Source organism: Thermoanaerobacterium thermosulfurigenes, assembly GCF_051201035.1.
Taxonomy (GTDB): Bacteria; Bacillota; Thermoanaerobacteria; order Thermoanaerobacterales; family Thermoanaerobacteraceae; genus Thermoanaerobacterium; species Thermoanaerobacterium thermosulfurigenes.
The window spans coordinates 1-57,671 of the sequence record NZ_JBPODR010000006.1 but is presented as its reverse complement, the minus strand read 5'-3'; the positions used below and the strand labels follow the sequence as shown (position 1 = coordinate 57,671).

General features: G+C 33.0%; 64 protein-coding genes and 1 pseudogene (1 of these 65 running past the window's edge). 64 read left to right on the top strand and 1 reads right to left on the bottom strand.

Annotated features, from left to right (window positions below; all coding sequences use genetic code 11):
- The 64 genes from dprA to dut form a co-directional block, all read left to right on the top strand.
- Positions 1-42: the 3' end of a DNA-processing protein DprA gene (gene dprA, locus HNR52_RS03405; protein ID WP_435619698.1), read on the top strand. Its footprint begins 1,047 nt before the window's first position; only the last 42 of its 1,089 coding nucleotides appear in the window; its start codon lies off the left edge, out of view; the stop codon is at positions 40-42.
- Between the two features lie 44 nt (positions 43-86).
- The gene (gene topA / locus HNR52_RS03400; protein WP_013788113.1) at positions 87-2,144 is read left to right on the top strand and encodes a type I DNA topoisomerase; all 2,058 of its coding nucleotides are present in this window, start codon (positions 87-89) and stop codon (positions 2,142-2,144) included.
- 85 nt (positions 2,145-2,229) lie between these two features.
- Entirely contained in the window at positions 2,230-2,760 is a 531-nt protein-coding gene (hslV, locus tag HNR52_RS03395; RefSeq protein ID WP_013788112.1) for an ATP-dependent protease subunit HslV, read from the top strand.
- Between the two features lie 13 nt (positions 2,761-2,773).
- Complete coding sequence (gene hslU / locus HNR52_RS03390; RefSeq protein ID WP_435619697.1) at positions 2,774-4,156, top strand: ATP-dependent protease ATPase subunit HslU; 1,383 nt, start codon at positions 2,774-2,776, stop codon at positions 4,154-4,156.
- A 13-nt stretch (positions 4,157-4,169) separates the two neighbouring features.
- The gene (gene codY, locus HNR52_RS03385; protein WP_013788110.1) at positions 4,170-4,928 is read left to right on the top strand and encodes a GTP-sensing pleiotropic transcriptional regulator CodY; all 759 of its coding nucleotides are present in this window, start codon (positions 4,170-4,172) and stop codon (positions 4,926-4,928) included.
- Between the two features lie 221 nt (positions 4,929-5,149).
- Positions 5,150-5,560, top strand: a complete 411-nt coding sequence (gene flgB, locus HNR52_RS03380; RefSeq protein ID WP_013788109.1) for a flagellar basal body rod protein FlgB — start codon at positions 5,150-5,152, stop codon at positions 5,558-5,560.
- Between the two features lie 2 nt (positions 5,561-5,562).
- On the top strand, positions 5,563-6,012 hold the full coding sequence (flgC, locus tag HNR52_RS03375) for a flagellar basal body rod protein FlgC (RefSeq protein ID WP_013788108.1): 450 nt from the start codon (positions 5,563-5,565) through the stop codon (positions 6,010-6,012).
- A gap of 10 nt (positions 6,013-6,022) precedes the next feature.
- Positions 6,023-6,310 carry a flagellar hook-basal body complex protein FliE gene (fliE, locus tag HNR52_RS03370; RefSeq protein WP_013788107.1) on the top strand — a complete coding sequence of 96 codons (288 nt, stop codon included), beginning with the start codon at positions 6,023-6,025 and terminating at the stop codon, positions 6,308-6,310.
- A 24-nt stretch (positions 6,311-6,334) separates the two neighbouring features.
- Positions 6,335-7,843 (top strand): flagellar basal-body MS-ring/collar protein FliF, encoded by a 1,509-nt coding sequence (gene fliF / locus HNR52_RS03365; protein ID WP_435619696.1) that lies wholly within the window; start codon positions 6,335-6,337, stop codon positions 7,841-7,843.
- An 11-nt stretch (positions 7,844-7,854) separates the two neighbouring features.
- The gene (fliG, locus tag HNR52_RS03360) at positions 7,855-8,871 is read left to right on the top strand and encodes a flagellar motor switch protein FliG (RefSeq protein ID WP_013788105.1); all 1,017 of its coding nucleotides are present in this window, start codon (positions 7,855-7,857) and stop codon (positions 8,869-8,871) included.
- Positions 8,864-9,631: a FliH/SctL family protein gene (locus HNR52_RS03355; RefSeq protein ID WP_435619695.1), complete on the top strand. Its 768-nt coding sequence runs from the start codon at positions 8,864-8,866 to the stop codon at positions 9,629-9,631. Before fliG ends, HNR52_RS03355 begins: the two co-directional genes overlap by 8 nt.
- Complete coding sequence (gene fliI / locus HNR52_RS03350; protein ID WP_013788103.1) at positions 9,621-10,937, top strand: flagellar protein export ATPase FliI; 1,317 nt, start codon at positions 9,621-9,623, stop codon at positions 10,935-10,937. Before HNR52_RS03355 ends, fliI begins: the two co-directional genes overlap by 11 nt.
- A 25-nt stretch (positions 10,938-10,962) precedes the next feature.
- Positions 10,963-11,394, top strand: coding sequence for a flagellar export protein FliJ (locus HNR52_RS03345; RefSeq protein ID WP_435619694.1), 432 nt, complete (start codon positions 10,963-10,965; stop codon positions 11,392-11,394).
- Positions 11,395-11,397: 3 nt separating this feature from the next.
- Positions 11,398-11,979 carry a MotE family protein gene (locus HNR52_RS03340; protein ID WP_013788101.1) on the top strand — a complete coding sequence of 194 codons (582 nt, stop codon included), beginning with the start codon at positions 11,398-11,400 and terminating at the stop codon, positions 11,977-11,979.
- 15 nt (positions 11,980-11,994) lie between these two features.
- Complete coding sequence (locus tag HNR52_RS03335) at positions 11,995-13,302, top strand: flagellar hook-length control protein FliK (RefSeq protein WP_013788100.1); 1,308 nt, start codon at positions 11,995-11,997, stop codon at positions 13,300-13,302.
- Between the two features lie 13 nt (positions 13,303-13,315).
- Complete coding sequence (flgD, locus tag HNR52_RS03330) at positions 13,316-13,720, top strand: flagellar hook assembly protein FlgD (RefSeq protein WP_013788099.1); 405 nt, start codon at positions 13,316-13,318, stop codon at positions 13,718-13,720.
- Between the two features lie 27 nt (positions 13,721-13,747).
- Entirely contained in the window at positions 13,748-15,022 is a 1,275-nt protein-coding gene (locus HNR52_RS03325; RefSeq protein ID WP_013788098.1) for a flagellar hook protein FlgE, read from the top strand.
- A gap of 37 nt (positions 15,023-15,059) precedes the next feature.
- Positions 15,060-15,245 (top strand): flagellar FlbD family protein, encoded by a 186-nt coding sequence (locus HNR52_RS03320; protein WP_013788097.1) that lies wholly within the window; start codon positions 15,060-15,062, stop codon positions 15,243-15,245.
- A gap of 58 nt (positions 15,246-15,303) precedes the next feature.
- Positions 15,304-15,702: a flagellar basal body-associated FliL family protein gene (locus HNR52_RS03315; RefSeq protein ID WP_013788096.1), complete on the top strand. Its 399-nt coding sequence runs from the start codon at positions 15,304-15,306 to the stop codon at positions 15,700-15,702.
- Positions 15,703-15,716: 14 nt separating this feature from the next.
- Positions 15,717-16,706 carry a flagellar motor switch protein FliM gene (gene fliM, locus HNR52_RS03310; RefSeq protein WP_435619693.1) on the top strand — a complete coding sequence of 330 codons (990 nt, stop codon included), beginning with the start codon at positions 15,717-15,719 and terminating at the stop codon, positions 16,704-16,706.
- Positions 16,699-17,817 carry a flagellar motor switch phosphatase FliY gene (gene fliY, locus HNR52_RS03305; RefSeq protein ID WP_435619692.1) on the top strand — a complete coding sequence of 373 codons (1,119 nt, stop codon included), beginning with the start codon at positions 16,699-16,701 and terminating at the stop codon, positions 17,815-17,817. Before fliM ends, fliY begins: the two co-directional genes overlap by 8 nt.
- An 18-nt stretch (positions 17,818-17,835) precedes the next feature.
- A complete protein-coding gene (locus tag HNR52_RS03300; protein WP_013788093.1) occupies positions 17,836-18,195 on the top strand; it encodes a response regulator in 360 nt (119 codons plus the stop codon).
- Between the two features lie 9 nt (positions 18,196-18,204).
- A complete protein-coding gene (locus tag HNR52_RS03295) occupies positions 18,205-18,588 on the top strand; it encodes a flagellar biosynthetic protein FliO (RefSeq protein WP_013788092.1) in 384 nt (127 codons plus the stop codon).
- Positions 18,566-19,315, top strand: coding sequence for a flagellar type III secretion system pore protein FliP (gene fliP / locus HNR52_RS03290; RefSeq protein ID WP_013788091.1), 750 nt, complete (start codon positions 18,566-18,568; stop codon positions 19,313-19,315). The genes HNR52_RS03295 and fliP overlap by 23 nt, the downstream gene beginning before the upstream one ends.
- 15 nt (positions 19,316-19,330) lie before the next feature.
- The gene (gene fliQ / locus HNR52_RS03285) at positions 19,331-19,600 is read left to right on the top strand and encodes a flagellar biosynthesis protein FliQ (protein WP_013788090.1); all 270 of its coding nucleotides are present in this window, start codon (positions 19,331-19,333) and stop codon (positions 19,598-19,600) included.
- Between the two features lie 5 nt (positions 19,601-19,605).
- Positions 19,606-20,388, top strand: a complete 783-nt coding sequence (gene fliR, locus HNR52_RS03280; RefSeq protein ID WP_013788089.1) for a flagellar biosynthetic protein FliR — start codon at positions 19,606-19,608, stop codon at positions 20,386-20,388.
- Between the two features lie 6 nt (positions 20,389-20,394).
- A complete protein-coding gene (gene flhB / locus HNR52_RS03275; protein WP_013788088.1) occupies positions 20,395-21,468 on the top strand; it encodes a flagellar biosynthesis protein FlhB in 1,074 nt (357 codons plus the stop codon).
- A 10-nt stretch (positions 21,469-21,478) separates the two neighbouring features.
- Positions 21,479-23,500: a flagellar biosynthesis protein FlhA gene (flhA, locus tag HNR52_RS03270; RefSeq protein ID WP_435619691.1), complete on the top strand. Its 2,022-nt coding sequence runs from the start codon at positions 21,479-21,481 to the stop codon at positions 23,498-23,500.
- A complete protein-coding gene (locus HNR52_RS03265; protein ID WP_013788086.1) occupies positions 23,490-24,503 on the top strand; it encodes a flagellar biosynthesis protein FlhF in 1,014 nt (337 codons plus the stop codon). The genes flhA and HNR52_RS03265 overlap by 11 nt, the downstream gene beginning before the upstream one ends.
- Position 24,504: 1 nt before the next feature.
- Positions 24,505-25,362 (top strand): MinD/ParA family ATP-binding protein, encoded by an 858-nt coding sequence (locus HNR52_RS03260; RefSeq protein WP_013788085.1) that lies wholly within the window; start codon positions 24,505-24,507, stop codon positions 25,360-25,362.
- Positions 25,355-25,984 carry a flagellar brake protein gene (locus HNR52_RS03255; protein ID WP_435619690.1) on the top strand — a complete coding sequence of 210 codons (630 nt, stop codon included), beginning with the start codon at positions 25,355-25,357 and terminating at the stop codon, positions 25,982-25,984. Before HNR52_RS03260 ends, HNR52_RS03255 begins: the two co-directional genes overlap by 8 nt.
- 22 nt (positions 25,985-26,006) lie before the next feature.
- Positions 26,007-27,968: a chemotaxis protein CheA gene (locus HNR52_RS03250; protein WP_013788083.1), complete on the top strand. Its 1,962-nt coding sequence runs from the start codon at positions 26,007-26,009 to the stop codon at positions 27,966-27,968.
- Between the two features lie 21 nt (positions 27,969-27,989).
- Entirely contained in the window at positions 27,990-28,424 is a 435-nt protein-coding gene (locus HNR52_RS03245; protein WP_013788082.1) for a chemotaxis protein CheW, read from the top strand.
- Positions 28,421-29,035, top strand: a complete 615-nt coding sequence (locus HNR52_RS03240; RefSeq protein WP_013788081.1) for a chemotaxis protein CheC — start codon at positions 28,421-28,423, stop codon at positions 29,033-29,035. The genes HNR52_RS03245 and HNR52_RS03240 overlap by 4 nt, the downstream gene beginning before the upstream one ends.
- Entirely contained in the window at positions 29,028-29,516 is a 489-nt protein-coding gene (locus HNR52_RS03235; protein ID WP_013788080.1) for a chemotaxis protein CheD, read from the top strand. Before HNR52_RS03240 ends, HNR52_RS03235 begins: the two co-directional genes overlap by 8 nt.
- 22 nt (positions 29,517-29,538) lie before the next feature.
- Positions 29,539-30,279: a sigma-70 family RNA polymerase sigma factor gene (locus HNR52_RS03230; RefSeq protein WP_013788079.1), complete on the top strand. Its 741-nt coding sequence runs from the start codon at positions 29,539-29,541 to the stop codon at positions 30,277-30,279.
- A 25-nt stretch (positions 30,280-30,304) separates the two neighbouring features.
- Positions 30,305-31,666, top strand: coding sequence for a flagellar assembly protein A (locus tag HNR52_RS03225; RefSeq protein WP_013788078.1), 1,362 nt, complete (start codon positions 30,305-30,307; stop codon positions 31,664-31,666).
- A gap of 12 nt (positions 31,667-31,678) precedes the next feature.
- The gene (locus tag HNR52_RS03220; RefSeq protein WP_013788077.1) at positions 31,679-31,951 is read left to right on the top strand and encodes a hypothetical protein; all 273 of its coding nucleotides are present in this window, start codon (positions 31,679-31,681) and stop codon (positions 31,949-31,951) included.
- Positions 31,952-32,085: 134 nt separating this feature from the next.
- Positions 32,086-32,793 (top strand): 30S ribosomal protein S2, encoded by a 708-nt coding sequence (gene rpsB, locus HNR52_RS03215; protein WP_013788076.1) that lies wholly within the window; start codon positions 32,086-32,088, stop codon positions 32,791-32,793.
- A 62-nt stretch (positions 32,794-32,855) separates the two neighbouring features.
- On the top strand, positions 32,856-33,473 hold the full coding sequence (gene tsf / locus HNR52_RS03210; protein ID WP_013788075.1) for a translation elongation factor Ts: 618 nt from the start codon (positions 32,856-32,858) through the stop codon (positions 33,471-33,473).
- Positions 33,474-33,576: 103 nt separating this feature from the next.
- Complete coding sequence (pyrH, locus tag HNR52_RS03205) at positions 33,577-34,287, top strand: UMP kinase (protein ID WP_013788074.1); 711 nt, start codon at positions 33,577-33,579, stop codon at positions 34,285-34,287.
- Between the two features lie 2 nt (positions 34,288-34,289).
- Positions 34,290-34,844 (top strand): ribosome recycling factor, encoded by a 555-nt coding sequence (frr, locus tag HNR52_RS03200; RefSeq protein WP_013788073.1) that lies wholly within the window; start codon positions 34,290-34,292, stop codon positions 34,842-34,844.
- Positions 34,841-35,017, top strand: a complete 177-nt coding sequence (locus tag HNR52_RS03195) for a hypothetical protein (protein ID WP_013788072.1) — start codon at positions 34,841-34,843, stop codon at positions 35,015-35,017. Before frr ends, HNR52_RS03195 begins: the two co-directional genes overlap by 4 nt.
- A gap of 47 nt (positions 35,018-35,064) precedes the next feature.
- On the top strand, positions 35,065-35,826 hold the full coding sequence (gene uppS, locus HNR52_RS03190; RefSeq protein WP_013788071.1) for an undecaprenyl pyrophosphate synthase: 762 nt from the start codon (positions 35,065-35,067) through the stop codon (positions 35,824-35,826).
- Positions 35,827-35,843: 17 nt separating this feature from the next.
- Entirely contained in the window at positions 35,844-36,626 is a 783-nt protein-coding gene (locus HNR52_RS03185) for a phosphatidate cytidylyltransferase (protein ID WP_013788070.1), read from the top strand.
- A gap of 12 nt (positions 36,627-36,638) precedes the next feature.
- Positions 36,639-37,787 carry a 1-deoxy-D-xylulose-5-phosphate reductoisomerase gene (gene dxr / locus HNR52_RS03180; protein ID WP_013788069.1) on the top strand — a complete coding sequence of 383 codons (1,149 nt, stop codon included), beginning with the start codon at positions 36,639-36,641 and terminating at the stop codon, positions 37,785-37,787.
- A 7-nt stretch (positions 37,788-37,794) separates the two neighbouring features.
- Positions 37,795-38,811, top strand: a complete 1,017-nt coding sequence (gene rseP / locus HNR52_RS03175; protein ID WP_013788068.1) for an RIP metalloprotease RseP — start codon at positions 37,795-37,797, stop codon at positions 38,809-38,811.
- 15 nt (positions 38,812-38,826) lie between these two features.
- The gene (ispG, locus tag HNR52_RS03170) at positions 38,827-39,891 is read left to right on the top strand and encodes a flavodoxin-dependent (E)-4-hydroxy-3-methylbut-2-enyl-diphosphate synthase (protein ID WP_013788067.1); all 1,065 of its coding nucleotides are present in this window, start codon (positions 38,827-38,829) and stop codon (positions 39,889-39,891) included.
- Complete coding sequence (locus tag HNR52_RS03165; protein WP_013788066.1) at positions 39,888-40,517, top strand: glycosyltransferase family 2 protein; 630 nt, start codon at positions 39,888-39,890, stop codon at positions 40,515-40,517. Before ispG ends, HNR52_RS03165 begins: the two co-directional genes overlap by 4 nt.
- Before the next feature lie 13 nt (positions 40,518-40,530).
- Complete coding sequence (locus tag HNR52_RS03160) at positions 40,531-44,763, top strand: PolC-type DNA polymerase III (RefSeq protein WP_435619689.1); 4,233 nt, start codon at positions 40,531-40,533, stop codon at positions 44,761-44,763.
- A gap of 125 nt (positions 44,764-44,888) precedes the next feature.
- A complete protein-coding gene (gene rimP, locus HNR52_RS03155) occupies positions 44,889-45,344 on the top strand; it encodes a ribosome maturation factor RimP (protein WP_013788064.1) in 456 nt (151 codons plus the stop codon).
- A 19-nt stretch (positions 45,345-45,363) separates the two neighbouring features.
- On the top strand, positions 45,364-46,401 hold the full coding sequence (nusA, locus tag HNR52_RS03150; protein ID WP_013788063.1) for a transcription termination factor NusA: 1,038 nt from the start codon (positions 45,364-45,366) through the stop codon (positions 46,399-46,401).
- 17 nt (positions 46,402-46,418) lie between these two features.
- A complete protein-coding gene (gene rnpM, locus HNR52_RS03145; protein WP_013788062.1) occupies positions 46,419-46,688 on the top strand; it encodes an RNase P modulator RnpM in 270 nt (89 codons plus the stop codon).
- Positions 46,681-47,001, top strand: coding sequence for a L7Ae/L30e/S12e/Gadd45 family ribosomal protein (locus HNR52_RS03140; RefSeq protein WP_435619688.1), 321 nt, complete (start codon positions 46,681-46,683; stop codon positions 46,999-47,001). The genes rnpM and HNR52_RS03140 overlap by 8 nt, the downstream gene beginning before the upstream one ends.
- Positions 46,988-49,042, top strand: coding sequence for a translation initiation factor IF-2 (infB, locus tag HNR52_RS03135; protein WP_435619687.1), 2,055 nt, complete (start codon positions 46,988-46,990; stop codon positions 49,040-49,042). The genes HNR52_RS03140 and infB overlap by 14 nt, the downstream gene beginning before the upstream one ends.
- 14 nt (positions 49,043-49,056) lie before the next feature.
- On the top strand, positions 49,057-49,416 hold the full coding sequence (gene rbfA, locus HNR52_RS03130) for a 30S ribosome-binding factor RbfA (protein ID WP_013788059.1): 360 nt from the start codon (positions 49,057-49,059) through the stop codon (positions 49,414-49,416).
- A complete protein-coding gene (locus HNR52_RS03125) occupies positions 49,413-50,366 on the top strand; it encodes a DHH family phosphoesterase (protein WP_013788058.1) in 954 nt (317 codons plus the stop codon). Before rbfA ends, HNR52_RS03125 begins: the two co-directional genes overlap by 4 nt.
- A 6-nt stretch (positions 50,367-50,372) precedes the next feature.
- Entirely contained in the window at positions 50,373-51,242 is an 870-nt protein-coding gene (gene truB, locus HNR52_RS03120) for a tRNA pseudouridine(55) synthase TruB (protein ID WP_013788057.1), read from the top strand.
- Positions 51,243-52,175: a bifunctional riboflavin kinase/FAD synthetase gene (locus tag HNR52_RS03115; RefSeq protein ID WP_435619686.1), complete on the top strand. Its 933-nt coding sequence runs from the start codon at positions 51,243-51,245 to the stop codon at positions 52,173-52,175.
- 100 nt (positions 52,176-52,275) lie between these two features.
- Positions 52,276-52,542, top strand: coding sequence for a 30S ribosomal protein S15 (gene rpsO / locus HNR52_RS03110; protein ID WP_013788055.1), 267 nt, complete (start codon positions 52,276-52,278; stop codon positions 52,540-52,542).
- 80 nt (positions 52,543-52,622) lie between these two features.
- Positions 52,623-54,725, top strand: a complete 2,103-nt coding sequence (locus HNR52_RS03105; protein WP_435619685.1) for a polyribonucleotide nucleotidyltransferase — start codon at positions 52,623-52,625, stop codon at positions 54,723-54,725.
- A gap of 116 nt (positions 54,726-54,841) precedes the next feature.
- Positions 54,842-55,549, top strand: coding sequence for a polysaccharide deacetylase family protein (locus tag HNR52_RS03100; protein ID WP_013788053.1), 708 nt, complete (start codon positions 54,842-54,844; stop codon positions 55,547-55,549).
- 15 nt (positions 55,550-55,564) lie between these two features.
- Positions 55,565-56,812 carry a M16 family metallopeptidase gene (locus tag HNR52_RS03095; protein WP_013788052.1) on the top strand — a complete coding sequence of 416 codons (1,248 nt, stop codon included), beginning with the start codon at positions 55,565-55,567 and terminating at the stop codon, positions 56,810-56,812.
- A complete protein-coding gene (gene dut, locus HNR52_RS03090; RefSeq protein WP_013788051.1) occupies positions 56,805-57,257 on the top strand; it encodes a dUTP diphosphatase in 453 nt (150 codons plus the stop codon). The genes HNR52_RS03095 and dut overlap by 8 nt, the downstream gene beginning before the upstream one ends.
- A 205-nt stretch (positions 57,258-57,462) precedes the next feature.
- Here the strand turns inward: dut and HNR52_RS03085 are convergent.
- Positions 57,463-57,671, bottom strand: a pseudogene (locus tag HNR52_RS03085) (hypothetical protein); the annotation flags it as partial.

Genomic DNA, 57,671 nt, shown 5'->3' with positions numbered 1-57,671 from the left:
GTCAGGTTACCTGGAAATAAATATGAAAAAAGTTTTAATTAATAAGACAATTTGATATAATTAATAATTGTTTTGGAGGTATCAAAATGGAAAAATCTTTGGTAATAGTAGAATCGCCATCTAAGGCTAAAACAATACATAAATATTTAGGCAAAAATTATAAGGTCGAAGCATCTATGGGGCATATAAGGGATTTGCCTAAAAGTCAGCTTGGGATAGATATTGAAAAAAATTTTGAACCAAAATACATAACGATTCGCGGAAAAGGACCTATAATCGAGAAGTTAAAAAAAGAGGCAAAAAATGCATCGAAAATTTACCTTGCAACGGACCCGGATAGGGAAGGGGAAGCTATATCATGGCATTTGGCAAGTTTATTAAATATTGATATTAATGAAAAATGTAGGATAGAGTTTCATGAGATAACAAAAAATGCCATACAGAATGCCATTAAAAATCCGAGAGAAATAAATATGAATTTAGTTGATGCACAGCAGGCCAGGCGAATTTTAGATAGACTTGTAGGTTATAATATAAGTCCACTGCTCTGGAAAAAAATAAAGAGAGGCTTGAGTGCAGGTAGAGTTCAATCGGTAGCAACAAGATTGATTTGTGATAGAGAAAAGGAAATTGAGGATTTTAAACCGGAGGAATACTGGAGCATATCGGCATATTTGTATAAAGAAAAAAAGACACAATCTTTTGAAGCAAAATTTTATGGTACAAAAGATGGAAAAGTAGAGTTAAAAAATGAGAATGATGTAAATGAAATAGTAAAAGATTTGACAGATGATTATGTAGTAGAAAATGTCAAAATAGGTACAAAAAAGAGAAATCCTTCACCTCCTTTCATAACAAGTACAATGCAACAAGAAGCCTCAAAAACATTGGGTTTTACTGCGAAAAAGACGATGATGATTGCACAGCAACTTTATGAAGGTGTAGAAATAAAGGGTGAAGGCAGCCTTGGATTAATAACTTATATGAGAACAGACTCAACAAGAGTTTCAGATGAAGCTAAAAAAGCAGCCTATGAGTATATATTGCAGAAATATGGAAAGGAATATGCAAATCCAAATGCTACATATGCAAAAAAGGGAGGGAATATTCAAGACGCTCATGAAGCTATAAGACCTACATACATAGATTTAGACCCTGAGAAAATTAAGGATTCTTTAAAGCCAGATCAATATAAATTGTATAAATTGATTTGGAGTAGATTTTTGGCAAGTCAAATGTCACCGGCCTTATATGACACGATGAATGTTGATATTATTAATAAAAATTACGTGTTTAAGGCAAGTGGCTCTAAAATTAAGTTTTCTGGTTTTATGGCGGTTTACACAGATGATGATGAAAATGAAAATGAAGATAAGATGCTTCCAATGCTTAATAGCGGAGATTTTTTGAAATTAAAAGAATTAAAGCCAGAGCAGCATTTTACGCAGCCACCTGCAAGATATACTGAAGCTACACTGATAAAAGAGCTTGAGGAAAAAGGTATAGGAAGGCCAAGCACTTACGCTCCTATAATATCTACATTATTAGAACGAGGATATGTGATAAAAGAAAAGAAAAATCTTAAACCTACGGAATTGGGGTTTATTGTAACAGATGTAATGAAAGAATTCTTTCCAGACATAGTAGATGTAAAATTTACGGCGCAAATGGAAGAGCAGCTTGACAGAATAGAAGAAGGAATTGAAAAGTGGTGTGATGTCATCGATGAATTTTACAATGGTTTTAATGCTTCACTAAAGATAGCAGAAGAACAAATGAAAGATATTGAAATAAAAGATGAAGAAACTGATATTAAATGCGAATTCTGCGGCAGAAATATGGTTATAAAGTACGGCCGTTATGGTAAATTTTTAGCTTGTCCTGGATTTCCGGAGTGTAAAAATACTAAACCATTATACGAAGAAATTGGTGTTACATGTCCTAAATGTGGAGGTAAAATCATTATTAAAAAAAGCAAAAAAGGAAAAGTTTATTATGCGTGTGAAAATTCTTCCAATTGTGGCACTATGTTTTGGGATAGGCCTATATCAGAAACATGTCCTAAATGTGGGGCCTTGCTTGTTGAGAAGCATTCAAAAGGGCGAAAGATTATTAAATGCAGTAATTGTGATTACGTAAAGTAATTTAAATATATAAAAAATTTTGAAATATTATTGAAATGTTATAAATTTTGTGTTAATATTATATTGTTTTTTGGGGGGTGAAATTTTGTTTAAAGGTACTACTATAGTTGCCGTAAGACGCGGCAATAAAGTTTCAATAGCTGGTGATGGGCAAGTAACATTTGGTGAAAATACAATTTTAAAACACGGAGCTAAGAAGATCAGAAGGTTGTACAATGATGAGGTGTTAGTTGGTTTCGCTGGATCAGTAGCTGATGCATTTACTTTATCTGAAATGTTTGAAGAAAAATTAGAGCAATACAGTGGAAATTTAAAAAGAGCTGCGGTTGAACTTGCACAGGAATGGAGAAAAGACAAAATTTTAAAAAAATTAGAGGCACTTTTAATTGCAGCAGATAAAAATGTCACGTTAGTCATTTCTGGCAATGGCGAAGTGATTGAGCCAGATAACGATGTAATTGCGATTGGTTCCGGTGGAAATTTCGCAATGTCGGCAGCACTTGCGCTAAGGTACAATACAGATTTACCAGTAGATGAAATCGCGAGAAAGTCCCTTGAGATTGCATCTCAAATTTGCGTATATACAAACGATCATATAACAGTAGAAAGCTTGTAAGGAGGGACTTAGCATGAAGAATTATACTCCAAAGGAAATTGTCGACGCACTTGATAAATATATAGTTGGTCAAGATTTGGCAAAAAGATCTGTAGCTGTGGCACTTAGGAATAGATACCGCAGAAATTTGCTACCAGATGAAATAAAGGATGAAATAACGCCTAAAAATATTTTGATGATTGGACCTACAGGCGTAGGAAAAACGGAAATAGCACGAAGAATTGCAAAACTTATCGAAGCTCCTTTTGTTAAAGTTGAGGCTACTAAGTTTACAGAAGTCGGTTATGTTGGACGAGATGTAGAGTCGATGATACGAGATCTGCTTGAGTCGGCCATTCGAATGGTTAAGCAGGAGAAGATGCAAAATGTCATGTTAAGGGCAAAAGAGCTTGCAGAAGAGAGAATATTAGATTACTTGATAAATGGCAGAAAAAGCAAAAGGCAGAAAAATCCGTTTGAGTTTTTATTTAATGCACAAGGCGATGAGGATACTCATGATGATGATGGGCAAGAAATAAGAATGCAAAAAGAGCAATTAAGAGAAAAAATAAGAAGCGGAGAATTAAACGATAGGATAATTGAGATTGAGATAACAGATTCTTCCTCACCTATCTTAGAAATGTATTCAAACTTAGGTGCAGAAGAAATGAACATCAATTTGCAGGATATGTTTGCCGATATTTTGCCTAAAAAAAAGAAGTATAAAAAAGTTCCTATAGGTGAAGCGAAGAAAATTTTAGAATCTGAAGAAGCCCAAAATTTGATTGATATGGATGAAGTTATCGATGAGGCTATCAGGAGAACGGAACAAGATGGAATAATCTTTATAGATGAAATTGACAAAATTGCTGGAAGCGGATACACTAATGGTCCAGATGTATCTAGAGAAGGAGTTCAAAGGGATATATTGCCTATAGTGGAAGGCAGCACGGTTATGACAAAATACGGTCCTGTTAAAACGGATTATATTCTTTTTATAGCTGCAGGTGCTTTTAATGTATCTAAGGTAAGTGACTTAATTCCTGAGCTACAAGGAAGATTTCCTGTAAGAGTGGAGCTTAAACCTCTAACTAAAGAAGATTTCATAAGGATTTTGAAGGAGCCTAAAAATGCACTAACAAAACAGTATGCGGCATTACTGAGCACTGAAGGGGTAGAAGTTGAATACACAGATGATGGAATAGACAGGATTGCAGAAATTGCTTATATAATAAATCAACAATCTGAAGAGATAGGTGCAAGGCGATTACACACAGTAATGGAGAAGCTTTTTGAAAAGTTATCGTTTGAAGCTCCTGACATAACTGGTAGCAAAGTGATTATCGATAAGAATTATATCGATGAACAGCTAAAAGATAATTTAAACAGATTTGATGTTAACAAATACATACTTTAAGAGGAGGATAATAATGGGGATACTATTAGAGAAAATTAGAAAAGTAAATAAGGTACTTCAAAAAACAGGTGTTCAACCAGTTGATTTTAATGAATTGTCTGAGATACTGAAGGATGTTATCAACTGCGATGTCTTTATAGTAAGCAGGAGAGGCAAGCTCTTAGGGAAAAATATAGAAAAATTTGTGGGAGATATAGATGAATCGGTAGTCAAAGGGATGCAGTTTTCAGAAGATTTTAATGATGAACTTTTAAAGATAACAGAAACGTCTATAAACTTGACTAAAGAAAGCAAAGCCATGCTTATAAAAAAAGACGATGCTTTTGAAACTATAGTCCCTGTTTTTGGCGGAGGAAATAGGCTGGGCACTTTAATGCTTTTAAGAGTAGGAGATAAATTTACTGATGATGATATTATTTTAGCTGAATACGGTGCTACAGTCATAGGATTAGAAATACTAAGATCTAAGAACTACGAAATGGAGGAAGATGAAAGGAAACGCACAGTAGTACAGATGGCTTTGGCCACATTATCTTATTCAGAATTAGAAGCTGTGATTCATATATTTGAAGAGTTGGATGGAAATGAAGGTTTGCTTGTAGCCAGCAAGATAGCTGATAAAGTCGGGATAACAAGGTCTGTAATTGTTAATGCTTTGAGAAAGTTCGAAAGTGCTGGTGTTATTGAGTCCAGATCGTTAGGGATGAAAGGAACCCACATAAAAATTCTGAATGATAAACTTATAGATGAGCTTAAAAAATTAAAAAGATAATGCGAAAAAAGTCCTAAGTAAATTTAGGACTTTTTTCTTATGGTCTTTAAAATCATCCAGTGATATAATATATTTTGACAAAATTTGATAAATACTGACATATATTTCTTTGCTTATTTATAACACGACTTTTATGCTAAATAATCTATTTTTTGAATATTTTTTGAAGGAAAATTCAATTTTGTGTCGAATAAAACTATTATTGAAATGGAGGAATATAGATGCTGGGAATTAATTTTAATACAGTAGATCTTATGAGTAAAGCCTTAGATGCTTCAGAGCTTAGAAATGAAGTCATATCGAATAATATAGCCAATGTGGATACTCCAGGTTTTAAAAGATCTGATGTAAATTTTGAAAGCATTTTAAATGATGCTATAAACTCTAATAAATTAACTGGTTTTGTTACTGATAAAAATCATATACCAATTAATTCGACATCCATAGACAATATTGAACCGCAAATTGTTCAGGATAATAGTACATCTATGAGATTAGATGGCAATAATGTTGATATTGATGTAGAAATGTCGAATCTTGCTAAAAATCAACTTTATTATGATGCATTAGCTCAAAGAGTCAGTGGTGAATTGAATTCTCTGCTTACAGCGATAAAAGATGGAGGTAATTGACCGTGGGATTTTTAAATTCTATTGATATAAGCGCTACAGGCCTTACGGCTGAGAGGCTTAGAATGGATGTCATCTCTCAAAATATCGCAAATGTTGATACAACGAGGACGTCTAATGGTGGTCCTTACAGAAGAAAGCTTGTGGTTTTAAAAGAAATTGACAATCAAAGTAGCTTTAGCGATATGTTAAATGCTGCAAAAGGTTCATCAACAGTCGGAAATGGTGTTGAAGTCGTATCTATCGAGGAAGACAACAAGACGCCTTTTAACCGTGTGTATGATCCTGGCAATCCTGATGCAGATAGCACTGGATACGTTAATTATCCTAATGTAAACATCGTTTCTGAAATGGTTGATATGATCTCTGCTACAAGGGCATATGAAGCGAATGTGACTGCAGTTAATTCAACCAAATCCATGATAGAAAAAGCATTAGAAATTGGAAAGGCTTAGGTGATTGATTATGATAAATCCTATTTCCCAGATAAGTGCTGTTGGTAGTGTTGGTACTTCAAATGCAACAAGTAACACTTCTTCTTTTGGAGATATTTTAAAAACAGCTATTTCAGATGTGAATAATTTGCAACTTAAAGCGCAGCAGGATGATCAAATGTTAGTAACAGGTGACATCAATGATATACACAATGTGATGATTGATGCTACCAAAGCCGATATAGCGTTGGAGCTTACTATTCAGATTAAAAATAAGATACTTGATGCCTACCAGGAGATAATGAGAATGCCAGTTTAAAATGCTTTGAGATGAGGTGAATTAATGCCCGTTTTTATAAATAACATACGTGAGCAGATAGGCAATTTTTGGAATAAGTTTGATAAAAAGCAAAAAATTCAAATAGGTATTATCGCATTATTATTAATAGGAAGCATTGCACTGCTTCTGTACATCTTAAATAGGCCTAATTACGAGGTTTTGTATTCTGGTTTAAGCACAAAAGATGCAGGTACTGTAGTCGACAAATTGAAAAACGAATTGAAAATACCCTATAAAATTGAAGGAGATGGCAGCACAATATTAGTGCCTGCTCAGTACAAAGATGAGGCGAGAATGCAACTTGCAACAGAAGGAATACCACAAGATGGTTTTAGCTTTAGCGATGCAATGAATAATTCATTAGCTACTACGGATCAAGAGAGAAGAGAGAAGTACATATATTTTGTTCAAAATGAAATACAGAATACGTTGAAGACAATAGATGGGGTACAAGACGCGAAAGTGAATATAGTCGTACCAGATCAGAGCAATTTTGTGCTGTCTAATAGCGACAATTCTTCGACAGCAGCAGTTATGCTGCAATTAAAACCTGGCGTTACATTGACAAATCAACAGATAAACGGAATAACAAATTTCGTATCTAAAAGCGTTCAAGGATTAAGTCCTGACAAAGTTACGATTATTGATGGAAATGGCAAAGTGTTGGTAGCTCAAAATGACAGTTCACTTGATGGAGCAAGTTCTCAGTACGCCCTTCAAATGAAAGTACAAAATGATTTGCAAAATAATATTCAGTCCCTTTTGGAACAAGTTTTTGGGCCAGGAAATGTCATAGTGAGGGCCAGTGTAAACTTGAATTTTGATAAGCAGGTGCAGGACAAAGTAGAATGGCAGCCAGTTATTGACAACAATGGGATTATAAGAAGCACACAGACAATAAAAGAGATAGCTAATGGTTCTAGCAATGGAGCACCAGCCGGTACTGCGACAAACAATCCACCAGGCAGCACTACATACACCACTCAAAATAATGGAAATTCAAGTTATAGCAAGACAGATACGACCATAAATTATGAGATAAATCAGATAAAGACGACGTTAACTTCAGCACAAGGTAAAATACAAAACATATCTTTAAGCGTAGTAGTAAACAACAGTAATTTGACTCCAGCTATGAAACAGCAGCTTACAGATCTTGTTTCAAATGCCGCTGGAGGTAAGAACGTATCTGTCTCGGTTATGGGAATAAAATTTAACAACGATTTATTAAATCAAATGAAAAATAATGGGAAACAGTCTTTCCCATACGTATGGCTTATCGTATTAGGTGCATTGGCTTTAGCTGGAGGTGTCTTCTATGCTATGAAAAAGAGAAGCAAACTTGCTGTGCCTTCTGCAAAATTAGAAGAAGCCATATCTATGGTTGAGCCTTTAGAGGATATAGAAGTACATGACGAGAGAGATGAAAAGAAAAAGCAAATTGAGAAGTTTATTAAGCAAAAACCAGACATAGTAGCTCAATTGATTAGAACATGGCTAAATGAAGAATAGAATGGATGGTGATGTCTACATTGGCGAAAAGTACATTATCAGGCAAACAAAAGAGTGCAATGCTTTTAATAGCTTTAGGACCTTCGACAGCAGCACAAATTTACAAGCATTTAAAGGAAGAAGAAATAGAGCAATTGACATTGGAAATAGCTAATATAAGAAATATATCTCCTGAGGAGAAAGAAAAAATACTGGACGATTTTTATAATATGTGTATTGCACAAGAGTACATAATTGAAGGTGGCATCGATTATGCAAAAGAAATTTTGGAGAAAGCTCTCGGCTCTCAGCAAGCTTTAGAGATAATAAATAAGCTTACGTCCACACTCAAAGTAAGACCTTTTGACTTTGTAAGGCGGGCAGATCCATCTCAAATATTGAGCTTTATTCAAAATGAACATCCTCAAACAATAGCGATGATATTATCGTATTTAAAGCCACAACAAGCAGGTGTTATATTGTCATCGTTACCTGAAGAGATACAGTCGGATGTTGCAATGAGAATTGCAAAAATGGAAGCCACATCGCCAGAGATTGTGAAAGAGGTTGAACGCATACTGGAAAAGAAACTATCTTCTTTGGTGACTCAAGATTACACGTCTACAGGAGGCATACAGACGATTGTAGATATTTTAAATGCAGTCGATAGATCTACAGAGAAGAATATCATTGATACACTGGAGACAAAAGATATAGAGCTTGTAGAAGAAATAAAGAAACGCATGTTTGTATTTGAAGATATTATAACATTGGATAACCGCTCTATACAAAGGGTTTTAAGAGAAGTAGACAATCACGATATTGCCCTTGCGCTTAAAGGCTCTAATGAAGAAGTGCAAAGAGTTATTTACAGCAACATGTCCAAGAGGTTGGCGGATATGATTAAAGAAGATATTCAATACATGGGTCCTGTAAGGTTAAAAGATGTTGAAGAAGCACAACAAAAAGTTGTCAATATTATAAGAAGGTTAGAGGAAGCAGGCGAGATAGTCATATCGAGAGGTGGAGGTGATGAAATAATTGTATAGAATACTTAAAAATGAGGATTGTGTAAATTCAGCTCCTGTGACTATTGAAAAACCTCGTTTAGAAAAAGTGAATGAGCTTACTAATAATAAACTTGATATGGATGATTCTTTCAAATATTTGGAATTTAAAAAGAGACTTGAGAAGATAAGTATTATCCAAAATGAGATTATTAAAGCTGCTAAAGACGAAGCAGAAAATCTTATAAAGAAGGCAAAAGAAATAGCTGAAGAGATAAAGGAAAATGCTAAGAGAGATGGGTACAAAGAAGGATATGAAAGAGGCTATGTTGATGGCTTGAATAAAGGGCTTGAAGATGGTAAAGGCCAAACTTACGGATTATTAGCTGAGGCAAGAGAGATTAAAGAAATGATTGCAGACGAAAAGCGAAATCTTCATAAGGAGATTGAAAGTGATATTGTTTCAACTGTAATTTACTGCGTAAAGAAAATAATTGATCTTAATATCGAAGAAAATAAAGATTTAGTGATTAATCTCGTTAAGAAAGGTTTAGAAAATTATGAAGCATCTAATGTCGTGACTGTTAGAGTTAGTGACGAAGATTATGAGTTTTTAACCAAAAACAAGGACAAGTTATTGAAAAGTTTGAAATTTATTGATGACGTAAATATTGTAAGGGATATTTCCCTCGATAAGTACGATTGCATTGTACAGACGCCATCAGGGATGATTGATTGTGGATTGAAAACCCAAATAGAAAGTATTAGAGAAGCATTAAAAGGTGTTTTAAATGAGCAATAGTAATTTTGTTGATAGGTGCAAAGCTATATTACAAGACAAAAATTTTATCAAGTATTACGGCAAGGTAAGCCAAGTTGTTGGCTTAACAATTGAAAGCGTAGGCCCAATATCTAATATTGGCGATGTCTGTGAAATAAGATCAATAAATGGCACTACTGTATATGCAGAAGTAATGGGATTCAAAGATGATAAAGTCTATTTGATGCCTTTAGGAGATATGGATGGCATAGGTCCAGGTAATAGCGTTGTATCTACAGGGCAAAAATTAAAAATTGGCGTAGGAAAAGAATTGTTGGGAAGAGTTATTGATGCCTTAGGCAATCCGATTGATGGAAAAGGTGCAATAAAATGCAAAAAATTAGTCAGTACTAACAATACACCTCCGAATCCGATTGAAAGAAAGAGAATAAGTGAAGTGATGACTTTAGGTATAAAAGCCATAGATGGTTTGCTTACTTGTGGTAAAGGTCAGAGAATAGGAATCTTTGCAGGCAGTGGTGTTGGGAAAAGTACTTTACTTGGAATGATAGCCAGAAATGCTAAATCTGATATTAACGTTATCGCACTAATAGGTGAAAGAGGAAGGGAGGTTAATGAATTTATTGAGAAGGACTTAGGAGAAGACGGATTAAAAAGATCTATATTGGTGGTGTCTACGTCTGATACTCCTGCATTGATGAGAGTAAAAGGGGCTATGGCGGCTACGTCTATTGCAGAATATTTCAGGGATCAGGGCTTAGATGTATTGCTTATGATGGATTCTGTAACTAGGTTTGCTATGGCTCAGAGAGAGATTGGATTATCAATAGGCGAAGCACCTGTTTCAAGAGGTTATACTCCGTCAGTTTTTTCGGTTCTTCCAAAGCTATTAGAAAGAGCCGGCTCTTCAAAACATGGCTCAATAACGGCTTTGTATACAGTTTTAGTAGATGGCGACGATTTAAATGAGCCAATAACAGACGCAGTAAGAGGTATATTGGATGGGCACATCGTTTTATCGCGAAAGCTGGCAAATAAAGGTCAATATCCTGCCATAGATGTTTTATCAAGCATCAGCAGGGTTATGAATGACATTGTCACTGATGAACATAAAAATTTATCGTTGCGGTTTAAAAACATATTGTCTGTTTATGAAGAATCTGAAGATTTAATAAATATTGGCGCTTATGCAAAGGGCAGCAATCCTAAAATAGATGAGGCTATACTACTTCATGATGACATGATAAATTACATAAAGCAATCGACAAATGAAAAATATGACTTTGACGATGAAATAAATATGCTAAAAAATATATTGAACAGGTGATAATGTGAAAAAATTCAGGTACACTTTGGAGACAGTTTTAAATATAAAGGAACAAAAGCAAAAGATAGAAAAGGAAAAAATGGCAATTTTGATTTCAAAATACGAAGTTCAAAAAAATAAATTAATAGAAATTTTAAATAAAATAGAAAAAATGACGAAGGAAAATGAAGAAAATAAGGTTTTAGGCATTTCAGCAATGAATTTAAGACAATTTAATTTGTACATAGAATCCCTTTACGAGAAATACAACCAGCAAAAAGCCACTCTAAAAGAGATAGAAGAAGAAATCGAAAAAGAGAGGCAAAATCTGATGGAAGTTAGCAAAGAAAAGGAAGCACTGGAAAGTTTGAAAGAAAAGAAATATGAAGAGTATAAGTATCAAACGTTGATAGAACAAAATTTGATGATCGATGAACAGATATCGTACAAAACAGCCAGGTCTACTTTAGGAGGTTAATTGATGGAAAAAGAAGAGTCCATAAACGGAAGAAGGCCATTGCGATTGTTTATAGGTATATTCATTGCATTATTTGTAGTTTTATTAGTTAGCTTGCTGTTTTATTTTAATATCGGTGGAATTAGCAATCATACCTTGAAGATTTTAAGCAATGTACCTGTGTTAAAAGGTTTAATTCAAGTCAAACCCACGACTAATCACGCAGATGAAATAAAAAAATTAAATGAAGAGCTTAGCATAAAGCAAAAAGAATTGCAAAGCGTTCAATCTGCCTTGAGTGATAAAGAAAAAACTATTGAAGATTTGCAGTCACAGCTTCAAAAACAGCAAGATGAGATAAATAGTTTAAAAGCGCAGTCAAACACAAAAAAAACTGATTTAAAGACATTAGCTACGTATTATGAAAGCATGGATCCTCAAAATGCCGCTAATATATTGAATCAAATAACGGACAACAATGTTTTAATAGGCATTTTAAGTAACATGAATAAAGATAATGCATCTAAGATACTTGAACAGTTGGATCCTAAGAAAGCAGCAGATATAACCAAGATACTTTACGCAAATGCTTCCAGTTCACCATAGAGAGGAGATGATAGAGTGGTGCAGGTAATGAACATATTAAGTAGTTTTGTGCAGGTAAAAAATGATGATAAAACGCTGAACAAAAAAGTTTCAGATTTCAAAGACATTATCAAAAATATCAAAAATAGTGCAAGCAAAAGAGATGGAAAAAGCATCGATGGAAGTACACCTTTAGACGACAAACAAATATCAGATATGATAGCAATGATTTTAAATTTAATAAATAACAGCTTTCATTTAAATCTATCAGCAAGCCAAGATAATTTGGAATCTCTTAAAGAAAGCATATTAAATCAGTTAGATAATATAATTGCAAGTCAAAATGGGACTAAAATAAATTTAAGCAAATTGGTAGAAATTATTATAAAAACTTTGAATGATAAGTACAACTTAAAGATTGACGCTAATGATGTTTTGAATGCATTAAAAAATGTTGATTTAACTAAACTTAAATCTGACGTTATTATGTTGGATGCTAATAGCATAACTAAAGATGATGTAATGAATGAGTCAAATCAGAGTTCAAGTGATGTTGATGTACAAAAACAGTTGACAACCATTAATGACAATGGAAATGCAAGATCCAGTACAAATGCATATGATTCTAAAATGGTCGTCGATACAAAAGTAGAAGTTAAAAATGGCAATTTATCACAAAATGAAAGTCAAAGTCAAAATGATAATTTAAATGGAACTCAAAAGGATGCTAACTTTGAAATAAGTAATAAAATATTGTCTAAAAAATCAGATAATACATCTCAGCAAATAAATGACGGTACATTAGTGGAGACAAAGAGTGACAATTTGATTGCTTTTAATGCTGTTCAAAGCAAACAAGTAGCGGCTTTAGAAGGTAATATAGATTCTAAAAACAACGTACAGATAAATGATATAATCGATCAAATTGTTAAAAACGTCAATATAACTAAAACAGATACAGAGTCAAATATAAAAATTCAGCTTAAGCCGGATTTTTTAGGAAATTTAGAAATCAACATAAAATCTGTAGATGGAAGTTTGACTGCTAACATTTTAACTGATAATGAAAAAGTGAAACATCAGATTGAGGCGAATTTAAACATATTAAATAATCAGCTTGAATCAAAGGGAATAAAAATAGATAGTTTCAATGTTTCAATAGATAGAAATATGCAATTTGCATCTCAGTACAGTGGACAAGAGGATAGCAGCCAAAGATATAAAAGTCCTAACAATAGCAAAGTGCATATTAATTATGAAGATTATGATGACGCGGATTTTCAAACGCAAACTTATTCAAGATTAAATAGCATATCCAACGATCATGTAGATGTGGTTGTTTGAAGGAGGTGATATGATGGCAATAAATACGAATTATGATAATAGCTATATGAATACATATACTGATGGCACTAAAGTTACCAATCCAAATTCTGAATTAGGCAAAGATCAATTTTTGCAATTGCTTGTTACTCAATTGGAGAACCAAGATCCTTTAAATCCGATGGATGACAAAGAGTTTATAGCTCAAATGGCACAATTTTCAGCATTAGAGCAAATGCAAAATTTAAATGAAAGCTTTAGTGCTGTTAAAGCTTATAGTTTATTAGGAAAGACGGTTACGGCAAGTGTAGATTCAAATGGTTCCAGTTCCACTGTCACGGGGAAAGTTGATTCAGTGAAATTTGATGGTAGCAACTTGTATTTAGAAATCAATGGAAGTGATGTGTCATTGGATTCTGTAACTTCTGTATCCGATTAATTAAAATGGTTTTAAGGAGGAAAGATCATGTTAAGGTCGATGTATTCAGCGGTTTCAGGACTTAAAGCAAATCAAGCCGAGATGGATGTAATAGGCAACAACATTGCTAATGTAAATACTGTAGGATTTAAAGCAAGTAGAATGACATTTAAAGAAATATTTAACCAAACAATAAAAGGAGCATCAGCACCGCAAGACAATGGCGGTGGTACAAACCCTCAACAAATTGGATTAGGTGTCGCTATAGCATCTATTGATACACTGTTTTCAAATGGTGGTTCTCAGAGAACTGACAATCCAACAGATTTGTCTATAGATGGCAACGGCTTTTTTATAGTGAACAATGGTGGTGCAAATTTATATACAAGAGCTGGGAATTTTTCCTTTGACTCAAATGGCGATCTTGTAACACCTGATGGTTACAAGGTGATGGGGTGGATATCCCAAGATGGGAAAACAGTAAACACAGATACTGGTAATTTATCGCCGATAAGCATCAAGAATTGGTCAAGTACATCACCAGCTTCTACTAAAACGATCCAGTTAGGTGGCAATCTCGATGCAGGTACAAGTGTCGGAAGCTCAGTTAGCTATAATGTTACCATCTATGATTCACAAGGTGGAAGCCATGTTGCCACAATTCAATTTACTAAGCAAGACAATGCTGGAAATTGGAATGCTACAATAACAAATTTTGATGGCACTAACTTGTCCACACCTGTCACAATAGGGACAATTACATTCGATTCAAGTGGTGTAATACAGCAGCCGGCTCCACCAGCTTCTCCTGTAGGGATATTTACAGTAGGCGTATCATCACTTCCAATAACTAATACAAATGCTACATTGGGAGATGGAACAAATATTACTGTAGATCTTTCTAAGCTTACCATGTATTCAAATCCCACAGATATAAGAGAATTAAGCAAAGATGGTAATTCTGCAGGCTCGATTGAAAGCATAAATATTGATCAGTACGGTGTTGTAAGTGGCATATACTCAAATGGCAGAACCCAAGTGATCGGGCAAATAGCATTGGCTGATTTCCAAAACACCCAGGGGTTAGAGAAAGTAGGAAATACAATGTTTATAAATACAGTCAATTCCGGAGATCCAATGATAGGCGCTGCAAACACTGGGACAAGAGGTACCATAGATCCAGGAACACTTGAAATGTCAAACGTGGATCTTGCAAATGAATTTGCTAACATGATTACAACTCAAAGAGGTTTTGAAGCAAATGCAAAGGTAATAACTACATCTGATGAAATATTGCAAGATTTAGTAAACTTAATAAGATAGTTTAATTTATTTTTAGTATGTTAAGAGGGATTAATAAGTGATAAGCGTTACAAAGCTAAATGGAGATGAATTCATCGTCAATGCCGATATGATAGAATTTATTGAGGAGACGCCGGACACTGTTATAAGCTTGATTAGCGGAAAAAAAGTTGTGGTGAAAGAAAAAAAAGGTGATATTATAAGAAAAGTCATAGAGTATAAACGCAAAATTATGTCAAGTTAAATTTTTGCATTTAGAAGAGGCTTAAAATCATTTTTTTAAATATAGCAGAGGTGTTGTCATGAAAAATAACATCATAATAATAATTTTATTAGTAGTTATCATAGCTTTTGGAAGTGCATTTTTCTTTTTTAATTACAACTCAAAACCAGCTAAAATTGTTTATTATAATTATTCTCCTGGCAGCGAGTTTATTACAAACTTAAAAGGAGACGATAAGTTTATCAAGGCTGGCATTGAGTTAGAGGTTACCGATAAAAATGTATTAAAAGAATTAAGCGATCAAAATCCGAAAATAAGAGATGCAATAATTCAAATTTTAAGAAATGAAACTGCTCAAGATTTAGAAGGTTCTGAAGGACAAGCTAAGCTGCAGAATCAGATAAAGAGTCAAATCAATAAAATATTAGGAGCCGATAAGATAACGAATGTTTATTTTGATGATTTCATAGTTCAATAAGGGAGGAGAGTTCTATGGCTGACATACTGTCACAAAGCGAAATCGATGAATTATTAAAAGCAATGAATTCAGGAGAATTTGATGTAAAAGAGATAGAAGAAAATCAGCAGGAAGCAAAAGTTAAACCTTATGACTTTCGTAGACCTAATAAATTTTCAAAGGAACAATTAAGAACTCTCCAAATGATATTTGAAAATATGTCGAGAAGTTTTACGACGTTTTTATCTGGTTATTTAAGGACATTAGTTCAAGTATCAATAGTGTCTGTGGAACAGATAACATATTATGAGTTTAGCAATTCATTGACAAATCCAGTATTCATAGCCGTTATTGATGCAAAGCCGCTGGAAGGACCTATTATACTTGAGTGCAACAATAATACAACATTTACAATAATAGATAAAATATTGGGTGGTATTGGTGCATCTGAAACTGTGCAAAGAGATTATACTGAAATTGAGATGGGGCTTTTAATGAGAATAACAACGCAATTGTTGCCACTGATAAAAGATGCATGGAGCAATGTCATAGAGCTCAACCCAGAGATAACGAGAATAGAGACCAATTCTCAATTTACGCAAGTAATTTCTCCTAATGAAACTGTAGCATTGTGTACAATGTCTTTGAAGATAAATGATAATGAAGGGTTGATAAATTTTTGCCTGCCACATATAACGATTGTTCCTATACTGCCGTTGCTTACTACAAAGACATGGTTCTCTAACGCAGAAAAGCAGACGTATGACATAGGAATAATTAAAGATAAAATATCTAATACATATGTTCCTTTAAAAGTTGTCATAGGCACATCAAAGATAACGGTTAGAGATTTGTTAAGCTTTGATAAAGGCGATGTAATTGAGATAAATAAACGGTATAAAGATCCTATTGAAGTAAAGATAAATGATGAAACAAAGTTTTTAGGTGTTCCAGGGATTAGAAACAAGAAATACTGCGTTCAAATAACTGAGATTTGCAGCGAAGGAGATGATGCGGATGAGTGATATTTTATCACAAGATGAAATTAATGCATTATTAAGCGGTATGTCTGGCATAGAAAATAGCAAAAGCGATGTAATTCTAACTGAAGAAGAACAAGATGTTTTAGGTGAGATAGGAAATATTAGCTTTGGAACTTCTGCAACAACTTTGTTTACGCTTCTCAGAAACAAAGTAACTATAACAACGCCTAAAGTCAGCATTGTTAACTGGGAAAGCTTAAAGAAAGAATTCAATATACCATACGTTGCTGTTGAAGTAGAGTATACAGAAGGCATTAAAGGTAACAATCTTTTAATTTTAAAGGAGCAAGATGTACTTCGCATCACTGATTTAATGATGGGTGGTGATGGGAATGTCACTGAAGGAGAGATAACAGAACTTCATTTGAGTGCTATTGGAGAAGCAATGAATCAGATGATTGGTTCTTCATCGACTTCGCTGTCTACACTCATTGGCGAAAGCATAAATATTTCGCCGCCAAAAGCTTTTATCGTGGATTTTAACAAAGGATTGCCAGGAGACATCTCGTTTCCTGAAGGAGATATAGTCAAGGTTGCATTTAAGATGGTAGTTGGAGATATAATTGACAGTGAAATCATGCAATTGATTCCTATTTCATTTGCTAAAAAGCTTGTTGAACAGGTGATGTCAAAAAATGTAGAAAATTCTCCAAAAGGTTCTTTTCAAGATGTTAATGATGATGATATAATAAATACTGGTACTGCAGGAATAAAGAATGATTTCAATGAAGAAATTAGACATGAAGAGCAAATAAGCCAGCCAAAAAGTAGAAAGGTCGATGTGAAGCCGGTCGTCTTTAAAGAGCTTGACGCTTATGAACAGACAGTTTCAGAAAAAGAAAATATAAATCTTATTATGGATATTCCACTAACTGTCACTGTTGAGTTGGGACGTACAAGAAAATTAATAAAAGATATATTAGAACTTAATGAAGGCTCTATAATTGAGCTTGACAAATTAGCTGGCGAGCCTGTAGATATATTAGTCAATGGGAAATTTATTGCGAAAGGCGAAGTAGTAGTAATAGATGAGAATTTCGGCGTCAGAATACTTGATATAGTAAAACAAAGCAAAAGAATAAATTCATTATAATACGAGGAGGATTTGGTCATGAGCAAAATAATGATTGTAGATGATGCAGCTTTTATGAGGATGATGATAAAAGATATAATAACTAAAAACAATCTTGGTACTGTGATTGAAGCAGAAGATGGATCTGTAGCCGTAGAAAAGTACAATCAAGAGAAACCTGATTTAGTGCTTATGGATATTACAATGCCAGAAATGGATGGCATCCAAGCTGTAAAACAAATAGTTAAAAAGGATCCGAATGCAAAAGTAGTCATGTGTTCAGCTATGGGACAGCAAGCAATGGTTATAGAAGCAATACAGGCAGGTGCAAAAGATTTTATAGTAAAGCCGTTTCAACCAGATAGAGTTATAGAAGCCGTCAAGAAAATGTTGAAATGAGGAATTTGGATGTCCAGCGATAACCTGTTTATTGAAGCTGTAGCATTTCTTTTGATATTTATTTTAGTCGTGTTTTTAGCTTATTATGTAACTTTGTTTTTAAATAAAAAAGCGTTCAATATATACAAAGGAGAAAATTTTGAAATTATAGATCATCTAGCTTTAGGCAAGGATAAAAACTTGTATATAATTAAAGTTTGCAATGAATACATGCTTTTTAGTGCTACAAGTGATTCTATTATTTACATAAAAACTTTAGACGAAAAAGACTTAAAAATAAAAGATAAAAGTTTTAACTTTGGGCAAAGTTTAAATATTTCATTAAACAATTTAAAGAGATTGTCAATTAAAAATCTGGGTGGTAATGAACATGATAAAGATAAAAAAATTTAGCTGGCTGGTGCTTGTATTGCCAATTTTATTGACACAAAATGCATATGCAGCTCCAAATAATGCTTCATCTTTAATAACGGTCAATGCTCCATCGACTTCTAATGAAGTCGCATCAAGCATCCAAATAGTTCTTCTTTTAACTGTATTGACATTAGCGCCATCAATACTTATAATGATGACTTCTTTTACGAGGATAATTGTTGTTTTGTCGTTTTTAAGAAATGCCTTAGGTCTACAGCAAATGCCTCCAAATCAAGTTTTGATTGGTCTGGCTTTGTTTTTGACGTTTTTTATAATGGCACCAGTTGGTTCACAAATAAATAAAGATTCTATTCAGCCATATATGCAAGGAAAAATAACGCCACAAGAAGCTTATGTTAAGGCAAGAGATCCACTAAAGAACTTTATGCTTAAGCAGACCAGGAAAAATGACTTAAATTTGTTTATCAATTTGTCAAAGTTAAAAGTAAAAAGTGTAAATGATGTTCCTTTGCGAGTAGTCATACCGTCATTCATAATAAGTGAACTAAAAACGGCGTTTGAAATTGGATTTATCATATACATACCGTTCTTAATCATAGACATGGTTGTTGCCAGTGTATTGATGTCAATGGGGATGTTCATGTTGCCACCTGTACTTATATCCTTGCCATTTAAACTTTTGCTTTTCATACTGGTGGATGGATGGAATATTTTGGCTAAGTCTTTAGTAATTGGTTTTAGATAAGGGAGGGATTAATATATGGATCCGGGATTAGTTCTTGATATAGGCAGAGAAGCATTAATGGTGACCATGATGGTTTCTGCGCCACTTCTAATTATATCATTGCTTGTAGGATTAATAATAAGTATTTTTCAGGCCACAACACAAATTCAAGAGCAGACGTTGACATTTGTGCCGAAAATTTTAGCAATATTTGCATCTATTATATTGTTTGGTCCATGGATGCTTACGGTACTTATTAATTATACTCAAAAATTAATATTAAATATTAACAGTTTTATCAGGTAGATAATATGGAGTTAAGTTATTATATTTTAAACAATGTACAGTACTTTTTAATAGTATTTGTTAGAATGCTGGGAATCTTTATATTGACACCGCTTTTTGGGACTAAGACATTGCCTTCCACGTTTAAAATAGGACTTGCTTTTTTTACATCAATAATGATTTTTGAATTAGTAAATGTGAAAATTGATGCAAATAATTTATATCAATACGTTGAAATTGTTTTTAATGAGTTTTTGATTGGCTTATTGATTGGTTTGTCTTCTATGATTTCATTTAGCGCTATATATTTGGCTGGACAAATAATAGATTACCAATTGGGCTTTAGCATTGTCAATGTCTTGGCGGCTGGTGAAGAAACACAGGTGCCTTTAATTGGAAATTTTGTATATATACTTACATTATTATTGTTTTTACTTATAGACGGTCATCACAAGCTTTTTCAGTTGCTTTTTCAAAGTTATAGTATGATACCTGTAGGCACGCCATTTTTACATTTAGAAAGCATTAATACAGTCATTACAAAGATTGTATCGGATATGTTTGTTTTAGGATTTAGAATAAGCGCACCGATTGTTGTGTCAACTTTGCTTACAGATATAACTTTAAGCATAATATCAAGGACAATACCACAATTAAATGTATTTATGATAGGTATGCCTATAAAAATATTCGTTGGCATTTTTACATTGTTTATTATGCTGCCAATGTATTTAGCGGTTATTGACGTCTTGTTTAATGGAATGTACTCAGATATATTTGCGCTTTTTAAATCAATTGTCAAAGGATGACAGGAATTGAAGCTACAAATTTTTGCAGGTGAAAAAACAGAACCGGCAACACCCAAGAGAAGGCAAGACGCAAGGAAAAAAGGACAAGTATTTCAAAGTAGAGAAGTTACTTCAGCACTTGTAACAATAGCAGGTTTTCTCGTCATATATTTTACAGTGCAAAATAGCATTGCTGAAATCATGAATTTAATCAAATTCCTTTTTTTAAATTATGGTGGTGCCAGCGATAATGTATTTACGATTAATGGCATATACAAGTTGTTTGAGATGGTGTTTTCTGTTTTTATAAAACTGATTTTGCCAACCATTGCAACGGTATTTATAATAGCTCTTATATCAACTTATGCGCAAGTTGGATTTGTGTTTACTTTAGAGACTTTGAATTTTAAATTAGAAAGATTAAATCCTCTTGATGGTTTAAAAAGGATGTTTTCTAAAAGGAGTTTATTAGAACTTGTAAAGTCAATCATTAAAATTAGCATATTGGCGTACGTAATGTATTCATTTTTGATAGGTCAGTATAAGGGTATTCCACAACTTTTAGATATGTCTGTGCAAGATCTTATTAAATATAACATGAACATATTTGCTGGCATATTGTTGAGGATCTCTTTAGTATTGGTGGTTTTAGGAGCAATAGATTACGTATATCAGTGGAGAGAATATGAATCAAATCTTAGAATGAGTAAAGAAGACATCAAAGAGGAATTTAAGGAAACTGAAGGCAATCCTCAAATAAAATCAGAAATTAGAAAGAAACAAAGGCAGATTTCCATGAGAAGGATGATGCAAAACATAAAAAAAGCCGATGTTGTCATAACGAACCCTACACACATTGCAGTAGCTTTAATGTATGATAACGAAATTAATGATGCACCTGTTGTCGTAGCAAAAGGACAAGATTATATAGCTCAGAAAATAAAAGAAGAAGCAATTAAGTATTCGATTGCGATTGTTGAGAATAAACCATTGGCTCAATCTTTGTATAAAACAACGGAAATCGGTGATAGCATACCGCCTGAATTGTATAAAGCAGTTGCAGAGGTTTTGGCTTATGTATATAGTTTGAGGGGAGAATAGGAGGGATATATTGAAATTTTCAGATTTAATTGCAGCAATATTTGTCGTAGGAATTGTTTTAATAATAATCATTCCTGTTCCATCTATATTATTGGATTTTTTGCTTATTTTAAATATATCGCTATCCATCATAATACTGCTTACGACAATGTATGTTAAGGATGCTATGGATTTTTCTGTTTTTCCATCAATATTGCTTATAACGACTTTGATGAGATTATCCCTTAATATTTCTTCTACTCGTTTGATTTTGACGTCTGGATTTGCAGGCAATGTGATTCATGCATTTGGAAGTTTTGTCATTGGCAATAACCCCATAGTAGGATTTATAGTGTTTATTATAATTGCAATTGTACAATTCATTGTAATAACAAAAGGTGCTGAAAGAGTGTCCGAAGTTTCCGCAAGATTTACTCTTGACGCAATGCCAGGCAAACAAATGTCAATTGATGCAGATTTAAATGCTGGAATAATAAACGACAAAGAAGCAAAAGAAAGAAGAAAGAAAATTCAGGAAGAAGCAAAGTTTTTTGGTTCAATGGATGGCGCAAGTAAATTTGTAAAGGGAGATGCCATCGTTGGAATCATAATCATGATAATAAATATAATTGCGGGATTAATCATTGGAATGACTATTAAAGGCATGGATATAAATCAAGCCATAAATACTTATACGATTTTGACTGTTGGTGATGGATTGGTAAGTCAGATTCCAGCTCTTTTAATATCGACAGCCACTGGTATCATAGTCACAAGGACCGCATCAGAGTCCAATATGGGCAACGATGTGATAATGCAGCTTATAAAAGAGCCAAGGGTTTTACAAATGACAGGTATTTTGCTTATTCTGATGGCATTTGTTCCTATGCTTCCTGCCATTCCATTGCTTATAATAGGTTCATTGTTTACATATTTGGGATTTTCAAACAGGAAGAAAAATTTAACAAATGATGAAGTTAAAAAAGATGACTTAAAAGAATTGGAAGAAATTAGAGATCCTAAAAGAGCTTACGATTTATTGCAAGTGGATCCGATTGAACTGGAATTTGGATACGAGTTGATTCCAATTGCCAGCAGTGAATTATTAGACAGAATTGTAATGATTAGAAGGCAAATTGCTTTGGATTTAGGTTTAGTCGTACCTATGGTAAGGTTGAGAGATAATATTCAGCTTAAACCAAACGAGTACATAATCAAAATAAGAGGCAACGAAGTAGGGAAAGGCGATGTGTATGTAAATAAATATTTGTGTATGCAAGTTGGCGAAATAAGCAGCGATATAAAGGGTATAAGCACGAGAGAACCGGCTTTTGGATTGCCTGCTTTATGGATTGACGATAGCGAAAAACAAAAAGCTGAAATGTTGGGATGTACAGTAGTCGATGTTCCATCTGTCATTTCTACACATCTTACAAATATCATAAAGAGGCACTCAGACGAACTTTTAGGAAGGCAGGAGGTTAAAGAGCTTTTAGATAATATAAAGCTGTCAAATCCAGCTTTGGTTGAAGAAATTGTGCCAAAATTACTAAGCTTAGGCGATATTGAGAAGGTTTTGTGTAACTTGTTAAGAGAGGAAATTTCGATTAGAGATATGGTAACTATTTTGGAAACTTTAGCTGATTATGCGCCAACTACGAAAGATACCGATGTTTTAACAGAGTATGTAAGACAATCATTAAAAAGAGCTATAACAAACAAGTATGCTAAAGACGGTAAACTCCAAGTGATAACATTGGATCCGGAGGTTGAGAGGTCAATACAAAACGCTATAAATCAGACTGAACATGGATCGTATTTAGCGCTTCCGCCTGATTCAATGCAAAAAATATTGAAGGCTGTACACAACATCATAAAAAAGATTACGATTAAGGGCGAACAGCCAATTATACTTACAGCACCAATTATACGATTCTATTTGCGAAAATTAATCGAGCAAATTTCGAAAGATATAGTCGTTTTATCGTACAATGAACTTTTGCCTAATGTAGAGGTATTTTCTGTAGGGACGGTGAAACTAAGTGAAAGTTAAGCGATATATTGCAGATAATTATCAAGATGCTTTAAAACTTATTAAAGCTGAAATGGGTAGCGATGCGGTAATATTGCAACAGAGCAGTTACAAAGAAAGAGGATTGAGAGGCCTATTTAAAAAGAAAAAAGTTGAAGTTGTAGCTGCAGTAGAAGAAAACAAAATTGATGAAAGAGATCTGTTTATTAAAGATTTGTATGAAATCAAGTCGCTTCTAAGAGAGTTTAAACATAATGAAATAAAGGATGAAAGTAAAAAAGATCTGGCCTATGAACTTGTTTCAAGAGGCGTTGATGATAAATTGTCGAAAATTCTGACTGATGGTATAAATGAGGTTTCGGATAGCAATTTAGAGACATTGCAAAAGAGAATTGTAAATTTTATTGGTCCTCCAAAGAAAATAACCGGCTTGAACGAGAAAAAACGTGCTGTTTTTATTGGACCTACAGGTGTCGGTAAAACGACGACGATTGCAAAAATTGCTTCTAATCTAATTTTGAGGGAAAAGAAAAAAGTATTGTTAATAACTGCGGATATATTTAGAATTGCTGGCGCAGAACAATTAAAAATTTATGGTGAGATTTTAGGTGTACCTGTAATGGTAGTTAACAATATTTTTGATTTAAATCGATTGGAAGGTGAAATAAGCAAATACGATGTGGTTTTGATTGATACTGCTGGAAGAAGTCATACTGATTCTAAGAAAATGCAGGAATTAAAAACCTTTTTGCAGTATGGTACCTATGACGAAGTTTATCTTTGCCTAAGCGCAGCTACAAAAAACAGCGATATTAAAAAAATTATAAAATCGTACGACTTTATAGATGAGTACAATCTTCTTTTTACTAAGTTAGATGAGACAGATAATTATAGTGTTATTTTAAATTCAATATACTACTCAAAAAAGTCTGTATCATACGTAACAGATGGTCAGATGGTACCTGATGATATTAGTTTAGCTGATAGTAAAATGATTGCACAAAATATTTTAAAGGGGAATTAACATGGATCAGGCGGAGAGGCTTAGGTATCTATTTCAACAAAACAATGCAAAAAGATGCAGAGTCATAACCGTTACAGGTGGAAAAGGAGGAACTGGGAAAACATGCATTTCTGTTAATCTATCTATAGCGCTAAAAAAGATTGGGTATAAAGTTTTAATTGTTGATGCTGATATAGGGTTTTCTAATGCAGAGATAGAGTTAGGTGTTGTGTCAAATTATACATTGTACGATGTGCTGTATGGGAACAAAAAGATCGTTGATGTCATAAATGATGGACCTGTTGGGGTGAAATTTATTTCAACAGGAGGAAATTTTGATTTAGTAAATGGCAATATAGATCTAAATGTATTTTTTAACAATATTAAAATATTAGATAATTACTTCGACTATATAATTGTTGATACTGGAGCTGGAATTAATAAAACGGTAAAAAGTTTTATAGATATGTCAGATGATGTGATAATTGTAACCACACCAGAGCCAACTGCCATAATGGATGCTTACATACTTATTAAAACAATTAATGACTTAAGCGATAAAAATTTGTATTTAATAGTTAATAAAGTTGCTAATCAAAGCGAATATGTTTCTGTTTATGAAAGGCTTAACAATGCACTTATTAACTTTTTGGGCGCTTCAATAATTAATCTTGGTTTTGTACATGAAGATGCCAAAATAAGCGAATGTATAAAAATGCAAATTCCTATTGTGCTAAAGTATCAGTATAGTAAGCCTTCAAAAGATATCGCGAAAATTGCCGAAGTCCTTACAAATTATAAGACGGATAAAAAGAAAGAAGGGCTTCTCGGAATATTTAGAAAAATGTTTTTGAATGGTGGAGGCATTAATAATGGTTAACATAAAGCCAGGGCAAAAGATCGAAATAAGTATTGGCAAAAGTAGCAACAAATATGTGTCAAAAGTTGACGATGTATCTGCAGATGGTACATTGCTTGTGGAAACGCCGATACATAATGGACACTTTGTTCCAATAAGGATTGGTTCAAAAGTTAATGTCATCTTTTTTAACAAGGATGGATTATTTACTTTTGATGGAATAGTCATAAATAGATTTTTCGGCAATTTGTCGTTTATACAATTAAAAAGGGTAACTGATATAGAGAAGTTGCAAAGAAGACAATTTTTTAGATTAGAAAAAATAATGGAATTTAAGTATAAGCTACATGAAGATGATGAGACTTTCGAGAAAGGTGTCATAAAGGATATAAGTGGCGGTGGCTTTAGGGCAAAGGTTAAGAAAAAAGTAGACGTAGGGACAGAAATAATTTGTTATGTTAAGCTAAGTAATGAAACTGATGAATTGGTCCAAAAATGTAAAGTGGTAAGGTGTAACTATTTTGATGATGGATATGAAATAGCCGCTCAATATGTCGATATACAAGATAGAGTAAGAGAAAAGATAATATCATTTATTTTTAAAGAGCAAAGACGATTAAAAAGACAGCAGATAAACTTTTAAATGTAAAAAGGAGGAAAATAGGATGGATACAAATCAATACTTAGAGATATTTTTGGAGGAATCTGAAGAACACATTGAGAGCTTAAATGAAAATCTTCTTCAGCTTGAAAAAAATCCTGAAGATTCACATATTGTAGATGAAATATTTAGATCCGCCCATACCCTAAAGGGAATGGCAGCCACAATGGGCTTTGAAAACATGACAAAATTGACTCATAAGATGGAAGATGTTTTTCAAGAAATTAGAAATAATTCATTGAAAGTTTCCAGCAATTTAATGGATGTATTGTTTAAATGCATGGATGCTTTAAGTTCTATGATTGGAAAAATATCTCAAAGTGGTGATGATGCGTATGACATTGACAATTTGCTTAAATTGTTGGAAAATGGCAATTCAAATGAGGAAATTTACGTAACCAATAATAGTGAAGAATCCAAAGCTTATACCAGCAATGAAGTGAATTTGTACGAGAAAGATATAATTGAGAAAGCAGCATCTCAAGGTTATAAAACGTATAGTATTGAAGTAGTTATTGATAAAAATTGCGTGATGAAGTCTGCAAGAGCTTTTATAGTATTTAATACATTGGATAATTTAGGCGATATTATAGATTCTAAGCCTTCAGTAGAAGATATAGAAGATGAAAAATTTGACGATAGATTTACCGTTCATTTGATTAGCAAACATGATAAAGACTTTGTAAAGTCAAAATTAACTGCAATATCAGAAATACAGGAAATAAATATCGAAGAAATATTGTATTCCAAAGAAATAAAAGATAATAAGAATTTCGAAAAGACGGTTAATACAAATAACGATGATCAAATAAAACATAATAAGACAAATAAAAGCGTTAGAGTAGATATTGAGAGATTAGACAATTTGATGAATTTAGTAAGCGAATTAATAATAATAAAAACACGGTTAGAAGGATTGGAATCAAGCGAAAAAAATCCTGACACTATTGCAACGATTGAGTATCTCGAGAGAATAACTACAAATCTTCATGATGCTGTGATGAAGGTAAGAATGGTACCAGTGGAAAGAGTTTTCAACCGTTTCCCAAGAATGGTAAGGGATTTATCTCGAGAGCTTAATAAAAAAATCACATTAAATATGTTTGGACAGGATACTGAAGTTGACAGGACTGTAATAGATGAAATAGGTGATCCATTAGTACATTTAATAAGAAATTCTATAGATCATGGTGTAGAAACACCTGAATTAAGAATGAGAAAGGGTAAACCAGAGACTGGCATTATAAATCTTAAGGCGTATCATGAAGGAAATAATGTAATAATTGAAGTAAGTGACGATGGTTCTGGTATTAACTTTGAAAAGGTGAAAAAGAAAGCTTATGAAAAAGGTATGCTATCCGATGAGGAAGCTAATGAGTTGTCAAACGAAAAATTAATAAGATTGTTATTTGAACCTGGATTCAGCACTTCTGACAAGATATCTGATATATCAGGTAGAGGGGTAGGACTTGATGTAGTTAAAAACAAAATAGAATCTTTGAACGGTTCTATAGAAGTCAAAACAGAAAAAGATAAGGGAACAAAGTTTATAATAAAATTGCCATTGACTTTGGCTATAATTCAGGCATTGTTAGTGATGGTTGGAAACGAAAAGTACGCATTCCCATTAAATTCAATATCGGAAATTGTAAACAAAAATAAGAACGAAGTGCATTTAGTACAGGGTAAGGAAGTTGTCATGTACAGAGGAAAAGTAATTCCATTGATAAGATTGCACAATATTTTAGATGTTGAGTCTAATGAAGATAATGATGAGTTTATATGTGTGATTATAAAAAAAGGTGACAATTTGGCTGCATGTAGTGTTGATGAACTTATAGGGCAGCAGGAAATAGTAATAAAACCATTAGGTAAATATTTAAGTAATGTAAAAATAATTGCTGGTGCAACAATATTGGGAGATGGGCAAGTAGCTTTAATAATAGATTCTAATAATTTATTTTAAAAGAAGAAGGAGGCGTTGCATATGAGTATGTTTGTCGTGACTAAATTAGGCGGTGAAGAATACGGAATAGAAATAGATAAAGTACAATCCATTGAAAAAATTACTAAGATAACAAGAGTTCCAAAAGCGCCTTCATTTGTAAAAGGTGTCATAAATTTGAGAGGCGAGATAATTCCTGTCATTTCAATTAGAATGTTGTTAAAATTAGACGAAGTCAATTATGACGACGATACAAGAATAGTCATCATAAAGAATAACGATATTGTAATAGGAATTATTGTAGATAATGCTAATGAAGTTGTAGAAATAAATGATGAAAGTATAGATTCGATAGATGTTAACAGTAATTTATACAAAAAGGAAAGTTTTATTGGGCGAATAGGAAAGGTAGGAAACAGGATATTGATGCTTTTTGATATAGACAAATTGACTACTCAGCAGGAAGTGAAGATATGAATATAAATAAGATAAATGAGACATACATCGATGTACTTAAAGAGCTTGGAAATATAGGCTCAGGAAACGCTATAACAGCTTTAGCATCTTTGATAGGCAAAAAAATAGATATGAAAATCCCTACTGTACGACTGATGGAATTAAACGAAGTACAGGATATATTTGGACTTGCCGACACTATTATTGTGGGAATATATTTTGATCTTGAAGGAAGTGTGAATGGCAATATTTTATTTTCTTTAGATATTGAAAGTGCTTCTTATTTGATTCAATATTTGATGGGAGTCAATGTTGGCGATGAATTTACAGAAATCGAAAAATCAGCATTAGAAGAAATAGGCAATATTATGGCAGGGAGTTATGTGTCTTCGCTGTCTACATTGACAAATTTGGACATGAAAATATCACCTCCTGCAATCAGCATTGATATGGCAGGTGCTATATTAAGTGTTCCTGCGATTAAATTTAGTGAATTATCTGATAAAATTTTGTTTATTGAGACAGAGTTTTTTGAAGGAAATAAATTAATAAAAGGCGATTTCTTTCTTATACCTGATATAGAATCATTTGATAAAATACTTAACGCACTTGGAGTTGAATTAGATGGATAATTTTACATTTAGAGTAGGAATGGCCGATGCAAGAGTTGCAAAGTGTCCAAGCAAATTGGTTACAGTCGGTCTTGGGTCATGTGTGGGTATTGTCCTATATGACAAAGTAAGTAAAATATCTGGGCTTGTCCACATTATGTTGCCATATAGCGATCAAAGTAAAAACAACTCAAATAAACTTAAATTTGCCGATACAGGTATCACAGCATTGATAGATATGATGTTAGAGTTAGGTGCTGACAGAAAGTACATAATAAGTAAAATAGCAGGTGGCGCTCAAATGTTTGCAACAAAGGCAAACTTGGATATTATGAATATAGGTGCCCGCAATGTAATTGCTACTAAAGAAGTTTTATCGTCTTTAAACATACCATTGGTTTCAGAAGATACAGGTGGTAATTATGGTCGTACAATTGAATTTGACTGCGAAAGTGGCAAGCTGTTAATTAAAACAATCGGACATGGTGTAAAATTTATTTAGGGTAGGAAAGGAATGTTTAAAAATGTCTCTACTCGAACAAGACTTATGGGATAAATATGAAAAGCAAAAAGACGGAAGTTCCAAGGAAGACATCATAATCAAATATATGCCACTTGTTAAGCATATAGTCAAGAGAATTTGCTTGTCAGAATTAAGCAAAGAAGATACTGATGATCTTATAAGCCAAGGAATGATTGGGTTAATCGATGCAGTTAATAAATATGATGTTTCAAAGGGTGTAAAGTTTGAGACATATGCGTCGATAAGAATAAAGGGAGAGATAATTGATTATTTAAGAAAAAAAGACTGGATTCCGAGAAGTCTAAAAAAACGATATAAAAGCATTGAAAAAACAATTGAACAATTAGAACAGGAATACAAAAGAGAACCTACTATTGAAGAAATTATGGAGGCAACAAAGTTATCAAAAAATGACGTTTTAAAGACTTTAAGTTATATGAATGCGGGTTACATAAGTTCTTTAGATGAAGTGATTGAGAACAATTTGAAAATTACTTCAATTACAGACAACGAAGTTACAAATCCTGAAAATGAAGTAATGATGTTTGACTTGAAGCAGAATATTTCTAAGGCTATTGATACGCTACAGGAAAAAGAAAGATTGATTATTTCATTGTATTACTATGAGGATTTGAACTATAAAGAAATTAGTAAAATAATGGGATTGACGGAATCTAGAATATCACAAATTCATTCAAAAGCCATAAAAAAGTTAAAGGAAAAGCTAAGTGACTTGCTGTAACTAATAAAAATTTGGGGGCATTTATATGTGTGATTTAAAATATTCTTGCAAATTGGAAATATCGTCGGACAAAATGGCCGCATTTTTAATAGTTGAAAATATTTCAAACGATGGTATTGTTTTGAATAAAGATAATATTTACGAGCTTTTAAGATCTCATAACGTAGTTTTTGGGATAATTGAAAATGTCATCGATAAAATTTGCAAGTCCCCCAATATTAACGAACGTTATTTAATTGCACAAGGTAAAAAGCCTATAAATGGGAAAGATGGACGTGTTGAGTATTTAATCGATTTTGAGAGCAATGCTGAACCAAAAGTGCTTGAAGATGGAAGAGTGGATTATAAAGAGCTGCAAATATTTAAAAGTGTGAAAAAGGATGAAATCATAGCCCGAAAGGTAGATCCTGAAGACGGTATAGACGGTATGAACGTAAATGGAGAAATAGTCAAAGCAAATAAAGGCAAAGAAGCAAAATTGCCATTAGGCAAAAACACATATATTAATGATGGATGTCTTTATTCCTCTATTGATGGACATATTTCTAAAAAAGATCAAAAAGTAAATGTAAATCCTATAATTGAGTTAAAAGATGTCAATGCTTCGACAGGAAATGTCAGAACTTTTGCAAGCATTAAAATCTATAACAACATAAGTTCTGGTTATAAGATAGAAAGCGATGGAGATGTGGAAATATATGGTGTTGTAGAAGGTTCTACAATATCTGCGAAAGGAAATGTAATAATTCATAAAGGCATTCAAGGCAATGGTAAGGCAAAAATTATCTCAGGGGGGAAAGTTGTATCGAAGTATTTACAAAATTGTGAAGTAATAGCTGAAGATGATGTCGTAAGTGAAGCCATAATGTACAGCACAGTGAAGACAAATAGTTGTGTTAAGTTAATTGGAAACAAAGGTGTAATCGTTGGCAGTGTAGTTATAGCAACACGAGAAATAGAAGCAATAAACGTTGGTTCTAAAATGTTTGTACATACTGAGTTAATAGTCGGAGAACCACCTGAAAAGAGAAAGAGAAAAGAAGAAATATCTAAAAAAATATCTGAAAATGAAAAATCCATAGACGGATTAAATAAAATCGTTTCATATTTAACGAAATTAGGTGTGCCGGATGATAAAAGAGCCATTTATGAAAAAACTCTTAAGTCTTTGTTACAGTTGGAAGCTGAGAATAAGTCCTTGTTGGATGAATATAGAGAATTAAATTCAAATAATGATGAATCATTTGGTATAATTAAAGTATATGATACGGTTTATCCGGGAACAAAAATAACTATAGACGATGTATCTAGAAAGATAAAAGAGCCTGTAAAATATGTTACTTTTATGAGAAATGGTGCGGATATAGACATATTGCCAATAGGGTAAGGGGGAATGTATATGTCGGTAAATCCGATAGATTTACAGGTAGCAATTCCTAAAATGGTGGATGTAAGTAATATAAAACAGATTGAAATTCAAAGACCAGATGTATTTGTTGGTCAATTCATGGAGATGATAAATAATGAAAATGAGATAAAAAAAAGCAGGACAAACAAAATCAACGAATCAAATAAATTGTCAACTAAGAAAGATAAAAATAGAATGGAAGGGAAATCATCTCAAAAAGAAAGAAAAAAATTTTTATTAGGGCATGTGGATATAAAAATTTAAAATCGTATTGACAAAAATATCATAATATAATATATTAATCAGTGGATAACACACGTTCAAAGATCATAAAACTGGTGCCATAATGGTTGTTTTGTGAGATGACTTGAACGGAGGAATAACCAGGAGGTGAGAATATGTCAGTTATATCAATGAAACAATTATTAGAAGCAGGTGTACATTTCGGTCATCAAACAAGAAGATGGAATCCTAAGATGGCTCCTTATATTTTTACCGAGAGAAATGGAATATATATTATAGATCTTCAAAAAACGGTAAAAAAGATAGAGGAAGCATACGATTTTATAAAAGAGGTTGTTTCGAATGATGGTACTGTCTTATTTGTAGGTACAAAGAAACAAGCCCAGGATTCTGTTAAAGAAGAAGCAGAAAGATGCGGAATGTACTATGTAAATCAAAGATGGCTTGGCGGAATGTTGACAAATTACAAGACAATTAGAAGCAGGGTTGAAAGACTTAAAGAGTTAAAGAAGATGGAAGAGGATGGCACATTTGAAGTTTTACCCAAAAAAGAGGTTATAAAGCTTAGAAAAGAAAAGGAAAAACTTCAAAAGTATTTAGGTGGAATAGAAAACATGAATAGTCTTCCATCGGTACTTTTTGTGGTTGATCCTAAGAAAGAAGCAATTGCCATCGCTGAAGCTAAAAATCTCGATATTCCTATCGTTGCAATTGTTGATACAAATTGTGATCCTGAAGAAGTAGATTATCCTATACCGGGCAACGATGATGCGATTCGTGCGGTAAAATTAATAGCTTCAAAAATAGCTGATGCTGTAATTGAGGCTAAACAGGGTGAACAATTAACTGCGGTTGAAGAGTAATTTTGAATGGTAAGGAATTTTCATCCTTACCATAAATTATATTAGGATGGAGGTAAGATTATATGATTTCTGCACAACAAGTTAAAGAACTTAGAGAGCGTACTGGGGCAGGCATGATGGATTGCAAAAGAGCGCTTACTGATTCTAATGGTGATATTGAAAAAGCAATTGATATATTAAGAGAAAGAGGATTAGCAGCCGCTGCTAAAAAGGCTGGCAGAGTTGCAAATGAAGGATTAGTAGAATCGTACATTCATGGTGGTGGCAGAATTGGTGTTCTTGTTGAAGTAAATTGTGAAACAGATTTTGTCGCCAATACAGATGATTTTAAAACTTTTGTAAAAGAAATATGCATGCAAATCGCTGCAGCAAATCCGCAGTACATAAAAAGAGAAGATGTACCACAAGAAGTTATTGAAAAAGAAAGGGAAATTTTAAAGGCACAATCATTAAATGAAGGTAAACCAGCTCAAGTGATTGACAGAATAATTGAAGGAAGACTCGAAAAATTCTATAAAGAAAATTGCCTATTAGAACAATTGTATATAAGAGATGATAGCAAGACGATAAAAGACTTATTAAATGAATTGATTGCTAAACTTGGTGAAAATATAATAATAAGAAGATTTGTGAGATTTGAAAGAGGAGAAGGTATTGAAAATTCTCAAGAAGAAGAATAAAATTAAATAGGCAACCAAAATAGGACACGGTTGTGTCCTATTTTTAATAGTTTTCATGAAGGATTTTTAATATTTTTATAGAATAATAAAATGAGGTGTTTTAATGTCTGTGAAATACAAACGAATAATATTAAAAATTTCAGGAGAAGCTTTGTCTGGCAGCACAGGTTACGGTATCGATTTTGAAACTGTAAATTTAATTGCTGATCAAATAAAAGAAGTAAAAGAAATGGGCGTTCAAATAGGCGTTGTAATTGGAGGTGGTAATATATGGAGGGGTAGAGAAGGAGTAGGAATGGATAGGACTACCGCTGATCATATGGGAATGCTTGCTACAGTCATTAATTCTCTTGCTTTGCAAGATGCTCTAGAGCGAAGAGGCGTAGAAACGAGGGTTCAAACTGCCATTGAGATGAGGCAGATTGCTGAACCGTATATTCGACGGAGGGCAATAAGGCATCTTGAAAAAGGAAGGGTTGTGATTTTTGCAGCTGGCACTGGTAATCCTTTCTTCTCTACCGATACGACAGCATCTTTAAGAGCTGCTGAGATAGATGCGGAAGTGATTCTTCTTGCTAAGAAAGTAGATGGAGTCTACGATAAGGACCCTGTTAAACATAAAGATGCTACCAAGTTTGATAAGTTGACATATCTTGATGTGCTTAACAGAGGACTTGGGGTGATGGACTCTACAGCAACTTCTCTATGTATGGACAATAATATTCCAATTATCGTGTTTAATTTAACTGTACCAGGAAACATTAAGAATGTGATAATGGGCCAAAAAATAGGAACGATTGTCAAGGAGGGATAGCGATGGATGATTTGTTAAAAAGCACTGAAGAAAAAATGAAAAAGTCAATTGCAGTTTTAAAAAATGAATTGATGTCTATAAGGGCTGGCAGGGCTAATCCTGCACTTTTAGACAGAATATCAATTGACTACTATGGTACCATGACTCCAATAAATAAGTTAGCAACAATTACGGCACCAGAACCAAAGATTATAATTATTCAACCGTGGGACACATCCAAAATATCTGAAATTGAAAAAGCAATTCAAAAATCAGATTTAAACATTAATCCTACTTCTGATGGCAAAATAATCAGATTAGTTTTTCCTGATTTGACAGAAGAGAGAAGGAAAGAGCTTGTTAAATTAGTTCATAAAAAAGGTGAAGAAGCTAAGGTCGCAGTGAGGCAGATTAGAAGAGATGCCAATGATGCTATTAAAAAGATGGATAAAAATGGTGAGATTTCGGAAGATGAAAAATTAAAAAGCGAAGAAAATGTACAAAAACTTACGGATAAGTATATTAAGGAAATAGACAAAATTTTGGAGCAGAAGGAAAAGGAGATAATGGAGATTTGATCGATATTATTGGATACGATATTGAAGCGGCTAAGAAGATTTTAGAAAAAAATAATGTTCAATACAATATAATATTTACCAAGCCTACTAAAAAATATAGAGGATATCAGAGACGCGTCTTAAAAACGATGTTTGAAGATGGTATATTATCAGTTATAGTAGCTGAATTTTAACCCCCTCACATGAGGGGGTATTGCCCATATTATAAGGAGGAAATTTAATGGGGTTTATCAAAAAACGACAAAAAAATTTTGATGAGGAGATAGAGAAAAAACTTGATAAAAACAATGTTCCAAAGCATGTGGCAATAATAATGGATGGAAATGGTAGATGGGCGAAAAAGAGAGGTTTCATAAGAACACTTGGACATAGGGCTGGTATGGAAGCTGTAAGGCGAATTGTTAAAGCATCATCTGAAATCGGAATTAAGTATCTGACTTTATACGCATTTTCGACAGAAAATTGGAAAAGGCCTGTAGATGAAGTTAATGGATTGATGGACTTACTTATAGAGTATTTAGGTCGCGAAGTAAATGAATTGAATGAAAACAATGTGAAATTAAACTTTATTGGCGATTTATCAATGATACCTGAAAAATGTAGAATCAAGATAAAAGAGTCCGAGGAAATAACTAAAAACAATACTGGTCTTACTTTAAATATTGCCTTAAATTATGGTGGTAGAAGTGAAATAGTTAGAGCATTTAAAATGATAGGCAGTTCTTTATTGAGCGGCAAAATTGATTTAAATGACATTGATGAAAATGTTATTGCTGATAATTTATATACATCAGGACAACCAGACCCTGATTTGATTATAAGACCAAGCGGAGAATTGCGAATTAGCAATTTTATGCTTTGGCAGTCTGCATACTCCGAATTATGGTTTTCTGATGTCTTATGGCCAGATTTTGAAAAAAAGCACCTTTTACAGGCTATATTTGATTACCAAAAGCGAAATAGACGTTTTGGTGGCATATGAATTAAGGAGTTGAATCTATGTTAAAAAAAAGGATATTTAGTGCGGTAATAGGGCTTCCTTTGGTTTTTGCGGCATTAATCATGGGGGGCTGGTATCTTAGGCTTTTTTTAGTAGCTATCAGTCTTATTGGATTGTACGAGTTTTACGCGGTGTTTAAAAATACAGAAATAAAGCCTATAAATTTTATGGGCTATGTGGCTGTTTTATTTTTTTATATTTTTGGCTATACCTATGATTCTATAGATCTTTTTGTGATTTTGTCTGTAGTAATATTTTCTATCCCAGTTGTACTTCATAGATATAATTTGAAAGATACTTCCATAACAATTATGGGAATCATATATGTCATTTTTTTCTCGTACATAGGGAAAATAAGGGATATTAAAGACGGTTACTTGCTTGTATGGCTTATATTTATCATTTCTTGGCTGACAGATACTTTTGCATATTTCATAGGTAAACGCATCGGTAAAAATAAATTATGTCCATCAATTAGTCCTAACAAGACTTTTGAAGGTTCGGTTGGTGGAGTAATAGGTTCGTTGTTAGGGTGCCTTTTGTTTACATATTTATTTAGAGGAAAGCTAGAAATAAATTATTATTATATCATCTTTTTAAGCGTTATAGGCAGCATAGTAGCTCAAATAGGTGATCTTTTTGCGTCGTTTATAAAACGAAATTGCAACACGAAAGATTTTAGCAAAATTATTCCTGGGCATGGCGGGATATTGGATAGATTTGATAGTATTCTTTTCGTATCTCCTTGTATTTACATATTTTTCACGTATTTAAACAGATGAAAGGAGCTAAACATGAAAAATATTGTCGTTTTAGGTTCTACAGGTTCGATTGGAACTCAAACACTTGATGTGGTAAGGAAATCAAAAGAATTTCGTGTTATAGGACTTACATGTTATAATAATATTGATCTTATAAAGCAACAAATTGATGAATTTAAACCGCAATTTGTTGCTGTTAAGGATGAATCGTCTGCAAAAAAGTTAAAAGAAATTGTGGACACTAATACAGTGATTCTCTCTGGTGATGATGGAATAAACGAGGTAGCTTCTCTTTCAAATGTTCAGACTGTTGTTGTGGCCATTGAAGGCATAGCAGCGCTTATTCCTACTATAAAGGCGATTGAAACAGGGCATAACATTGCACTTGCTAATAAAGAATGTTTAGTCACTGGTGGGCACATAATTAAGAAACTGGCAATTGAAAAAAACATAAATATATTTCCTGTTGACAGTGAACACAATGCGATTTACCAATGTATTCAATCTGGAAAAAAAGAATTTGTAAATAAATTGATTATAACTGCATCTGGAGGACCCTTTAGAGGAAAAACATTAAGCGATTTAAAATCCGTGACAGTTGAAGAAGCTTTAAATCATCCTAATTGGAAGATGGGCAAAAAAATAACAATCGATTCTGCCACACTTATGAATAAAGGGTTTGAGGTAATAGAAGCTAAATGGCTTTTTGATGTGCCATTAGAAAAAATAGAAGTTGTTGTGCATAAAGAAAGCATAATCCATTCAATGGTAGAGTTTATTGATGGAAGCATTATTGCAGAAATGGCTACTGCCGATATGAGGATACCGATACAGTACGCTTTAAATTTCCCCAACAGGGTATACGTGGAAGGTGTACGATATTTAGATATTGCCAAGATTGGAAGTCTATCATTTGAAAAACCAGATGTTAATACTTTTAGATGCCTCCAACTGGCATATGATGCATTGGAAGAAGGCGGAACAATGACAACAGTTTTAAATACAGCAGATGAAGTAGCAGTTCAATTGTTTTTAGAAAGAGTAATTTCGTTTAATGATATTCCTTATATAATAGAAAAATATATGAATAATCATAAAAACATCATTAATCCTGAATTAAATGATATAATAGAAGTAGATAAAGAAATAAGGGAAAAAATTAAGCGTGAATATATGAGGTGATAGGTAAGTGGTATTTTTTTATGTTGTTATAAGTGTAATTGTATTGGGCATTTTAGTTACGATTCATGAATTTGGACATTTTATAGTAGCAAAATTGTCTGGCACAAAAGTTAATGAATTTGCTATTGGTTTTGGGCCGAAGATATTTTCAAAAAAACATGGTGAAACAGAATATTCGTTTAGATTAATGCTTTTTGGTGGTTTTTGTGCTTTAGCAGGTGAAGATGAAATGTCTAATGATAAAAGAGCTGTAACCAATAAACCTTGGTACACAAGGCTTGGCATTTTTGCGGCTGGTCCTTTGATGAATATATTATTAACTTTTATAATTTTAATTATGGTTTTCTATTTTGTTGGAAGTCCAGTTCCAATTGTCAGTTCTACCATAAGTGGTTATCCTGCAGAAAAGGCTGGTATAAAGCCGGGAGATGAAATAGTGATGGTAAACAATACTAAAATAAATGATTGGACTACATTGCAGAACATTATAAATTCAAACAATGGAGTAAAATTAAATTTTACAATTAAAAGGGGAAATGTTACTTTAAAAAAGTCTGTTATACCGATAGTTGACAAAAACACTGCAAAGCCAATGATAGGTATAGTACCACAGTATCGAAGGTCTTTAGTATTAGCTGTCGATAGCGGCGTAAAACAAACTATTTATTTTTCAAAAATGATAATTTTATCTCTTTACATGTTAATAACTGGTAAAGTTTCAACAAATGATTTGATGGGGCCAGTTGGTATAGTTCAAGCTATTGGCACAGAGGCAAAATCTGGCATACTGAATTTAATGGCATTTACTGCACTTATAAGCGTAAATTTAGGGTTGTTTAACTTACTGCCGTTTCCAGCATTAGATGGTGGTAGGATTCTATTCGTGCTGATAGAAAAAATTAGAGGAAAACCTGTCGATCCCGAAAAAGAAGGATTTGTCCATTATATAGGTTTTATGTTGCTTATTGCGCTTATACTTTTTGCTACATATAAAGATTTGGTTAGGATAAATATTTTAAAATAATAGGTGATAAACTTTATGAGGAAAAAAACAAAAGAAATAAAAATAGGAAGTGTACGTATAGGTGGAGAAAACCCGATTGCAATACAGTCCATGACTAATACTGACACAAGAGATGTAAAAAAAACCGTGCACCAAATTAAAGAACTTGAAAGTGTTGGTTGTGATATTGTACGTGTAGCTGTCCTTGATGTTGTTGCTGCAAAAGCCATTGAAGAAATAAAAAAAGAAATTGATATCCCTATTGTTGCCGACATACATTTTGATTATAGATTAGCTTTAGAAGCTATTAAGCATGGGGCGGATAAAATCAGGATAAATCCAGGCAATATTGGTGGAGATGATAAGCTTAAAGCAGTAGTAGATGCTGCTAAAGATGCAGGAATTCCCATAAGAGTAGGTGTAAATTCTGGTTCATTGGAAAGGGACATTTTAAATAAATATGGTGGTGTAACAGCGGATGGAATTGTTGAAAGTGCACTTAAAAGTGTATCTCTGTTAGAAAAATGCGGTTTTTACGATATAGTGGTATCTTTAAAGACCACTAATGTACCGTTGACAATTGAGTCGTATAAGATTATTTCTGAAAAGATAGATTATCCCCTTCATGTTGGCATTACGGAGGCCGGAACAATTTTTTCAGGAACTATAAAATCTGCTGTCGGGATTGGTACGCTACTGTATCTGGGTATTGGAGATACAATAAGAGTATCTTTGACGGGTAATCCTATTGAGGAAGTAAGAGTTGGAAAACAAATATTAAAATCTTTAGGATTATCAAAAGGAGGCGTAGAAATAATTTCCTGCCCAACATGTGGAAGGACCAAAATTGATCTGATAGAATTGGCTCAAAAAGTTGAAAAAGCAACGGCAAATATAAAGCAAGACATAAAAGTTGCTGTAATGGGATGTGCAGTCAACGGTCCAGGCGAAGCTAAAGAAGCAGATATAGGAATAGCCGGGGGAATTGGAGAAGGTCTTATTTTTAAAAAGGGAAAGATTATTAAAAAAGTATCAGAAGATAAGCTTTTTGATGAATTTATTAAGGAACTTAACGATATACTGAAGGAGAAATCATTATGATATCTGTAATTATTCCCGCATATAATGAAGGAAAAAATATAAAAGATGTTTTAAAAGTATTGGAAAAAATCAATATTATTGATGAAACGATAGTCGTAAATGATGGTTCAACAGATGATACTGAAAAAGTCGTTTCTCTTTTTAACGTGAAGCTTATAAATTTGAAAACAAATTTAGGGAAAGGTGCTGCTCTAAAAAGGGGTATTCAAGCTGCTAATGGAGATATCTTAGTTTTGCTTGATGCAGATCTTATAGGTTTTACTCCTGAGCATTTTAACAAATTAGTAAAACCTGTTTTGGATAATAAGTGCGATATGGCAGTTGGTATATTTTCATCTGGAAGGAAAAGAACTGATTTGGCACAAAAAATAGCTCCATTTTTGTCAGGACAGCGTACTTTAAAAAAAGATGTTCTTATAGATTTTATAAATAATAGTGATGTAGACATTTTAAAATATGGAATAGAAGTAGCGCTTACGAAATATGCCAAAAAAAAACATTTAAGAGTGCAGCATGTGCAGTTAGAAAATATGACGCATGTAATGAAAGAAGAAAAGTTGGGCTTCATTAAAGGTTTTAAAGCTAGGCTAATGATGTATAAAGACATTTTAAAGGTATGGATGTAAGGAGTGCATTTTGATGCTACCTTCTTTTCTTAAAGAGGAATTAGGTATAAGCGATATAAAAATAAATAAGATAAGTTTATGTCTAAAGGAAAGAAAACTTATACTGTCTTTGCCCTTCAATTTAAAAAAAGACGTTTCAAAATTAGAATCTTTAAAATCTACTATTAAATCAAAAATCCCTCTACTTTCAAATATAGAATTTGAATTTATAGGCACAAATAACATTGATGTGTATTCAGTTTTAAATGAGTATTGGGATGATATCATAAAAAAAGCCAGTGAAAAATATCCTGGTACTTTAAGCTTTATAAAATCATGTCATATATCTATTAAAGATGTGGAACATGTAATCATAAAGGCATCAAATGAAGTATCTTTTAATTTTCTTAAGAAAAACAAGATCGATATGTACATTAGCGAATTGATAAAAGAATATTATGATCTAAACGTAAGTTTTGCATTAGATTTTGATGAATCAATATATGACAAACTTCATGAAGAAATCAAAAAGGACGAGGAAATTTTGGCAAATAACATCATTGCAAGTCCTCCAGAAAACAGCCAAAAAATCGAAAGTGATATGGATAATAATGACAGTAAAGTATTGCTTGGAAAAGAAATAAATACAGAAAGTGTAAAGATCTGCGATGTATTTCAAGAAGGCGATGATGTTGCAATAAAAGGTGAAATTTTTTCAATAGATTTCCGCGAAATAAAATCTAAATATCTGATGACTTTTGATATTACAGATACTACGTCTTCATTTACAGTTAAGGCATTTTTAAATGGAGAAAAGTACAGTTTAATTAAAGACAGATTAACAATAGGTAGCAATGTAAAAGTGCGTGGTGCTGTTATTTACGATAAATATGAAAGAGATCTAATATTGAACGCTAAAGACATAGAGATGTGCGAGAAATCTTTCAGAGTAGATTCTCATCTACAAAAGAGAGTAGAGTTGCATGTACACACACAAATGAGCAGCATGGATGGAGTAAGCTCTGCAGAGTCTTTAATAAAAAGAGCATCAGAGTGGGGGCACAAAGCAATTGCAATAACAGATCATGCTGTATTGCAGGCTTATCCCGAAGCTCAAAGTGCTGCGAAAAAATATGGTATTAAAGTAATCTACGGTATAGAAGGTTATCTCGTCAATGATGGTGTTCCAATCGTCAGTGGAAGTACATCTGCGACTATTGACGGCAGCTTTGTTGTATTTGACATTGAAACCACAGGTCTTTCAAGTATTAATGACAACATTATCGAAATTGGAGCTGTCAAGATAAAAAATTTTCAAATAGTAGATACATTTGAGACTTTTGTAAATCCACAAGTTCACATATCAAAATTTATAACAAAATTGACTGGCATAACAGATGATATGGTTAAAGAGTACCCATCTATCGAAGAAATTTTGCCTAAATTTTTGGACTTTATAAAAGATTCTATTCTTGTAGCACATAATGCAAACTTTGATGTGACTTTTATAAAGACAAAAGCCAGAAATCTTGGTATGGAAGTGGATAATCCTGTTTTGGACACTTTAGAATTAAGTAGACATATGTATGAAAATCTAAAAAATTACAAGCTGGATACTGTAGCGCAGCATCTTGGTGTGTCACTTGAAAATCATCATAGAGCCGTAGACGATGCTAAGGCAACTGCTGAAATTTTTATTAAAAGCATCAATAAGTTAAAAGAAAACGGAATAGAAAAAGTAAATGAAATAAATGATTATTTAAAAAATAAGGTTGACATAAAAAAAATGCCTACATATCATGTAATTATACTTGTTAAGAATCAAAAGGGCTTGAGAAATCTCTATGAATTGGTATCAAAGTCAAATTTAGAGTATTTTCATAGAAATCCGAGAATTCCTAAAAGTTTGTTGTCACAAATGAGAGAAGGATTGTTAATTGGTTCCGCTTGTGAACAAGGTGAAGTATTTAGAGGATTAATATCAAATCTTGATGACGATAAATTGCACGAAATCGTCAGTTATTATGATTATTTAGAAGTGCAACCTTTAGGAAATAATGAATTTTTAATTGACAAAGGCGAGGTAAAAAACAAAGAAGAATTGATTAAGATAAATAAAAGAATTTATGATTTAGGCAAACAATTCAAAAAGCCGGTTGTTGCAACGTGTGATGTCCACTTTTTAGATCCTTGGGATAATGTGTATAGAAAAATACTCATGTATGGAAAGGGATTTAAAGATGCTGATAGACAACCACCACTTTATTTTAGAACAACTGATGAAATGATGCGAGAATTTGATTATTTTGATAGAGAGATTGCAAAAGAGATCGTCATAGACAATCCTAATGAAATAGCAGATTCTATAGAAGACGTTAAACCGATACCAGATGGAACATTTCCTCCGTCAATAGAAGGTGCAGAAGAAGAGCTTAGAAAATTGACATTAAACAAAGCTCATGAAATATATGGTGAAAAATTGCCAGATATAGTTGAAAAAAGGTTAGACAAAGAACTAAATTCTATCATAAATAATGGATATGCTGTCATGTATATTATAGCTCAAAAACTAGTGACAAAATCATTGAATGATGGTTATTTAGTTGGTTCAAGGGGCTCAGTCGGTTCATCGTTTGTGGCAACGATGAGTGGAATAACCGAGGTTAATCCGTTGCCACCTCATTATATCTGTCCTCATTGCAAGCATTCGGAATTTATATTAGATGGAAGTTACGGTTCTGGTGTGGATATGCCTGATAAAAATTGTCCACAATGTGGAACAAAAATGAAAAAAGATGGGCATGATATTCCATTTGAAGTTTTTCTTGGATTTGAAGGGGACAAAGAACCAGATATAGATTTAAACTTTTCAGGAGATTATCAGCCGATAGCGCATAAATACACAGAAGAAATATTTGGAACAGGTCACGTCTTTAGAGCTGGAACTATTGGTACATTGGCTGATAAAACAGCATACGGCTTTGTAAAAAAGTATTTTGAAGAAAAAAATTTAACAGTTCATAATGCAGAAATCAAAAGGCTAGTCATGGGTTGTACTGGTGCCAAAAGGACTACAGGGCAACATCCAGGTGGTGTTATGGTTGTTCCTAAAGACAAAGATATTTACGATTTTACACCTATACAACATCCTGCAGATGCACAAGATTCAGACATAATAACAACGCACTTTGATTATCACTCTATAAGCGGAAGACTGCTTAAGCTTGATATACTTGGTCATGATGATCCTACTGTAATAAGAATGCTGGAGGATTTAACAGGAATCAATGCCAGAGAAATACCATTAGATGACAAAAAGACAATGAGCCTTTTTACAAGCGTAGAAGCGCTTAACATAAATCCAGAAGATATAAATTGCACAGTAGGTACTTTAGGGCTGCCTGAATTTGGAACGAAATTTGTAAGACAAATGCTGGTTGATACAAAGCCGACAACTTTTGCAGAACTTGTGAGAATAAGTGGACTTTCGCATGGTACGGATGTTTGGCTTAATAATGCGCAGGACATAATAAAAGAAGGCAAAGCCACCCTTAAAGAAGTAATCTCTACAAGAGATGATATAATGTTATTTCTTATTAGTAAAGGGCTTGACAAGAAACTGTCTTTTAAGATAATGGAAAGTGTTAGAAAAGGGAAGGGCATCAAAGAGGAAGAAATAGAAGAAATGAAAAAGCATAATGTGCCTGATTGGTTTATCCAGTCATGCCAAAAAATTAAGTACATGTTTCCTAAAGCCCATGCAGTTGCTTATGTCATAATGGCTTTTAGGATAGCTTATTTTAAAGTGCATCATCCTGAGGCTTTTTATGCTACCTATTTTACTGTTAGAGCTGATGAGTTTAACTTAGATATGATGGATTCTTTAGAAAAAATCAAAGAAAATATAAGGCTAATTGAATCAAAGAGCAATAATGCTACAGCAAAAGAGAAAAGCTTATTGACAATATTAGAGGTTGGCCTTGAAATGTACCTTAGAGGTCTAAAGTTCACAAATATTGATTTATATAAATCTGATGCAGTTAAATTTTTAATTACAAAAGATGGCATATTGCCTCCGTTGAACTCATTGGAAGGTATAGGCAAGCAAGCAGCGAAGATAATAGCTGAAGAGAGAGAAAAAGGCAAATTTTTATCAATAGAAGACTTGAGAAATAGAACGAGAATTAGTAAAACGGTTATTGATATATTAAAGCAGCATGGTTGTCTACAGGATATTCCTGAATCAAATCAATTAAGTTTATTTTAATGTTGCATTGGTTATTTGTGTATGTTATAATTGATATGGCAAAATAGAGATGGAACTTAAGAGTGGGGTTTCCCACTCTTTCGTATTATATATATAAAATAATGAGCTACAAGGAGGTTATCAAATTGTCAAAGATTGAAGAGCTGACAAGGCAGCTTGTTACTCCAGCCATAGAAAAAAATAAGTTTGAGCTTGTTGATGTTGAGTACAAAAAAGAAGGCAACAATTGGTATTTAAGGGTTTATATAGACAAAGATGGAGGAGTCAGTTTAGACGATTGCCAAATTATAAGTGAATATTTAAGTGAAAAGCTGGATGAAGTAGATCCAATAGACAATAGTTATATACTTGAAGTGTCTTCGCCGGGAATAGATAGACCATTAAAAACAAAACGTGATTTTGAAAAATTCAAAGGCAGTTTAGTTGAAGTTTCATTGTATCAACCGATAGATAAAAAGAAAAAGTATGAAGGCGAGCTTTTAGGCCTCGAAGATGATAAAGTAATCATCGTTGACGATGGTGGAAAAAGAGAATTTGATTTAAAAAATGTTAGTTTGGTTAAACCTATTATAAAATTTTAAACTAAAAGGAGGGAAAATAATGAACACCGAATTTATTGAAGCACTTGAACAAATTTGCAAAGATAAAGGCATTCCAAAAGAGACGATGTTTGAGGCAATAGAAGCTGCATTAGTTTCAGCGTACAAAAAAAACTATGGAACAGCTCAGAATGTCAAAGTAAAGATGGATCGTGAAACAGGTGATGTTAAAGTCTATGCCCAAAAAACGGTTGTCGAAAATGTATATAATGATTTGCTTGAAATAAGTTTGGAAGAAGCTCAAAAATTAAGCAAGAAATACCTTGTTGGTGATACTGTTGATATTGAAGTTACGCCTAAATCTTTTGGAAGAATAGCAGCTCAAAATGCTAAACAAGTTGTTGTTCAAAGAATAAGAGAAGCAGAACGAGGCATTGTATATGAAGATTTTTTAAGCAAGGAATCAGAAATAGTTACTGGAATTGTAGAAAGAATAGAAAAAAAGAATGTTTTAGTTGATTTAGGTAAAACTGAAGCTACACTAACGCCAAATGAGCAGATTCCAAATGAAACTTACAAACATGGAGATAGAATAAAAGTCTATATAGTAGAAGTCAAAAAAACTACAAAAGGTCCACAAATACTGATATCACGTTCGCATCCAGGACTAGTAAAAAGGCTTTTTGAGATGGAAGTACCAGAATTACAACAAGGTATCGTTGAAATTAGAAGCATCTCAAGAGAACCTGGTTCAAGGACTAAAATGGCTGTATATGCAAAAGACGAAAATGTTGATCCGGTGGGTTCATGTGTAGGTTACAAGGGTGCAAGGGTACAAGCTGTTGTAAATGAGCTAAAAGGTGAAAAGATAGATATCGTAAAATGGAGCTCAAAACCACAAGAATTTGTGACTAATGCTTTAAGTCCGGCTAAAGTTTTAAGTATTGATATTGATGAAAAAGAAAAAATAGCCAGGGTCGTCGTGCCTGATTATCAGCTTTCTCTTGCAATTGGCAAAGAAGGGCAAAATGTAAGATTGGCTGCTAAGCTAACAGGATGGAAGATAGACATAACAAGTGAATCTACTGCTAAATCTTAAAGGTTGGGGTTGATAACGTGAAGTCTAAAAAAGTTCCAATGAGAATGTGTCTTGGTTGCCAAGAAATGAAACCGAAAAGAGAGTTACTTCGAATCGTAAAAAAAGCACATAGCAATGAAATTCAGGTGGATTTGACAGGTAAGTTATCTGGCAGAGGTTGTTACGTGTGTAAAAACATTGACTGTGTAGAAAAAGCCTTAAAATCAAAAAAAATAGAAAGAGCATTGGAAACTTCATTAACTGAAGATATTATTGAACAAATCAGAAAAGAGGTTTCAAATGAATAAATTTTATTCGATGCTGGGGTTATGCAGGAGAGCAGGGGAATTATTGCCAGGAAGGTTGCCAGTTGAAAAAGGAATTGCTAAATCAAATGTTCGTCTTGTCATTATAGCGGAAGACGCTTCTGAAAATACAAAGAAGAAGTTTGTATCTTTATGTAATGATAAAAACATTATATATATAATCGCTGGTAATATGTCTTATATTGGCAAAAGCATAGGGAGAGACAATACAGCGGTGATTGGCATTACAGATGAAAACCTATCTAACAAACTATTAGCTGAAGCAAAGGAGGTTCTAACTAATGGAGGTGAATAAAATGTCAAAGACAAGAGTTTATGAGTTGGCAAAAGAACTAAAAATTACGAGCAAAGAATTGATTTCGAAGTTGAATGATTTAGATATTAATGTAAAAAATCATATGAGCACATTAGAAGACGATGAAGTAAGTTTAATAATAGATTTATTAACTGAAAAAGAGGAAAAAGAAACAGATGAATTAGTAGAAGAATATAACGAAATTGATGAAAAGCCTAAAAAGCCTAACAAAAAGCAAAAAAAGTCAGACGCCAAAAAGGCGAAGGATGATAATAATAAACCACAAGATGATTCTGTTAAAATAATATCTATACCTGCGTTTATAACTGTTAAAGAATTATCCGAAAAAATGAAAATAAATCCTTCAGATATCATAAAGAAATTGATATCCAAAGGAATAATGGTGACAATAAATCAACAAATAGACTATGAAAATGCTTCGCAAATTGCTGAAGAGTATGGCTTTTTATTAGAAAAAAAAGAGGAAAATGAAGATAATCTTGAAATTATGGACAAAGAAGATGATGAAAAAGATCTTTTGCCCAGACCACCTGTAATAACTGTTATGGGCCATGTAGATCATGGAAAAACATCATTATTGGATGCAATCAGAAAGACAAATGTTACTCAACGTGAAGCTGGAGGAATTACACAGCACATTGGTGCATCTGTTGTAGAAATAAACGGAAAAAAAGTCGTGTTTTTGGATACACCAGGGCATGAAGCATTTACGGCTATGAGGGCTAGAGGTGCCAGTGTAACTGATATTGCTGTATTAGTTGTAGCAGCAGATGATGGTGTTATGCCTCAAACAATAGAAGCGATAAACCATGCTAAAGCCGCTAATGTTCCGATAATTGTAGCTATAAATAAAATTGACAAACCTAATGCGAATCCAGATAGAGTTAAACAAGAATTGGTGGAATATGGTTTGGTGCCAGAGGATTGGGGCGGAAATACAATATGTGTCAATGTTTCAGCGCAAAAAAATCTTGGACTTGATGATTTACTTGAAATGATATTATTGGAAGCAGAAATGCTCGAATTAAAGGCAAATCCAAATAGACCAGCCAGAGGTACAATCATTGAAGCGCAACTTGACAAAAACAGAGGTCCTGTTGCAACAGTTTTAGTACAAAAGGGAACACTAAAAACAGGTGATGTAATAATTGCTGGAACAGCTTATGGCAAAGTAAGGGCAATGTTTGATGATAAAGGCAGGAAAGTTAAAAAAGCATCACCATCCATACCTGTTGAAGTTTTAGGACTATCTGATGTTCCAAAGGCAGGAGACATACTTGTTGTATTGGATGATGAGAAAAAAGCCCGTTCAATTGCCGAAAAACGTAAGGAAAAGTTTAGAGAAGAAGAAATGATGCAAAAGCAAAAGATATCTCTTGATGAACTGTTTAATCAAATAAAAGAAGGCAATGTAAAAGAACTAAATATAATATTAAAAGCTGATGTACAGGGTTCTGTGGAAGCATTAAAAAGCTCAATTGAGCAATTGAGTAATGATGATGTTAGACTTAGAGTCATTCATGGAGCGGTTGGTGCTATTACTGAAACTGATGTTATGTTTGCTTCCGCATCTAATGCCATAATAATTGGTTTTAATGTAAGACCTGATAGCAAGGCTAAGTCTTTAGCAGAAAAAGAGAAAGTCGACATAAGATTATATAGAATAATATATGATGCAATTGATGATTTAAAAGCAGCTATGAAGGGTATGTTGGAACCAGAGTATAGAGAAAAAGAATTAGGTAAGGCAGAAGTAAGAGCTGTATTTAGGGTTCCTAATGTGGGTAATGTAGCTGGATGCTATGTAGTAGAAGGTAAAATTTCCAGAAATGCAAACATAAGATTAGTAAGAGATGGCATAGTGATTTTTGAAGGGAAAATATCTTCATTAAAGAGATTTAAAGACGACGTAAAAGAAGTACAATCTGGTTTTGAATGTGGAATAGGCATAGAAAGATTTAATGACATAAAAGAAGGTGATGTGCTGGAAGCATATCAGATGGAGGAAATACCTCGTTGAAAGGATGAATTAATGTGCAGTACAGAATTGGACGTTTATCAGAAGAAATAAAAAAAGAAGTAAGCCAAATGATATTCGAAGAGATAAAGGACCCAAGAATAAGTAATATGACTAGCATAACAGATATCGAAGTTTCAAAAGATTTGCGTTATGCAAAAATTTATATTAGCGTTTATGGAAATGATGATGAAAAAAAGAACACTATAGAAGGTTTAAAAAGTGCAACTGGTTTTATAAGACGTGAATTAGGAAAAAGAATTAAGTTAAGATATATTCCTGAATTGATTTTCGAACTTGATAATTCGATAGAATATGGTGCCCATATTTCTAAGATTTTAAAAGATTTAGATAGTCGAGAGAGTGAAGACAAATGATTTTAAATGATATGTTGGATTCAATAAGAGAAGCTGAAAAAATAGCTGTTGTAACACATGTATCACCTGATGGTGATGGAATAGGATCTGTTACAGCGTTGTACAAAGCCATGAATAAATTAAAAAAAGATGTATCTATATTTATTGATGATGACGTACCTGAAATCTATAGATTCATGCCATACACAGATAAAATCACAAGACCATTTGACATATCAGTAGATCTGCTTATAACTGTAGATTGTGCTGATTCAGATAGAATGGGAAAGGCAAAAGAATTGCTTAAAAAAGTCCATAAGTCAATAAATATAGATCATCATATTTCGAACACTTTGTATGCTACTATGAATTACGTAGATACCAATGCAGCTTCGTCATCTGAAATAGTGTATCAGTTGATAAAAATATTAGGTATTGATTTGGACCAAGAAATTGCAGAATGTTTGTATGTTGGAGTTGTTACAGACACAGGACATTTTATGTACGGCTCAACTACATCATTTACTCATGAAGTTGCTGGTGATTTAATAAATAACGGTGCTTCTGTGGATAAAATATCCAATATTATTTTTCATAATATTAAATATGAGAAGCTTAAGCTAATAGGCAGAGTTATAAACAATATGGAACTTTATTTTGACGGAAAAGTTGCGTATATGGAGATATCAAGGGAAGATTTTCTTAGCACAAATACAAAATTAGAAGATGTAGAGAATATTGTAAATTATGGTAGAGATATAGATAGTGTGGAAATCGCTGTTATGCTGGTTGAAAAAGATGATTTTATAAAAGGAAGTTTACGCTCTAAAAAGTATGTGGATGTAAATAAATTGGCTAAAGAATTTGGCGGTGGTGGTCATGTAAGAGCATCAGGATTCTTAACAAAAGGCAGTATAAATGATGTAAAAGAAAAAATTTTAGATTTAATAAAATTTGAAATCAATGAGTGATTGAAAATGGATGGTTTTTTAAATATTTTGAAACCGCCAGGTATGACATCTCATGATGTAGTATCCTTTTTAAGGAAAAATTTTAATATAAAAAAAGTAGGCCATTTAGGAACCCTTGATCCGGGAGCAGCAGGTGTATTACCTTTATGTATAGGCAAAGCGACGAAATTGGCCCAGTTTGTAATGACGCAAACAAAGACATATAGAGCAGAAATAACTTTTGGTTTTTCTACAGATAGCATTGATAAATTTGGAAATATTACGAGTGTAATGCCTGTTAAAATTTTGGAACAGCATAAAATATCAGAAATTGAAAGTGTATTTAAAGGCAATGTTTTACAGATACCACCTATTTACTCTGCTAAAAAAGTTGATGGGAAAAAACTTTATCAATATGCACGAGAAGGTAAAACTATTGATATCAAGCCTTCTTTTGTGACTATATATGACATTAATGTGATATCTTACGAAGCACCGTACAAAATTATGTTTGACGTAAAATGTTCAAAAGGAACATATGTAAGAGCTCTTGTTCGTGATATTTGTGATTATCTGAATATTTCAGGATATATGTCAATGCTTATTAGATCAAGTGTTGGATCATTTACTTTAGAAAATTCATTTACATTAGAAGAAGTTGTAAGTGGAAAGTATAAAATAATGAAAATAGATGATATTATAACATTTCCTGGTGTCTGTCTTGGCAATGATGATTATCGTAAGATTGTGCACGGCAATCCTGTGAAAAATAAATACATAGATGCAAATGATGAATTAATAAAGTTATATAGTCCAGAACATTTCTTTGTTGGCGTTGGCAAAGTTGTAGGTGATAGAATCTATGTTGAACGATTGTTATTTGGAGCTGATGGCTAAGTGATAATAATAGATGAGTACAATACAGAAAAATACAATGATAAAAAAGTAATCGCTCTTGGAAACTTTGATGGGATTCATCTTGGACATCAAGAATTAATTAAAAAATCAGTAGAATTGTCGAAAACAAATAAAATGACGAGTTCTGTATTTACATTTAAACAACATACGACAAAGACGATATACAAATATGATTATCAGAAGCTATTGACAACTAACAGAAAAAAAATAGAGGAATTTTCTAAATTCAATTTAGATTACGCTATAATTTATGACTTTAATAAGGATTTTTCATTGTTATCTCCTAAGACTTTTATTGAGAGCATTTTAATTGACAAGTTAAATATGAAAATTGCGGTTGTAGGGGATAATTATAGATTTGGATACAATGCTAATGGTGATGTTTCACTTTTAAAAAAATTTTCGAAAATTTATAATTATGAAGTATATATTGTTGAACCTATAAAATTGAACGATATTCCAATAAGTAGTAGCTTTATACGTTCATTGATCCAGGAAGGAAATGTAGAAGAAGCAAGCAAATGTCTTGGGAGATATTTTAGCTTAGAAGGGTATGTCATTAGTGGTAGAAAAATTGGAAGAAATTTAGGATTCCCAACAGCTAATATTAAGATAGACATGGATTATATCTTACCATTAAATGGCGTATATATAACAAAAGTAAAAATAGGCAATAGACACTTCCTCGGTATAACAAATGTTGGAATAAATCCTACTTTTAATGTCAATAATTTATCTGTTGAAACGTATATTATAGATTTTAACGAAAATATTTATGGGTTGTTTATAGAAATTGAATTTATTAAGCGCATTCGAGATGAAATAAAATTCAATAGCGAAAAAGAACTTATAGAACAAATGAAAAACGATTATGCATTAGCAAAATCTTATAAATATATTTTACATAATTGATTTTTTGTGATAAAATTATATCCGTGATTACCATAGCTTTGATATTCGTTCACCGGCGATGTCAATGCTATTTGGCGAATTTATGAGTGGAGGTGAAATTATGTTAAACAAAGAGAGAAAAAATGAAATAATCGCTGAGAACAGGATTCACGAGAAAGACACAGGTTCTCCAGAAGTTCAGATTGCTTTACTCACTGAGAGGATTAACTCTTTAAATGAACATTTAAAAGTTCATAAAAAAGATCATCATTCAAGACGCGGTTTGCTTAAGATGGTTGGTCAGAGAAGAGGATTATTAAATTATCTAATGAAGAAAGATATGGATAGGTACCGTGCCATCGTTGAAAAGTTAGATTTAAGAAAATAGAGCGGGTAACCTCGCTCTTTTTTCTGTATTAATGATCAAATATTTGAAAAAATATATTAAAAGGATGAAAGGAGGATAATATGGAAAAGATTTTTGAACTTGACCTTGCAGGGAGAAAATTAATCGTTCAAACTGGAAAACTTGCACAATTGGCTAATGGTAGTGCTCTTGTTAGATATGGTGATACAGTTGTGCTGGTTACGGCTTGCGCTTCTAAAGAACCAAGAGAAGGAGTTGACTTTTTCCCTTTAAGTGTTGATTATGAAGAAAGACTTTATTCCGTTGGTAAAATACCTGGTGGTTTTATTAAAAGGGAAGGTAAACCTACTGAGAAAGCAATATTGACATCCAGATTAATAGATAGGCCAATAAGGCCACTATTTCCACATGGCTATAGAAATGATGTGCAAGTTATTGCTACTGTTTTATCTGTAGACCCTGATGTTCAGCCAGAGATAGTGGCAATGATAGGTTCTTCAGTTGCTTTATCTATATCTGATATTCCTTTTAACGGACCTACAGGTTCTGTATCAGTAGCACTTGTAGATGGGAATTTCATAATAAATCCTGACTTAGAAGCGAGAGAAAAAAGTGATTTGCACTTGACTGTCTCAGGTACAAAGGATGCTATAATGATGGTTGAGGCTGGTGCCAATGAGGTTCCAGAGGAAGTAATGTTAGATGCAATAATGTACGCTCATGAATACATAAAACAGATAGTAGAATTTATAGAAGGCATTGTAAAAGAAGTAGGACTTCCAAAAGCGGAAGTAATAGTGCATGAAATAGATGACAACTTAGAACAACAAGTTAGGGAATTTGCAACTGAAAAAATATATAATGCTTTAAGAACAGAAGAGAAAAAGGAAAGAAACGATAATATAGACAAAGTTGAGGAAGAAGTTTTAGAGCATTTTAAAGATGAATATCCAGACAATCTTGCAGATATTGATGAAGTTTTATATACAATTACAAAAGAACAGATGCGAAAAATGATCACTGAAGAAAAAATAAGAGTAGATGGTAGAGGATTAGATGATATAAGGCCAATAACATGCGATGTCGGTGTTTTACCTCGTACACATGGTTCAGCTATATTTACTCGTGGTCAGACGCAAGTTATGACAGTGGCAACATTAGGTCCTCTTGGTGATATACAGATTCTCGATGGTTTGGGTGACGAAGAATCCAAGAGATATATGCATCATTATAATTTCCCTCCTTTTAGCGTAGGCGAAACGAGGCCATTAAGAGGTCCAGGAAGGAGAGAAATAGGGCATGGTGCGTTAGCTGAGAGGGCATTAGAACCTATGATACCTTCAGAGGAGGAATTTCCTTACACAATCAGATTGGTCTCTGAAGTGTTAAGCTCAAATGGTTCAACTTCACAAGCAAGTGTATGCGGAAGCACATTGGCTCTTATGGATGCTGGTGTTCCAATTAAAGCACCAGTTGCAGGCGTTGCAATGGGTCTTATTAAAGAGGGCGATATAGTATCTATACTGACAGATATACAGGGAATAGAAGACTTTCTTGGTGACATGGATTTCAAAGTTGCAGGTACTGAAAAAGGGATAACGGCAATACAAATGGATATAAAAATAGCTGGCATTGATCGCGATATCCTTTCGTTAGCTTTAGAAAAGGCTCGAAAAGGTAGGTTATTTATATTGAATAAGATGCTAGAAACTATAAAAGAGCCAAGAAAGGAATTATCTCCTTATGCTCCAAGGATTATAAGCTTAAACGTCGATCCTGAAAAAATAAGGGATATAATCGGAGCAGGTGGCAAGACAATAAACAAAATAATAGCAGATACAGGTGTTAAAATAGACATAGAGGACGATGGTAGAGTATTTATATCATCAACCGATTTAAAAGCTGGCGAGAAAGCTAAAATGATCATTGAAGCAATAACAAAAGATGTAGAAGTAGGTTCAATTTATTTAGGAAAAGTGACAAGACTGGCTTCATTTGGTGCTTTTGTAGAAATTGCTCCTGGTAAAGAAGGATTGGTCCACATATCTAAGTTAGATAAAAAACATGTGAATAAAGTTGAAGATGTAGTAAATATTGGCGATGAAATTTTGGTAAAAGTAACAGAGATTGATAAACAAGGACGGATTAATTTATCGAGAAAAGATGCTTTGCCAGAAGAAACTAAAAATGACAAAGAAGTGTAAATGCATAAACCTCTTATGGTTTATGTTTTTTATTTATTGATAGTCAATAAAAAAGTAATATCTAATAACATCACCTAATAAAATTTATTAAGAAAATAAATTAGGTGGTGTTAGTCTTGAAGATATATTATATAAAATATCCCAAAAAAACTACCGTAATATTGATTTTAATAATAATTATTGCGATAATTTTATTAGGGATGTTGGTTAACCATTCTATTTCTACGTTTAAAACAAATGATCCTATTTATAAAGGCGATGCAAATAGTAAAAAGATAGCTTTTGCTTGCAACGTAGCGTGGGGGAATGAGTATATTCCAAAGATGTTAGAAATATTTAAATCAAACAATATAAAAATAACATTCTTTTTTGAGGGGCAATGGGCTGAGAAAAATCCAGAGATAGTCAGACAAATTGCAACCGATGGACATGAGATAGCAAGTCATGGGTATACACACGTTAAGTATACGCAGTGGAGCAAGGAAAAATATGCAGAGGATATATCAAAAGCAGGTGATGTACTTTTTAAAATAACTGGGAAAAAGCCTAATCTTTTTGCTCCACCATACGGTGACTTTAATGATGATGTAGTAAAAACCGCTGAAGATCTTGGTTATAAAGTAATCTTATGGAGTTTAGATACTATAGATTGGAGCAACCCAGGTGTTAATAATATTATCAATAGAATTGTAAAAAAAGCTCATAATGGCGCTATCGTTTTGATGCATCCAACAAAAGGCACCGTAGAAGCGCTGCCTACTATGATCAAAGAATTGGAAAGCAAAGGTTATGAAATAACTAGCGTTTCAAATGTTCTAAAATAAATGAGGAGGTAGTAAATGTACATACAAAAGAAAATTAACGATGTTAATGTAGTAGCGTATAAGATGCCATATGTTAATTCAGTGTATATAGGAATATGGATTAAAGTTGGTTCTCGTTATGAAAATAAAGAGAACAATGGAATATCACATTTTATTGAACACATGGTATTTAAAGGTTCAAAAAATAGAAGCGCAAAAGATATAGCGGAAGAAATTGATAATATTGGCGGACAGTTAAATGGATTTACAGGGAAAGAAAGCACTTGCTTTTATGTTAAAGTGTATAATTCATACATAGAAAAAGCAGTTGATGTACTTTTCGATATGGTGTTTAATCCACTTTTTAAAAGTGAAGATATAGAGAAAGAAAAAAATGTAGTTTTGGAAGAAATAAACATGAATAATGATTCTCCAGAGGATGTTGCTTATGATATGTTGGCAAACCTTACCTGGAAAGGTAACCCATTATCATATCCTGTTCTTGGCTATGAAGATACTGTAAAATCTTTTGATAGAGACACTATAGTCAAATTTTATAGAGAAAATTACTTTAAAGATAATATTGTTATTTCAATTGCAGGAAATTTTGATGACTCTATATTTGATATTATATCAAGAAAGACTTTATATATAAATTCTTGTAATAATGCCATTTCATTAGACAAACCTGACTGGAATAAGGGTATAGTATTAAAAAGCAAAGAATATGAGCAAGTAAACATATGTATAAGTATGCCTGGCATAAATTATTCATTTGACAGCATATATACATTATCTATTGTTAGCAATGCATTCGGAGGAGGAATGAGTTCCAGACTGTTTCAAAAAATTCGTGAAGAAGAAGGATTAGTATATTCGATCTACTCTTATCCGTCTACATATATTGACACAGGTGCTTTTACCATTTTTGCAAGTACTGCACCTGAAAATTTAAAATCGGTTTATGAACTGATCATAGAGGAAATTTTAAAAGTAAAAAATGATGGCTTTTCAGAATTTGAGGTAAACAAATTTAGAGAGCAGTTAAAAATCAGCATTTTAATGGATATGGATAGCATTAGCAGCAGAATGTCATCGATAGGTAAATCTCTGCTTTTTTTAAAAAAAGTTTATACTGTCAATGATATTGTAGATAAAATCGATTCAATTACATATGACGATGTTAACAATCTTGCGAAAAAGATATTTAATATTGAGCAATTGGGGATTTCAGTTGTCGGTGATATAAACGAAAAACAGATAGGATGGATGAAAATTGAATAATAAATTGATTTTGAAAATAAAAAAAACATATGATGCGAAAGATTTGCCTTTGCCAAAATATATGAGCAAGGGAGCTGCAGGTATCGACTTATATGCAAAAGTAGATGAAGACGTGGTTATTAAACCTGGTGAAATAAAATTGATAGGAACGGGTATTATGATACAGTTGCCTGAAGGTTATGAAGCACAAATTCGTCCACGGAGTGGACTTGCATTAAATAACGGTATAACCATGTTAAATTCTCCAGGTACTATAGACTCTGATTATAGAGGAGAAATTAAATTGATATTGATAAACTTTGGAAAAATTGATTTTATAGTTAAGAGAGGACTTAGAATCGCGCAAATGATAATAAATAAAGTAGAAATACCGGAAATTATTGAAGTGGATGAATTGGACGAAACTTTAAGAGGAAAGAATGGCTTCGGACATACAGGATTATAGATGAGTGATTTCGGAAACTAATTTCCAGCGTCATACTATGGCATAAATTAGAAATTAGATACAGAAAATAACAAAGCCTTTGCGATAAAATACTGAAAAGAGGAAAGAAAATGTAAAATAATGAAAATCAATTTAAAAAAAGAGTATAAGAAATAAAGCCTAATAAAATAGGTTTAAAAATTAACAGTATATGGAATCTCAATATTTATGCTGCTCTACCTAATAATCCATCAAGCATAGAAATAAAATCAAACTTAGATTTTTTCAATCTAGCATCAAGATGGATATTAATAGAGTGTATCATAATCCAGAAAGACCAACGCTTTTTGCCTCTGGTTTTAGATAGCTCCAACTCATAGTCATTAAGAAGCCTTTTGTTAACACGCTCAGAAGAAGTTCGCTTTTTCATCTCGC

What these genes read in the sequence shown, in the direction of transcription:
- topA (WP_013788113.1), top strand. Translation starts at nt 87, where the DNA reads ATGGAAAAATCTTTGGTAATAGTAGAATCGCCATCTAAGGCTAAAACA.
- hslU (WP_435619697.1), top strand. Translation starts at nt 2,774, where the DNA reads ATGAAGAATTATACTCCAAAGGAAATTGTCGACGCACTTGATAAATAT.
- codY (WP_013788110.1), top strand. Translation starts at nt 4,170, where the DNA reads ATGGGGATACTATTAGAGAAAATTAGAAAAGTAAATAAGGTACTTCAA.
- flgB (WP_013788109.1), top strand. Translation starts at nt 5,150, where the DNA reads ATGCTGGGAATTAATTTTAATACAGTAGATCTTATGAGTAAAGCCTTA.
- fliE (WP_013788107.1), top strand. Translation starts at nt 6,023, where the DNA reads ATGATAAATCCTATTTCCCAGATAAGTGCTGTTGGTAGTGTTGGTACT.
- fliF (WP_435619696.1), top strand. Translation starts at nt 6,335, where the DNA reads ATGCCCGTTTTTATAAATAACATACGTGAGCAGATAGGCAATTTTTGG.
- fliG (WP_013788105.1), top strand. Translation starts at nt 7,855, where the DNA reads ATGTCTACATTGGCGAAAAGTACATTATCAGGCAAACAAAAGAGTGCA.
- fliI (WP_013788103.1), top strand. Translation starts at nt 9,621, where the DNA reads ATGAGCAATAGTAATTTTGTTGATAGGTGCAAAGCTATATTACAAGAC.
- HNR52_RS03340 (WP_013788101.1), top strand. Translation starts at nt 11,398, where the DNA reads ATGGAAAAAGAAGAGTCCATAAACGGAAGAAGGCCATTGCGATTGTTT.
- flgD (WP_013788099.1), top strand. Translation starts at nt 13,316, where the DNA reads ATGGCAATAAATACGAATTATGATAATAGCTATATGAATACATATACT.
- HNR52_RS03325 (WP_013788098.1), top strand. Translation starts at nt 13,748, where the DNA reads ATGTTAAGGTCGATGTATTCAGCGGTTTCAGGACTTAAAGCAAATCAA.
- HNR52_RS03315 (WP_013788096.1), top strand. Translation starts at nt 15,304, where the DNA reads ATGAAAAATAACATCATAATAATAATTTTATTAGTAGTTATCATAGCT.
- fliM (WP_435619693.1), top strand. Translation starts at nt 15,717, where the DNA reads ATGGCTGACATACTGTCACAAAGCGAAATCGATGAATTATTAAAAGCA.
- fliY (WP_435619692.1), top strand. Translation starts at nt 16,699, where the DNA reads ATGAGTGATATTTTATCACAAGATGAAATTAATGCATTATTAAGCGGT.
- HNR52_RS03300 (WP_013788093.1), top strand. Translation starts at nt 17,836, where the DNA reads ATGAGCAAAATAATGATTGTAGATGATGCAGCTTTTATGAGGATGATG.
- HNR52_RS03295 (WP_013788092.1), top strand. Translation starts at nt 18,205, where the DNA reads ATGTCCAGCGATAACCTGTTTATTGAAGCTGTAGCATTTCTTTTGATA.
- fliP (WP_013788091.1), top strand. Translation starts at nt 18,566, where the DNA reads ATGATAAAGATAAAAAAATTTAGCTGGCTGGTGCTTGTATTGCCAATT.
- fliQ (WP_013788090.1), top strand. Translation starts at nt 19,331, where the DNA reads ATGGATCCGGGATTAGTTCTTGATATAGGCAGAGAAGCATTAATGGTG.
- fliR (WP_013788089.1), top strand. Translation starts at nt 19,606, where the DNA reads ATGGAGTTAAGTTATTATATTTTAAACAATGTACAGTACTTTTTAATA.
- HNR52_RS03260 (WP_013788085.1), top strand. Translation starts at nt 24,505, where the DNA reads ATGGATCAGGCGGAGAGGCTTAGGTATCTATTTCAACAAAACAATGCA.
- HNR52_RS03255 (WP_435619690.1), top strand. Translation starts at nt 25,355, where the DNA reads ATGGTTAACATAAAGCCAGGGCAAAAGATCGAAATAAGTATTGGCAAA.
- HNR52_RS03250 (WP_013788083.1), top strand. Translation starts at nt 26,007, where the DNA reads ATGGATACAAATCAATACTTAGAGATATTTTTGGAGGAATCTGAAGAA.
- HNR52_RS03245 (WP_013788082.1), top strand. Translation starts at nt 27,990, where the DNA reads ATGAGTATGTTTGTCGTGACTAAATTAGGCGGTGAAGAATACGGAATA.
- HNR52_RS03240 (WP_013788081.1), top strand. Translation starts at nt 28,421, where the DNA reads ATGAATATAAATAAGATAAATGAGACATACATCGATGTACTTAAAGAG.
- HNR52_RS03235 (WP_013788080.1), top strand. Translation starts at nt 29,028, where the DNA reads ATGGATAATTTTACATTTAGAGTAGGAATGGCCGATGCAAGAGTTGCA.
- HNR52_RS03230 (WP_013788079.1), top strand. Translation starts at nt 29,539, where the DNA reads ATGTCTCTACTCGAACAAGACTTATGGGATAAATATGAAAAGCAAAAA.
- HNR52_RS03225 (WP_013788078.1), top strand. Translation starts at nt 30,305, where the DNA reads ATGTGTGATTTAAAATATTCTTGCAAATTGGAAATATCGTCGGACAAA.
- HNR52_RS03220 (WP_013788077.1), top strand. Translation starts at nt 31,679, where the DNA reads ATGTCGGTAAATCCGATAGATTTACAGGTAGCAATTCCTAAAATGGTG.
- rpsB (WP_013788076.1), top strand. Translation starts at nt 32,086, where the DNA reads ATGTCAGTTATATCAATGAAACAATTATTAGAAGCAGGTGTACATTTC.
- tsf (WP_013788075.1), top strand. Translation starts at nt 32,856, where the DNA reads ATGATTTCTGCACAACAAGTTAAAGAACTTAGAGAGCGTACTGGGGCA.
- pyrH (WP_013788074.1), top strand. Translation starts at nt 33,577, where the DNA reads ATGTCTGTGAAATACAAACGAATAATATTAAAAATTTCAGGAGAAGCT.
- frr (WP_013788073.1), top strand. Translation starts at nt 34,290, where the DNA reads ATGGATGATTTGTTAAAAAGCACTGAAGAAAAAATGAAAAAGTCAATT.
- uppS (WP_013788071.1), top strand. Translation starts at nt 35,065, where the DNA reads ATGGGGTTTATCAAAAAACGACAAAAAAATTTTGATGAGGAGATAGAG.
- HNR52_RS03185 (WP_013788070.1), top strand. Translation starts at nt 35,844, where the DNA reads ATGTTAAAAAAAAGGATATTTAGTGCGGTAATAGGGCTTCCTTTGGTT.
- dxr (WP_013788069.1), top strand. Translation starts at nt 36,639, where the DNA reads ATGAAAAATATTGTCGTTTTAGGTTCTACAGGTTCGATTGGAACTCAA.
- ispG (WP_013788067.1), top strand. Translation starts at nt 38,827, where the DNA reads ATGAGGAAAAAAACAAAAGAAATAAAAATAGGAAGTGTACGTATAGGT.
- HNR52_RS03165 (WP_013788066.1), top strand. Translation starts at nt 39,888, where the DNA reads ATGATATCTGTAATTATTCCCGCATATAATGAAGGAAAAAATATAAAA.
- HNR52_RS03160 (WP_435619689.1), top strand. Translation starts at nt 40,531, where the DNA reads ATGCTACCTTCTTTTCTTAAAGAGGAATTAGGTATAAGCGATATAAAA.
- nusA (WP_013788063.1), top strand. Translation starts at nt 45,364, where the DNA reads ATGAACACCGAATTTATTGAAGCACTTGAACAAATTTGCAAAGATAAA.
- HNR52_RS03140 (WP_435619688.1), top strand. Translation starts at nt 46,681, where the DNA reads ATGAATAAATTTTATTCGATGCTGGGGTTATGCAGGAGAGCAGGGGAA.
- infB (WP_435619687.1), top strand. Translation starts at nt 46,988, where the DNA reads ATGGAGGTGAATAAAATGTCAAAGACAAGAGTTTATGAGTTGGCAAAA.
- HNR52_RS03125 (WP_013788058.1), top strand. Translation starts at nt 49,413, where the DNA reads ATGATTTTAAATGATATGTTGGATTCAATAAGAGAAGCTGAAAAAATA.
- truB (WP_013788057.1), top strand. Translation starts at nt 50,373, where the DNA reads ATGGATGGTTTTTTAAATATTTTGAAACCGCCAGGTATGACATCTCAT.
- rpsO (WP_013788055.1), top strand. Translation starts at nt 52,276, where the DNA reads ATGTTAAACAAAGAGAGAAAAAATGAAATAATCGCTGAGAACAGGATT.
- HNR52_RS03105 (WP_435619685.1), top strand. Translation starts at nt 52,623, where the DNA reads ATGGAAAAGATTTTTGAACTTGACCTTGCAGGGAGAAAATTAATCGTT.
- HNR52_RS03095 (WP_013788052.1), top strand. Translation starts at nt 55,565, where the DNA reads ATGTACATACAAAAGAAAATTAACGATGTTAATGTAGTAGCGTATAAG.